The following is a 54,326-nucleotide window of genomic DNA, read 5'->3' on the forward strand; positions in this document are numbered from 1 at the left end:
CCCAACTGCGGACACAAGAAAGAAGAAACAATGCCGACAGACGCTTGTCAATATTTTTACGAATGTGAAAAATGCAAACAAGTTCTAAAACCAAAACAAGGCGACTGCTGTGTTTATTGTAGTTACGGAAGTGTTGCTTGTCCACCAATTCAGCAGGACAAAAAATGTTGCTGACGGACAGAAAACAGAAGAGCAACTAAAAGTATTTTTTATTTGGATGCTTCATAAATGTTACGATACAAAAGGATCATAGAAGCTACAACTCTTATCACTTCGCCAAACACTGCCACGCACCGCCATTGACTGCCACATTCTTATAGCCGCTGTGTAGAGCCTTTAAATTCACGCCCGAACATTAAAACTAAAAAAGAATGCAGGGAGAAGACGATTTAAGAGGTTTAGCCAAAATAATGGCTTTTATGCGGGCAGTCAGTATTCTTTTGGTGCTGATGCACCTTTATTGGTTCTGCTACGGGTTCTTTTTAGAACGTGGTTGGACGTTGGAAATAATCAACAAGATATTAGGCAATTTCGACCGGACGGCGGGCTTGTTTTCACATACCCTTTATACCAAGGCGTTCGCTTTGGTTTTGCTTGCTTTGAGTTGTTTGGGAACGAAAGGCGTAAAGAATGAGAAGATAACCTGGGCTAAAATCTACGTGGCTTTGGGCGTTGGTTTTGTGCTGTTCTTTCTGAACACGCCGTTGTTAAAGCTATCTCCGGTAATAGGCACATTTCTGTATATCCTTACTATCTCGTTAGGTTATATCGCTTTGCTGATGGCTGGCGTGTGGATGAGCCGTTTGCTTCGTACTAATCTGATGGACGATGTTTTCAACAACGAGAACGAGAGCTTTCAGCAGGAAACAAAGCTGATGGAAAACGAGTATTCTGTCAATCTTCCTACCAAATTTTACTACAAAGGCAAATGGAACAACGGTTGGATAAACATTGTAAATCCTTTCAGAGCATCAATCGTGTTGGGTACTCCGGGTTCAGGAAAATCGTATGCCATCGTAAACAATTACATCAAGCAACAGATTGAGAAAGGCTTTAGTATGTACATTTACGATTTTAAGTTTGACGACCTTTCTACCATTGCCTACAATCATTTATTGAAGCATCGGGATAAGTACAAAGTTCAACCCAAATTCTATGTCATCAACTTTGATGACCCACGCAAGAGCCACCGTTGTAACCCGTTAAATCCCGATTTTATGACGGACATTTCTGATGCTTACGAAGCGGCTTATACCATAATGCTGAACCTCAATCGAAGTTGGATACAGAAGCAAGGAGATTTTTTCGTGGAAAGCCCAATTATCCTATTGGCTGCCATTATTTGGTATCTGAAAATCTATGAGAACGGTAAGTATTGTACATTCCCACACGCCATTGAATTGCTGAATAAAAAGTATTCGGACGTATTTACCATTCTGACCTCATATTCCGATTTGGAAAACTATCTTTCTCCGTTTATGGATGCCTGGCAAGGTGGCGCACAAGACCAATTGCAGGGGCAGATTGCATCGGCAAAAATTCCTTTGTCAAGAATGATTAGCCCGCAATTGTATTGGGTAATGACCGGGGATGATTTTACGCTTGACATCAACAATCCGAAAGAACCTAAAATTTTGTGTGTAGGTAACAATCCCGACCGTCAAAATATCTACTCCGCAGCTTTGGGATTGTACAATTCGAGAATTGTTAAGCTCATCAACAAAAAAGGGCAATTAAAGAGTTCAGTAATCATAGATGAGTTGCCCACAATTTATTTTAGGGGACTGGACAATCTCATCGCAACTGCGAGAAGTAATAAGGTAGCTGTGTGTTTGGGCTTTCAGGATTTTTCGCAGTTAATACGGGATTACGGAGATAAAGAGGCAAAAGTTATCCAAAATACCGTAGGTAATGTATTCAGTGGGCAGGTTGTGGGCGAAACCGCAAAGAGCTTGTCAGAACGGTTCGGAAAAGTATTGCAGAAACGTCAGAGTATGACCATCAACCGAAATGATAAATCAACTTCGATTTCTACGCAATTAGACAGCCTTATTCCTGCTTCTAAAATTTCAACTTTGACACAGGGTATGTTTGTTGGTGCTATATCCGACAACTTTGACGAGCGTATCGAGCAAAAGATATTTCACGCAGAAATAGTGGTCGATAATGATAAAGTTTCCGCAGAAACCAAAGCGTATCAGAAGATACCGCAGATTTTATCTTTTGCTGATAAAAACGGCAACGATAATATGAAGCAAGAGATTGAAAGCAACTACCGCCAGATAAAATCCGACATTGTACACATTGTTGAAAGTGAAATAGAGCGTATCAAGAACGACCCGAACTTACAGCATTTGATACAGCAAGAACAATAAACGCATTAAATAAAGGACTAAGAATGTTGGTGGTGCTTCTTCTTGAATTTAGATGGAGTGTCGCCAACATTTTTTTGAACAGTTTATAAAACAAATATTCGGAATGAAAAATGATGATTATAAAATAGTAATTTTTCAAAACAATGCAATGCCATTGCATTACTTTTTTACTAACTTTGCAAAAGAATATGAAAGTCTTTTACTCCATATTGGCAATTTATATGATGACGGTATTTTTAATGCCGTGTACCGATATGTATGAAAAGGACAACTTTCAAAACCATAACCATTCGGAAGAATTAACCCATCAAGGAAGCCACGACCATCAGGAAACAACTGATATGTGCAGTCCATTTTGTTTATGCGGTTGTTGTGGAATAGTTTCAGGTATAGTGCTTCAATGGAATGTATACAGCTTAGTTAAGGCGAAGACTTTTGACCTTTCTAAGCCTAAAGTTTATTATAAATGTACCTTTATATCCCACTATCTGGGGGGAATTTGGCAACCGCCAAAGATTAATGCATAATTTTTAATGTTTTAATGATTATAGCTTTTTGCGTACAGCAACAAGCTGAATGTTTTGGGTCATACTTCGTATTTCTCGTATTCATAATCATTGCAATTTATCATTAATTATTCATCATTAATCACAATAGAAGTGTTAAATAGTATTATAAAATTCTCTATAAAGAATAAGTTCATTATAGGATTGATGACCTTGTTTCTCATCATTTGGGGGGTATGGAGTGCCAAGCAAATCCCCATTGATGCCCAACCTGACATTACAAACAATCAGGTTCAGATTATTACCCTGTCGCCTACATTGGCAGGACAAGAAGTAGAACAATTAGTAACATTTCCCGTAGAGCAAAGTATCGTTAATCTTCCAAAAGTAGAAGAGATAAGAAGTGTTTCAAGATTTGGATTATCTGTTGTAACCGTTGTCTTTCAAGATAATGTCGATATTTATTTTGCACGACAGTTAGTAAGCCAACAGCTGAAAGAAGCACAAGACCAGATACCTGACGGGATTGGAACACCTGAACTTGCTCCTGTCAGTACAGGTCTTGGCGAAGTGTACCAATATATTCTTCATCCCAAAGAAGGCAGTGAAGACAAATATTCCGCAATGGATTTGCGGACAATGCAGGACTGGATTGTTGCCAGACAACTTTACGGTACTCCGGGAATTGCAGAAGTCAATAGTTTCGGTGGTTTGCTTAAACAGTACGAAGTTTCTATCGACCCAAACCGCATCAAGGCAATGGACGTTAGTATTTCCGATATTTTTACCGCCCTCGAAAACAACAACCAAAATACCGGAGGTGCATATATCGATAAGAAGCCCAATGCTTACTTTATTCGCGGGATTGGTCTGGTTACTTCATTGGAAGATGTAGGAAATATCGTCGTTAAAAATACAGGTAGCGTTCCGGTATTTATCAAAGATGTGGCAGAAGTACAATTTGGTCACGCAACCCGGTACGGAGCATTGACCTATAATGGCGAAGTAGATGCTGTGGGTGGGATTGTAATGATGTTGAAGGGAGAAAACACCTCTGAAGTTGTAAAAAGTATCAAAGAAAAAATACCGGTTATCCAACAATCTCTACCCGAAGACGTGGTCATAGAACCATTTTTAGACAGAATGGATTTGGTTGATAGAGCGATAAGTACGGTTCAAAAGAACCTCATTGAGGGCGCACTGATTGTTATTTTTGTATTAATTCTATTCCTGGGGAATTTCAGAGCAGGACTGATTGTAGCCTCAGCCATACCGCTATCTATGCTTTTTGCGTTGGGAATGATGCGGCTGTTTGGTGTAAGTGCCAACCTGATGAGTATGGGGGCTATTGATTTCGGATTGGTAATAGATGGTTCCCTGATTGTTGTTGAAGCGACAATGCATCATTTGGGCTTGCGGAAATCCACACAAAGACTTACGCAGGCAGAAATGGATGAAGAGGTATATGAATCTGCACGGAAAATTCGTACGAGTGCCGCATTTGGCGAAGTTATCATCCTCATTGTCTATATCCCTATCCTTACTTTGGTGGGTATAGAGGGTAAAATGTTTACGCCAATGGCACAGACTGTAAGTTTCGCCATTTTGGGAGCTTTGATTTTGTCCTTTACCTATATCCCGATGATGAGTGCCTTGTGTCTGTCTAAAAAACCGATTACCAAAAGGAATTTTTCAGACAAAATGATGGACTATCTTCAAGGGGTTTATAAGCCTTTGTTAGAAAAAGCCATTCGGATAAAATATGTGATTATTGCGGTTGCCGTTGGGCTGTTTACCATAAGTATATTTCTATTTTCACGGATGGGCGGAGAGTTCCTGCCAAAATTGGGCGAGGGCGATTTTGCTTTCCACTGTATCCTGCCACAAGGAACATCGCTTAGCCAAAGTCTGGAAACCTCTATGCAGGCATCAAGGATAATCAAGGAATTTGACGAAGTGAGAATGGTCGTAGGCAAGACTGGTGCTGCCGAAGTACCGACAGACCCGATGCCTCCCGAAGCCACTGACCTGATGATTATCCTAAAACCGCAGGACGAATGGAAAACAAAAAAATCCTATGACGAGCTTTCCAATGAAATGATGGAGAAACTTAAAGTTATTCCCGGTGTATTCTTTGAAGCCAATCAGCCGATACAGATGCGTTTTAATGAGTTGATGACAGGTATCAGGCAAGATGTAGCCGTTAAGATATTCGGAGAAGACCTCGACAGTTTGTTGGTTTATGCGAATAAAGCGAATGCTATTATTCAAACAGTAGAAGGTGCGACCGCTCCGCAGGTAGAGCGGGTAGCAGGTCTTCCCCAAATCAATATCGAATACGACCGTACCCGAATAGCCAACTATGGCTTGAATGTACAGGAGATAAATGATATTGTCAGCACTGCGTTCGCAGGTAAATCAGCAGGTGTTATTTATGAAAACGAACGAAGATTTGATTTGGTGGTAAGGCTTGATGAAGAACACCGCAGTTCCATTGAGGATGTGAGCAATTTGTTTATTCCACTTCCAAACGGAGAGCAGGTTCCACTTTCGCAGGTTGCCAACATTGACTATAAATTAGGTCCTGCACAAATCAGTCGTGAAGGAGGAAAACGAAGGATATATATCGGATTTAATGTACAAGGGCGGGATGTAGCAAGTGTTGTAGAAGAAATTCAGGATAAGTTGGCTGAACAGGTTAAGCTACCGACAGGATATTATTTTACCTATGGCGGTCAGTTTGAGAACCTCCAAAAAGCTACTGACAGATTACTGATTGCAGTACCTATCGCCCTGCTTTTGATTTTTATCCTGCTATACTTCACGTTCCATTCGTTCAAGGAAGCCGTTTTGGTCTATACGGCTATCCCGATGAGTGCCATTGGAGGCGTATTTGCCCTTTTATTGCGGGATATGCCATTCAGCATATCGGCAGGTGTCGGATTTATTGCTCTGTTCGGTGTTGCTGTTCTGAACGGGATTGTACTGATTGCCACGTTCAATAGACTGGAGAAAGAGGGTTGGAACGAGATTGTTCCGAGAATTATCGAGGGAGCTAAAACAAGGCTTAGGCCTGTATTGATGACAGCATCAGTGGCAAGTTTAGGCTTTTTACCAATGGCATTAAGTACAAGTGCAGGTGCAGAAGTACAAAAACCGTTGGCAACGGTGGTTATCGGCGGATTGATTTCAGCAACGGCATTGACGTTGTTCGTACTGCCTTTACTGTACCTCGTATTTATGAGAAATCATAAGCCTACGAAAAATAATAAAATGAAAGCCATAACACCTGTATTGTTGCTGTTTGTGTTCTTAGGTTTTTCTCAAAACAGTAATGCACAAAATCCGGTAAATGTAGATAGAGCTATTGAGATAGCTATGGAAAATAACCCTCAGCTCCGTTCCAAAAATTTGGATATTCAATCTGCCCAAAGCCTAAGCAAGACAGCATTTGAACTGCCGAAGACCAATGCAAATTTCCAATATGGGAATAACGAGGGCTTTGAGTACAATGACGGTTTCCAAATTTCGCAGACCATACCCTTTCCAACACTTTTTGGGGTAAAGAAGAACCTTGTCAAAGAGCAGGTCAAAGGTCAGCAGTGGGCGAAGGCACTTACAGAAAATGAACTGAAAAAGCAGGTAAGAACCTATTATTATCAGTTGGAATATTTGGAGCATAACGCTTCGGTTTTAAAGTATCTTGATAGTATTTATTCAGACTTTATCCGTGTGGCGGAACTGCGGTATAAAACGGGAGATATAGGTAAATTAGACGTTAATACAGCAACCACCAAGAAAGGGGAAATAAGTCTTTTGTATCAACAAAACGAGGTTTTAAGACAGAACGCCTATCAGAACCTTAAAAACTTGATGCAGACACAGGAAGACTTCACAATTGAACCCCAACCGGATTATACGCCATTGCTGTTAAGCTCTTTCATTGACAGTTCGGCTGTTGCAAATCATCCGAGCATTCAGCTATTGTACCAAGAGGCGAAAATCGCCGAACAGAACAAAAAATTGGAACGGGCAAATAGCCTGCCTGATTTTACGTTCGGTTATAATAACATATCGCTGATAGGAATGCACAGTAAAAATGGTGTAGAGCAATTTTATGGCAGAGGACAACGGTTTAGTTTTGTTGATGTAGGTATTACAATCCCAATTTTTACCACCACCAAAGCAAAAATTCGCTCGCTTGATTACAAGAAACAATCATTGGAATTAAATGCGCAATGGCAGGAACAACAGCTTAAAACGGAATTGGCAAACGCCTTGAAACAATACGAACAGAATGTAGCGCAGTTTACCTATTTCAAGGAGCAGGCACTTCCCAATGCTGATGAGATTATCAATGCTGCAAAGCTGGGCTACAGTACCGGAGATATTTCTTATGTGGAGTATCTCTACGCCTTGCAGACCACAGCCGATATTCAGCTTAATTATTTAAAGAGCATACAGCAAATTAATGAGGCTGTAACGCTTATCCATTCATTAATCAGTAAATAATACAATATATGAAACGTACCATAAATAAGATAGTTTTTAGCGTTCTTGTCCTCGTAGCAATCTTTGCTTTCAACGCCTGTACAAATAACCATAAAGAGGGCGACGGGCATAATCACGGAACGGAAGCAGAAACAACAACGGACGAACACGAAGAAGAAGAAGAAAATGTTGCAGTGCTGACCGATGAGCAGATGAAAGCCGTGGGTGTTGAAATCGGTTCAATTGAACAGAAGCAATTATCCGCAACATTGAAAGCCAATGGTGCATTGAGAGTTCCCAACAGCAACAAGGCAAATGCAACTTCAATGTTTGGCGGCGTTATCAAATCCCTCAATGTGGAGATAGGCGATTTCGTGAAGAAAGGTCAGGTCATCGCCACTATTTCCAATCCGCAATTCATACAGTTGCAGGAAGAATACCTAAGCATCAATAGCCGTATAGAATTTGCAGAGCAGGAAGTGGCAAGACAAAGAGAGCTAAACGAGGGAAATGCAGGTGCAAAGAAAAACCTTCAAAGTGCCACTACCGAATTGAACACGTTGAGAACACGAAAAGCATCGTTACAACAACAAATCCAAATGATGGGCATTAATCCGGCTTCCTTGTCAAATTCCAGCCTTAAATCCTCGTTGGTCGTTACAAGTCCGATAAGCGGTACGGTAAGTAACGTTTTCGCCAAAATCGGAAGCTATGTAGATGTGTCTTCGCCTATTGCCGAAATAATAGAAAACACAGCATTGCACTTGGACTTACAAGTTTATGAAAAAGATATTCCCCTAATCAAAATAGGTCAGAAAATAGATTTTGTCGTAACCAACAATCCCAATAAGACCTATTCTGCCGAAGTGTACAGTATTGGTTCATCTTTTAGCGGAGAGAGTAAGACCATTGCCGTTCACAGCAGAATTACAGGCGATAAAACAGGATTGATTGACGGAATGAGCATAACCGGAACTGTCAGTTTAGATAATGTACTAAGTACGGCTGTACCCAATGAAGCGATTGTCAATGCAGACGGAAAGTATTACATCTTTTTGGTCAAGGAGCGGGAAGAAGAAGCTCACGACCATAAAGAGGGCGAAGCTCACGACCATAACCACGGTTCTGAAAAAGGAACTCAATTTGTAAGAATGGAAGTCGTTAAAGGTGCTACGCAATTGGGTTATACGGCAATTACACCTGTAAGTGAAATTCCGCACGGTGCGCATATCGTGGTAAAAGGCGCGTTTTTTGTGAATGCAAAAATGGATGATTCGGGAGAACACGCCCACGCTCACTAAAAAACATTGGATAATGAAAAAAAACATTGAACAGAAGCTGTTGTCAAAGAACACCAATCCGACAAGTATGCGGATATTGGTGTACGACTTCTTGGAGCAACAGCAGACAGCAATGTCCTTATCTGAAATTGAGAGCCATTTTTATAAAGCAGACAGGGTTACGATTTACAGGACTTTGAAAACTTTTGAAGAAAAAGGCATTGTACACAGTATTCAGGAGAACACTACGGTCAAGTATATTCTGTGCCACGATGGGTGTGATGAAAATACACACAAGGATTGGCACTTACATTTCTATTGTAAGATTTGTAAGCAGACAACCTGTAAGGAGGATTTTATAATACCGCAGAATGGAAGTCAGAATTACCGTATCGACGAACTAAAATTATTTGGTAAGGGAATTTGTGAAAACTGTTTAAAGGAGAGTTTGCAATAGCATTGCAGGCTCTCCCTGTGTAACTTTGTTATAAATATAAATGTGTTATGGACACCTATCTTAAAGAAACAAAAATCCTTGACTACTCCAATGCTTCCATACAAAAGCTATTGGAGCAGAGAGGGTGGGAAAACTTGGACACCGTTGCCAAAGTTCAAGCCATTTACAATTTTGTACGGGACGAAATAAAGTTTGGCTATAATGTTTCTGATTATATTTCCGCATCGCAGGTGCTGAATGACGGGTACGGACAATGCAACACAAAAGCCACTTTATTAATGGCTTTGTTAAGAGCAACAGATGTACCTAACCGTATTCACGGCTTTACCATTGACAAGGCATTGCAGAAAGGAGCTATTACAGGTATTTGGTACAGACTATCGCCTAAGAATATCTTGCATAGCTGGGTTGAAGTTTGGGTAAACGAGCAATGGTATTTTTTGGAGGGCGTGATTTTGGATAAACCGTACCTCACTAAATTACAGGAACAGAACAGTGATTGCAAGACCACTTTTTGCGGTTTCGGGGTTTATACCGATAATTTTGAGAACCCGCCGATTGAATGGAACCTCAATAATACATTTATTCAGGATAAAGGCATCAATCGGGACTTTGGCGTTTTTGATACACCCGATGCGTTTTATGCAAAACATCAACAAGAACTGAACGCTTTCAAGAAGTTTATTTTTCAGCATATCGTGAGGCATATAATGAATAATAATGTAGAAAGAATAAGAAATAAAAAAGTGTAACGAACTTAAAAAATTAAAGGCTATGATAAATACAGACAAAAATCACAAGCATACTTACGATGCACAAGGCAAAATGACTTGTTGCACACAGGAAGAAAAAATCTACACCAAAGCAGGTGCTAAGGAATTGGTAAAAGGGCATCACAAAAATGACGGGCATAATCACGACCACAGTGATGATGACGGACACGACCATTCGCATTCAGGAGATACTGACAATGTTTTCAAGATGTTTCTTCCCGCCATTATTTCCCTTGCGCTGTTGCTTGCAGGTATTGCAATGGATAATTGGTTTCCGCAGACGTGGTTTACCGATTGGGTACGGATTATTTGGTACGTGGTGGCTTATGCTCCTGTTGGACTGCCCGTACTCAAAGAAGCCGTTGAGAGTATTCGCAAAGGCGAGATTTTCTCGGAGTTCTTTTTGATGGGCATTGCAACTATCGGGGCATTTGCCATTGGCGAATATCCCGAGGGCGTTGCGGTAATGTTGTTCTATGCCGTTGGCGAAGTTTTTCAGACAATGGCTGTTTCGAGGGCAAAATCAAACATCAAATCTTTGCTTGACCAAAGACCCGATGAAGTAACCGTTTTAAAAAACAATGAACCGCAAACCGTAAAGGCAGAAACTGTTGCCGTTGGCGAAATTATACAGCTTAAACCGGGAGAAAAATTAGGCTTAGACGGAGAACTGTTGTCCGAAACGGCATCTTTCAATACATCGGCTTTAACAGGCGAAAGCAAACCAGATACAAAAAACAAAGGCGAAACCGTTTTGGCAGGGATGATTAATCTCAACACCGTATCGCAGGTAAAAGTTACGACCGCATACACCGACAGTAAGTTGAGCAAGATTTTGGAATTGGTACAAAATGCCACTACACAAAAAGCACCAACGGAATTATTTATCCGGAAATTTGCAAAAATCTATACGCCTATTGTAGTGCTGTTAGCCATAGCTATTTGCCTACTGCCTTATTTCTTTGTAGAAAATTATGAGTTTAGAGATTGGCTGTACAGGGCTTTGGTATTTCTGGTTATTTCTTGTCCTTGTGCGTTGGTTATTTCCATTCCGTTAGGTTATTTCGGTGGTATTGGTGCTGCAAGCAAAAACGGAATACTGTTTAAAGGAGGCAATTTTTTAGATGCACTTGCCAATATCCAAAACGTGGTAATGGACAAGACAGGTACAATGACAGAGGGTGTTTTTAAAGTGCAAGAAGTTGTTTTTGATGCAGCATTTAATCAGGCTGAAACTCTGCAAATGGTCAACGCTTTGGAAAGCCACAGCACGCACCCCGTAGCAACTGCCATTCAAGAATATGTTGGTGCTGTAAACCATAATATCCCATTGCAAAATGTAGAAGAAATAGCAGGACACGGATTAAAAGCCAGTGTAAACGGAAAAGAACTCTTGGTAGGAAATTTTAAGCTGATGAATAAATTTTCTATCGCTTACGGCATTGACCCGAATAGTATTGTTTACACCGTAATTGCAGTGGCTTATGATAAAAAATTTGTAGGCTATATCACTATTGCAGACACCATAAAAGAAGATGCCCAAATTACGATTGAAAAACTAAAATCACTCAATGTAAAAACTACAATGTTGAGTGGCGATAAAGCTACGGTAGTAAAATTTGTTGCAGAAAAATTGGGTATCAATAATGCGTTTGGCGATTTATTACCCGAAGACAAAGTAAACAAAGTCAAAGAGATAAAAGCCAAAAATGAAAGCGTTGCCTTTGTCGGGGACGGTGTGAATGATGCACCTGTTGTAGCATTAAGTGATGTGGGTATTGCAATGGGTGGTTTGGGAAGCGATGCTACTATTGAAACCGCCGATGTAGTAATACAAGACGATAAGCCGAGTAAAATACCAATGGCAATCAATATCGGTAAACAGACAAAGAAAATAGTTTGGCAAAATATCGCTTTAGCATTTGGAGTGAAAGCCATTGTATTGATACTTGGTGCAGGTGGATTAGCCACAATGTGGGAAGCCGTATTTGCTGATGTAGGTGTGGCATTATTGGCTATATTGAATGCAGTAAGAATACAACGAATGAAGTTTTAAACAACGTTCAGTTCAACTTAAATCGTAACTTTGTGCATTAGTTTGATATGAATATAAATGTGAGTAAGGAATGAATATACTCTTTATAAAAAATATGGTTTGCAACCGCTGTATTATGGTGGTACAAAATGAATTGGACAAGTTGGGTTTAAACGTAAAGAACATAAAACTTGGAGAAGTAGTACTTAGCAAAGAACCTACAGCCGAAGAAAAAAATAAATTGGATAAAGCCTTAGTTTTATTAGGGTTTGAACTCATTGATGATAAGAAAAGTAGAATTATCGAAAAAATAAAGAATATAATTATTGAGTTGGTTCATCATCAAAACAACGATGCCAAAACCAATCTTTCAGATGTGTTAAGCAGTCAATTACACCACGATTATAATTATTTATCCAACCTGTTTTCGGAGATAGAGGGTACTACCATTGAAAAATACTTTATAGCCCAAAAAATAGAAAAGGTAAAAGAGCTATTGGTATATGATGAACTGTCTTTGAGTGAAATTGCTTTTCGTCTGAACTATTCGAGTGTAGCTTATTTAAGCAACCAATTCAAAAAAGTAACAGGACTGACACCGAGCTATTTCAAGCAAATACGGGATGATAAAAGAAAACCTTTGGATAAGGTCTAAGTAAATCTTACAAATCCATTCCATAATTCCACAATAATTCCCATCCATATTATCGCCAATTTTGTATTGTTAATTAAAGCAAGCGAAAATGGCAACAAATAAAAATAAAGAAATCATCTATCTTCCGTTGGAAGATGTAGAAAGCGAGCATTGTGCATTAATCGTTGAAAAAGGATTGGCACAGGTAAAAGGCATAGAAACCCACAAAGTAGAACTGAATAACCGCAGGGCAGCCATTACAGTAAATAATACAGTAGTTGTAGGCGAAGCGGTAAAAGTAATTAAAGATTTGGGTTATGGCGTTTCTACTGTAAAAAACACCTTTCCTGTTTTGGGTATGACCTGTGCTTCTTGTGCGGGCAGTGCTGAAAGCATCGTTAAATACGAACCAGGTGTAGTAAACGCTTCTGTAAACTTTGCCACGGGAAATCTTACCGTTGAGTATCTTCCCAATATGACCGATGCTGCCAAACTGAAAAAAGCAGTTCAGTCCATCGGTTACGATTTGTTGATTGAAGATGAAACCAATCAGCAGGAAACATTAGAAGCCATCCACACTCAAAAATTTCAAAAACTAAAAACTAAAACCATTTGGGCGGTTATACTTTCTCTTCCGGTAGTAGTGATAGGTATGTTTTTTATGGATATGCCTTATGCCAACGAAATTATGTGGTCATTTTCTACACCTGTTGTATTGTGGTTGGGCAGGGATTTTTTTATCAATGCATGGAAGCAGACAAAACACCGTTCAGCCAATATGGATACATTGGTAGCATTGAGTACAGGTATCGCCTATCTGTTCAGTGTATTCAATATGTTGTTTGCCGACTTTTGGCATCAAAGAGGATTACACGCCCACGTATATTTTGAAGCAGCGGCGGTTATTATTGCATTCATCCTGTTAGGGAAACTGTTGGAAGAAAAAGCCAAAGGCAATACCTCTTCAGCTATTAAAAAGTTAATGGGGTTGCAGCCGAAAACTGTCATCGTGATACAAGCGGATGGAACAGAAAAACAGACCGCTATTGAAGAAGTAAATGCAGACGATGTTATTCTTGTAAAGCCGGGCGAAAAAATTGCGGTGGACGGTATGGTAACTTCGGGTAGTTCCTACGTTGATGAAAGTATGTTGAGCGGAGAACCTGTACCTGTATTGAAAAACGAAAACGAAAAAGTATTTGCAGGAACTATTAACCAAAAAGGAAGTTTCCAGTTTAAAGCGGTTAAAGTAGGAAAAGAAACAATGCTTGCCCATATCATCAAAATGGTGCAGGACGCACAAGGAAGCAAAGCACCTGTACAGAAATTGGTAGATAAGATTGCTGGTATCTTTGTTCCGGTTGTGATAGGGATTGCCATTCTCACATTTATCCTATGGTTTGTTTTAGGAGGCGATAACGGAATTGTTCAGGGGCTATTGGCAGCCGTTACGGTATTGGTTATTGCCTGTCCTTGTGCTTTGGGATTGGCTACACCTACGGCTATAATGGTTGGCGTTGGCAAAGGTGCTGAAAAAGGTATTTTGATAAAAGATGCCGAAAGTTTGGAATTAGCGAAAAAAGTTGATGCCATTATTTTAGATAAAACAGGAACAATTACAGAGGGAAAACCAGAGGTAACAGGCGTTCAATGGCTGAATAATGATGATGCGACCAAAGACATTTTATTAAGCATTGAAAAGCAATCCGAACACCCATTGGCAGAAGCGGTGGTAAAACACTTGGATGGAGCAACAACCACAACTTTAACACAATTTGACAGTATCACAGGTAAAGGAGCAAAAGCCAATCATAATAACGAAACCTATTTTGTAGGCAATAAAAAACTATTGAGAGAAAACAACATCAGTATTGCGGAACAATTACAAAATCAAACTGATGAATGGGGCAAACAATCGAAAACTGTTATTTGGTTTGCCGACAGCAAACAGGCTCTTGCTGTAATCGCTATCGCCGATAAGATTAAGGAAACATCGGTGCAGGCTATCCGGGAAATGCAGGAAATGGGCATTGACCTGTATATGCTGACCGGAGATAATGAAGCTACCGCTAAAGCCATTGCGGAGCAGACAGGCATCAAGCATTACAAAGCCGAAGTTTTGCCACAGCATAAAGCCGACTTTGTGAAAGAACTGCAAAGTAAAGGAAAGGTAGTGGCAATGGTGGGCGATGGTATCAACGACAGCACCGCATTGGCAACAGCCGATGTAAGTATCGCAATGGGCAAAGGCAGCGACATCGCAATGGACGTAGCCAAGATGACCATCATTTCGTCCGACCTGACCAAGATACCGCAGGCAATACGCTTGTCCAAACAGACCGTAGCCACCATCAAGCAAAACCTGTTCTGGGCGTTTATCTACAACGTAATCGGCATTCCGGTAGCGGCAGGCATCCTTTACCCTGTTAACGGCTTCCTGCTCAACCCGATGATTGCGGGTGCGGCAATGGCATTGAGCAGCGTGAGCGTGGTCAGTAACAGCCTGCGGTTGAAGTGGAAGAAATAAAACAGTAAATCTCACAAATCAAACAAGAAATTACACAACAATACTGAACTGAATAGTACGGAAATTTGCATTATCAGATAACTCTAAAATTTATTAACAATGGAAAATAAACAATTTCAATTCAAGACGAACATCAATTGCGGCGGTTGTATCGCATCTGTAAAACCGCACTTGGACAAGGCAGAGGGTATCTGCCATTGGGAAGTGGACACGGCCAACAAGGACAAGGTACTTACAGTGAAGTCCGAGGGCATTACCGAGCAGGAAGTAATATCGACCGTGCAAAAGGCAGGCTTCAAAATAGAACCTTTGGGCGCCTAAGCCAGCAGCTTTTTGAAATGCCCTTTTTCCGACCGAATTTCCATGAGGTTGGGTTGCTGAAAAAGGGCATTTTATCAATTCTGAAAAAAGGCGATAGGTTATTGCGTATATGGCATTTTTTTGTCCATATAGCAAAAAAAAACGTAAAACGATATAAAAAACCAATCTAATTTGTAACTTTGTTGCGTTGAAAAATTATAGAATACATATAGGCATTTTGACATTGTTCTGTTTGGTTTTCTTTATGATGCCAAGTCAGAGCTATGCCTGTTCCAAAAATTCAACAAAGACCGAGCAGTCTTTCTGCTCAAAGGAGAAATCCAAAAAATCAGAACATAAAAAAGGTTGCAAGAGCAAATCCTGTAAAAAATGCAAAAGTGACAAATGCGGGGGCGGTTGTTCCCACAGCTCTTGCAGGTGCGGTGCTTCAACCACTTCCCTAAATGTCCCAACCGTAATCGAATTAAAGGCAAAAAATCACTTAGCAGCAGCTAAAAAGCAAAAATTCGGTTTCAAAGAAGCCTACTATTCTTCGGGCTTTTTCTCCATTTGGCTACCGCCTAAAATAAGCTAAAACTATGGCCTGATAGCCATAGGTATGTCCTGTCAGAAGCTGTTCCGGCTTTTGCAAATCCCCTATTTGTATCATTTATTTAAAATTTAAAACAGAAATGGGTTTATCAATCCCCCGTTTCTCAAAATGTAATTATTATGAAATCATTATCAAAAATAGTGATGGTAATCGCCGTATTACTATCATCAATAAACGGCTTCGCACAAATCAAGAATGCGAAAACAGAAACCGTAAAGATTTACGGCAATTGTGGTATATGCAAAACCACCATCGAAAAGGCAGGTAACGTAAAAAAGGTAGCCAGTGTGGACTGGAACAAAGATACCAAGATGGCTACGCTCACCTATGACGGCGACAAAACAAATCAGGATGAAATCCTGAAACGTATCGCTTTGGCTGGTTATGACAGTGAGAAGTTCCGTGCGCCGGATGACGTATATGCTAAACTGGCTGGTTGCTGCCAGTATGATAGACCAGTGAAGACGGTTGCCAAAAACAAGGAGGCGGGAATGGACATGAATGCCGGACATGGCAATCACGACCATAGTCAAATGGCAGCTAACAAAGATGCAGCCCAAAACCAATCACAGCTAAAGGCTGTATTTGACAACTACTTTTCAGTGAAAGATGCTTTGATAAAAACCGATGCGGCGACCGCATCTGCCAAAGCCGCTGAATTGGCTGCATCCCTTAAAGCAGTCGATATGAATAAGCTATCGGCAGAGGAACATACGGCTTGGATGAAAGTGATGCAGGACTTGACGGCCAATGCGGAAAGCATTTCAAAATCAAAAGATGTTGCAAAACAAAGAAGTGCTTTTGCGGCACTTTCGGGAAGCATCTACACACTGGCCAAAGTGTCTAAACAGGATACTCCCGTTTATTACCAGCACTGCCCTATGTACAACGGAGGTAAGGGAGCCAATTGGCTAAGTAAAGAGAATGCTGTTAAAAACCCATATTACGGCTCACAGATGCTTACCTGCGGCAGTACGGTCGAAACCATTAAATAACAGGTCTGAAAGCTATGGTACAGTACAATGACATGGTGCAGGCGCTTAAAGACCTAAGACAGCGTGGATACAGTATGGACTTTAGTCTGTTGCCGGACTGCCTGTTCTGTGCGTCAAGGAGCCTGAAACTAAAACCGGAGGATTTTACGGTTACGGAAACCCATAGGTTTGAAAGCCTCGACAGCAGTCCTGATAACAATGCCGTGATTTATGCCATATCGTCCAATGATGGTAAGAATAAAGGCGTACTTGTTGATGCCTATGGTGCTTATGCCGAAGAAATGACCCATGAGATGGCAAAAAAATTAAGTGCAACATAACTTTTAAAACCCCTTGTTATGAAGAACAGGACAAATTGGTATGTCATTACGGGAGGCCCATCAACAGGTAAAACTACGGTTGTGAACCTCTTGGCTGAAAAAGGATATAATACAGCCATAGAACATGCCCGGCATTACATAGAAACGATGAGCATCGGCGGAAAGACCGTAGCGGAAATCAGGGAAAATAAGCTGGAATTTCAACAAGGCGTACTGAAAATGCAGATTGAACAGGAAGCAAAGCTCGACCCGGAGGAAGCGGTATTTTTGGATAGGGCTATACCCGATGCCCTTGCCTACTATCGTTTTTTAAGGCTTGAACCGGATGCCCTGCTGAATGCTGCTTTAGCGCATGTTGATTATAAGAAAGTATTTATACTTGACAGGCTCCCGCTTGTAAAGGATTATGCGAGAACCGAAAATGAAAGTGAACAACGCCATATACATTCTCTTATAATCGAAGTTTATAAATCCCTGTCTTTTCCGATTGTACACGTGCCTGTGCTGCCACCGGAAGAAAGGGTTCAGTTCATTCTTAACAATCTATAATATTTAATGCGATTATGAATAAATACACGTGTCCTATGCACCCACAGGTGCTAAAAGACGAACCGGGAAAATGCCCGCTCTGTGGCATGGCATTGGTTCCCGTTGGCGGTGCGTCAGCTTCTCATGAACACACATCAGGACATGGGCATTCCGGGCATTCTCAACATGGCCATGCTGACGAAAACTTTAATAAACATGAGGGGCATCATACAGGCGATTTCCTCACACGTTTTTGGATAAGCCTTGTCATTACAATCCCTATCCTGCTCCTGTCACACATGATACAGCAATGGTTGGGTTTCTCCCTTGCTTTCAATGGCGATAAATATGTGCTGCTGGCATTGGGTACGGTGATTTATTGCTATGGAGGCTTACCGTTCCTAAAGGGAATGATTGGCGAGGTGAAAGCCAAAGCCATAGGGATGATGACACTTGTTGCCATTGCCATATCCGTAGCCTATGTTTATTCCGTAGCCGTTGTATTTGGCTTGCAGGGTATGGACTTCTTTTGGGAACTGGCAACCCTAATTGACATCATGCTGTTAGGGCATTGGCTGGAAATGCGTTCCCAAATGGCTGCTTCACGGGCATTACAGTCATTGGTGGCTTTGCTGCCCAACGATGTTACCGTGGAACGTGGCGGAGAAGCTGTAAAGATAAAGCTCGAAGACCTGCAAAGCGGTGAAACGGCTATCATAAAACCGGGAGAAAAAATTCCAGCCGATGGATTGGTACTGGAGGGGCTTTCGTATATCAACGAGAGTATGCTTACCGGGGAAAGTGTTCCCGTAAAAAAGGAAAAGGACGGAAAGGTCATCGCAGGCTCTATCAATGGCGATGGTGCGCTGAAAGTTAAGGTAACAGCCGTGGGAAAAGACAGCTACCTGAACAGGGTTATCAATCTTGTGCAGGAAGCGCAGGCTACTAAGTCTAATACACAGAACCTTGCGGACAAAGTTGCCAAATGGCTCACCTTTATTGCCATTGCCGTGGGCATAGGCACATTTGCCTATTGGTATGCAAGCAGTGGAGATATTGCCTTTGCGCTTGAAAGAATGGTGACGGTAATGGTAACGGCCTGCCCGCACGCATTGGGCGTGGCTATCCCGTTGGTGGTCGCCATTTCCACAACGCTTTCGGCGACCAATGGCCTGCTCATCCGCAACCGTACGGCATTTGAAACCACCCGAAAACTTTCCACCGTCATTTTTGATAAGACCGGAACGCTCACCAAAGGTTCCCATGCCGTAGAAAAGGTTATACCGTTAACAGACGAATATAATGCCGATGAGGTTATCCAGTATGCTGCCGCAGTACAGCAAAATTCGGAACACCATATCGCCAAAGGCATTATGGCTACATTGAAAGAAAAGAGCCTTGCCTTATGGAAGTCTGAAAACTTCAGCTATATGCAGGGCATAGGTGTTAAAGGTGTTGTGAACGGGAAAAATGTCGTAGCTGGCGGCCCGAATTATTTCACCGAAAACCACCTTTCCCTGCCGGAAATACCAAGCGAAATCAATCAGGAAGCCGAAACGGTCAACTTTGTCCTCATTGATGACCGGGTAATCGGCATCATTACTTTGGCAGACAGCATCCGTGAGGGTTCGGCACAGGCGATTGAGGAACTCAAAAAAATGGGCATCAAGTCCTTTCTGCTCACCGGGGACAACGACAGGATTGCTGCTGCCGTAGCCGGAAAATTGGGTATGGACGGGTATTTGGCTAATGTGCTTCCGCACAACAAGCAGGAGAAAGTAAAGGAGTTTCAGGCAAAAGGCGAAATCGTAGCAATGACTGGTGATGGTGTAAATGATGCACCTGCACTGGCACAGGCAGATGTGGGCATTGCCGTGGGTTCCGGTACGGACGTGGCTGCCGAAACAGCGGATATCATATTGGTAGACAGCGACCCGAGGGATGTGGTCAAACTGATTGACTTCGGCAAACTTACCTACAAAAAGATGGTACAGAACCTGATATGGGCGGTTGGCTACAACGTGGTGGCAATACCGCTTGCGGCAGGCGTACTCTATCCGAATTTTGTTTTAAGTCCCGCTATGGGTGCTGTGCTGATGAGTGTAAGCACCATTGTAGTGGCTATTAACGCAAGTTTTTTAAAAATCAAAAAATAAATAAAAATGAAAAATCTAACATTATCAATCATTGCTGTTATCATGGCATTTGTAACAGTATCATGCAATCAGGCATCCAACAAAAACGAGCAGTCTTCAAGTGATACTGCTGTTGTATCACAAGAACAGTCAGCTTCCCAACCAAAAGAGGATGATACGGTAGCTGCGCCCGTTGTGAGTGAAACTCCGAGCGGTCAGGAAGCAAAAGCAACAGGAAAAGAAGAAGCAAAAAACTTTTCTATTGCGCCCATAGTTACCGATTATCTGTCCTTAAAGAACGCCCTTGTTTCGGACGATGACAAAGCTGCCGCCAGTTCAGGGAAAAAGCTGTTAGCTACCCTGAATAAAGTGGACATGAAAGCCGTTCCTGCCGATAAGCACAAAAAGTACATGGACATAGCGGACGATGCTAAAGAACACGCAGAACATATCGGGGAAAATGTCGGCAACATCCACCACCAGCGGGAACATTTGGCCTCGCTTGGCGAAGATTTGAAAGACCTGATTGATTTGTTCGGTACATCGCAAACATTGTATCAGGACCATTGCCCGATGTTCAATGACGGTAAGGGTGCTGTTTGGTTCAGCGAAAACAAGGAAATCAAAAACCCTTACTACGGTTCTAAAATGCTGACCTGCGGTAAGGTGGAAAAAACAATTAACAGCAAATAAATTTCGGGTTATGGAAAATATGCAAAACAATCACAATGCGGGTCATGCCTCGGAGCATGGCACGCACAATCCAAAACATGCTTCGGGCATGTACAAACGCTTTGCGGTGATGGCTGTCGCCATGTTCGCAGTGATGTATTTTATCATGTACGCCATGATTGACGAGTGGCAGAACCTGATACCCAATATCAATAACCTGTACATGACCCTGCTGATGACCTCGGCAATGCTGCTTATCGAATTAGCGATAATGAAAGTGATGTACCCCAACAGGAAGATGAATTGGGCGATAGCCATCATCTCGGTTGCCGTTGGCATCTTTTCATGGTTTGGTATCAGGGAACAAATCAATGTCGGGGACAAGCAGTTTGCAAAGGGTATGATACCCCATCACGCAGCAGCCATATTGATGTCCGAAAAGGCACACCTGACCGACCCGGAACTGATAGAGCTGCAAAAAAACATACTTAAAACCCAAGCGGAAGAAATTGAACTGATGAAGCGCAAGCTAAAAGAGTTTGAAGAAAGTAAATAATAAAATTTAAAAAAACAAGTTTGGACATGAGCAAAATAATAATCGGCTTTATTTCCTTATCAGCCCTGCTATTCACCGCTTGCGGACAGGTAGGGTCAAATAAGGATGAAGCGACACAGCATTCGCAGGCAACTCCGGAAAGCCACGGGCATAGTAACCAAATAGGTGAATTGGTTCCATCGGATGAAGTCTGCATGGTCAACGATGCCTATATGGGCAAAAGGCAGTTTGACGTAAAATTTGATGGTAAAACCTATTACGGATGTTGCGAAATGTGTAAGGAACGTATTCCAAAAGATGCGACCGTGCGGATGGCGATAGACCCCTATTCCCATAAGCAGGTAGACAAAGCTAATGCGGTGATTGCTGTGACAGGAAATAACGGTGAAGTTTCTTATTTTGAAAACAAGGAGAATTATGCCAAGTATGTGAAAAAACAGTAGACACAAAAAGATGAAGCCACAATAAAATAATTATGACCATAAAGAAGAAAATCATATTGGGGCTGGCTGTCGTCCTGATTGCCATACAGTTCTTTCAGCCCTTACGGAACCAGGCGGTTGAAGTGCCAGCCACCCATATCGAAAGGGTGTACACCGTACCCCAAAATGTAAAGGCTATCCTTGTTCAGTCCTGTTATGACTGCCATAGCAACAATACCCATTATCCGTGGTACAGCCGTATCCAGCCCGGCGCATGGTACATGGCAGAGCATATAAAAAAGGGGAAAGAGGAACTCAACTTTAGCGAATTTGGCGACTATTCTGTCCGCAGGCAGCGAAACAAGTTCAGGGCTATGGCCGGGCAGGTTAAGGACGGGGAAATGCCGTTGTCATCATACACACTAATTCATCGCAATGCAGTATTGTCACCGGAGGATAAGCAGGTTTTGATAGCGTGGTTTAGCACAATGGAAGACAGCATTAAATAAAATTTTTCAAATCATGAACAGATATAATAAAATACCTATAAGAATTTTGCAAACAGTGCTGATACTGCTTTGCACACAAACATTATTCGCACAGAAAGTAGTGCGTTACGAATTGTATGTAAAAGACACATTGGTAAACTATGCCGGGAAAGAAAAAAGAGCCATTGCCGTAAACGGGCAAATCCCCATGCCCACCCTTACCTTTACCGAGGGCGACACTGCCGAAATAGTGGTGCACAACCAATTGAAAGAAAGCACATCACTTCACTGGCATGGTGTGTTCCTGCCCAATAAAGAAGACGGTGTGCCCTGGCTTACACAAAAACCCATCGCACCGGGCACAACCTACACCTACCGTTTTCCGATTATCCAGCATGGTACGCACTGGTACCATTCCCACTCAGGATTGCAGGAGCAGATTGGCATGTACGGAAGTTTTATCATGAAGAAAAGAAGCGATGATAAGACATTCAGACAAGGAATTGACGATTTGCCGACCGTTCCAATTATATTAAGTGAGTGGACAAATCTTAACCCCGACAACATTAACAGGATGCTGCATAATGCCAACGATTGGGCTGCTATCAAAAAAGAGGCTACACAATCATACGTTGAAGCGATTAAAGAAGGGAAATTTGGAGTGAAAGTAAAGAATGAATGGAAGCGAATGCTGGCAATGGATGTTAGTGATGTTTACTATGATAAAGTCCTAATAAATGGTAGCCATAGCACCGATTTGAAAACAATTGATGGTAAAAAGCTAAAAGCAGGCGACAAAGTAAGATTGCGTGTTTCCAATGGAGGGGCGTCTTCATATTTCTGGCTAAGGTATGCTGGAGGAAAAATTACAGTAGTAGCGAGTGATGGGAATGATGTTGAGCCTGTAGAGGTGGACAGGTTAATCATTGCCGTTTCTGAAACTTACGATATTGTAGTGACTATCCCTCAAGATGGTTTGGCTTACGAGTTCTTAGCAACAACCGAAGACAGGACACAATCTGCGAGTTTATTTATAGGTGATGGGGTCAAACAGCTTATTTCCCCGCTCCCACGATTGAAGTATTTCGAGGGGATGAAGATGATGAACGATATGATGAAAATGAATGGCGATTTGGACGATATGGGCATGAAGATGAGCCTTAACCAAATGGACATGAATGTAGTGATGTATCCCGAAATTACCGGAGATGCAACAAAAAAAGCAGACCACAGTAAGCATGAGGGTATGGACATGGATAACGACGCTAACCGTTACAACGCTAATGCCTTGGGAGACATCAAAACATTAAATTATGCTATGTTGCAATCGCCTTATAACACCTCTCTTCCAAATGATGCGCCTGTAAAAGAGTTGAAATTCACACTTACTGGCAACATGAACCGCTATGTATGGAGCATGGATAATAAAATACTTTCGGAAACTGACAAAATACCTGTAAAAAAAGGAGAAATATTACGGATTACCATCTATAACAATTCCATGATGCGTCATCCCATGCACCTCCACGGATTTGATTTTAGGGTTATTAACGGTAAGGGAGAAAAATCGCCTTTGAAAAATGTATTGGACATTATGCCGATGGAAACGGATACTATAGAGTTTTTAGCAAATGAGGAAGGTGATTGGTTTTTCCATTGCCATATTCTTTATCATATGATGGCAGGAATGAACAGGGTGTTTGAAGTTGGAGATTACAAAAATCCCTATTTACCCGATAAAGCAAAAGCCTATAAAGAACTGCAAAGGGAAAGCAATATGCCTCACTTTATGATTGAAAACGACTTTGCAACGAATGGAAATGACGGTGGAGCGATGTTGCAAAATGCAAGATGGTCATTAGGTACAGAATGGCGTTTAGGCTATAATAGTATGCACGGTTATGAAGTAGAAACCCATTTAGGTAGATACATTGGAAAAATGCAATGGTTCATGCCCTTTGTAGGTTTTGATTACCGCTACCGTAAAATGGGAGAAGATGAACACGAAAAGAACATATTTGGACAAACCAACAAGAAAGACACCCGCAGGGCGTTCAGTTTAGGGTTTATGTATACATTGCCTATGCTGGTCAATTTTCAGGCAGAAGTATATCACGACGGTATTGTGAGATTGCAGTTAATGCGTGAAGATATACCAATTTCAAAAAGACTAAGAGGTGGTTTTATGGTGAATACCGACTTAGAGTATATGGGAGAACTTAGGTATATCATTAATAAGAATATAGGTATACGTACCCACTATGATAGCGATATGGGCTTTGGTGTGGGGCTGGCATTGACTTATTAAAATTAAATAACTAAGGGTTGTAAACTGCATAACCGTAAAAAAATATCGGTAAAAAAAAGGAGGTGATGCAGGTGTAATTCGCAAAGACTAACCTGCATCATACTACAACCCTTTAAAGTATGCAACAAAAATCTATCTATCGTTCCATCATCAATACGGTAGAGGTTGAATTTTTTTAAGCAGTAATTGCATCATAAGCTAATACGAACAGTGTTAGCTTTTCTGTATTAACCAATAATATATTACATCAAAATGAAGCGAATGGATAAATTTTACAATGAAACATATCTTAAATTGGAAACTGCAATCCAGGAACTGGAGATTGAAACCGACTGCCCCATAAAAAGAATTGAAGCCGTTATACACCATATCATACAAAGCCTTGCCGACTTAAAGGACTTTGTACTGAAAAATGACTTTAAGAATATGGAAGAAGAAATCCATTTTTTCAAGTATCAGAAACCTGTTATTGTTTCAAAGCTCATCTACTACAATGCCATCTATAAAATCGAAACAAGAAGACCCTACGGGAACAAGCGTACCAAGAAATATTTTACCAAAGAACTGAAAAAGCTAAAAAGGTTCTTTGAAAACAACCTTGATTTTTACAAGTATTACCGCAGCAATAATTCTTTCGTTGACGAAAAATTCTTTGTGCGTGGCAAGCACGATATAAGGCTGTGGTTAGACACATTTTATTTTGAAGCAGACCATCGTTTTTCTACTTCACACGATTATAAGGTTGCCAAGATTATTGCCAATGACCTGATACAAGTTTATTTGGAAGACAGGCTCAATAACATCAATGTGAAAAGGGGGTCGGACAATTCATTGAAATGGACGGCAAGTAAAACGGCACTGACGGAACTCATATATGCACTGTACTCCCACGGTGTATTTAACAATGGGAATACAGACATAAAATTGATAGCTAAAACTTTTGAAGAAGCCTTTAATATTGAGTTAGGCGATTTTTACCACACGTTTATGGAACTGAAAGCCCGTAAGATAAACCGAACCAAATTCCTTGACAGCCTGTGTGAAGCCCTAATAAAAAAAATGGACGAAAAGGACGAAAAGTAACGACTATTATAATACGCCACGAGGTGAATGAACGCCTTTTGTCCGTATAATGCTTTCCTGCACCTTTGGGGCTTCATTCTGCTTTTCTGCCTGCTCCGAAGCATCTTGTTTGGTTTCCGGCGTAATAGATAGCTGTATCTTTCTTTCTACGGCAGCCAGTTCCGTTTTAAGCTCACTCAATCGACTTTCCTTAGCCCAAGTACCGTTAACCACTTCCTGAAGCATCGGCAGGTCTTTTTGTATTTCAGCGATTTTCTCCTGCTCCTGCTTCACAAAGCCCGGCAGTTTTTCCAAAGCCCTTAAAAAATTCATTGCGGCGGTTTCGGGGTCTTTTGCCATCAGACCGTTATTGTAGGTGTACTTGATATTGCCCTCGCCAGTTATAAAAAATCTATTGACCCTTTCGAGTGTTGAATTATCCTTTGGAAGTTCTGTTTTAACCAATAATTGAAACCCGTAGAGGTTGCCTATTTCACGATAGTCGCCTGCCGTGCGGGCTTTGTTCGCAATCTCGTTCAGTTTTGCGCCTATTTGTTTCGGATTTGCATTGGGCGGCAAGCCATCTAACAGCACAGGGTTTTCGATTGTACCGTCCGAACGCTTTTGCAGGCGTTGCTGTAAGTTTTCCCAGTCGGTACTCATCCGGCTCAAACGGGATTGAGTGCTTTGCAACATTTCCATATAATCCTGTACCTTAAATTTGGCACTGGATTTAGAGCGGTTGAACGCCTGCTTTTCGCTTTCCAGTCCGGCAATCTGTTTTTCCAGTTTGGCTTTATCCAACAGGTCTGTATTTCCTGACAGGATTGCCACATATTCCGAAAAGTTCATTCCCGATTTTTCGTCCATACTTCCCTCGTCAATCGTTCTTTTGGTCAGGTTGTTAGTCTTTAACTGGTCGATGAAAAGCTGCTTATTATACAGCAGGTTGAATTTGACACTGTCCAACGATTTTTCAACTGCATAGATAATCACAGCAACTTTATTATCGGCAAAGAATTTGGCAATCTCATTGCCTTTTCTGATTGCCCGCCCGTCCCTTTGGGCAAGGTCAGACGGTCGCCACGGTGTATCTAAATGATGAACGGCAACAGCTCTTTTCTGTGCGTTTACGCCAGTTCCGAGCATACTTGTAGAACCGAACAGTACACGGATTTTGCCCTCGTTCATTCCGTTGATAAGTTCCTTACGTTGCTTATCATTTTTCGCTTCCTGAATAAACCTTACTTCGTGCGCAGGTATGCCGTGGTCCTCCACGAGTTTGCGTTTTATTTCGGAGTACACGTTCCATTCGCCGGGCTTGTAGGTTCCCAAATCGGAGAAAACGAACTGCGTTCCTTTCTGTGCGTTGAACTGGTTGTAAAACTTGGCGATATTTACCGCACAATGCGAAGCCTTGTTGTCGGGATGGTCGTCGTATATACCACTTACCATACGCATATCGAGCGACATCTTACGGGCATAGTCCGTCGCAATGAGCATCTTTGCTTTTTCTTCCCTTTGCGATAATGGTTCTCTTCCGAGCAAAGTAGCATCGCCCGTTTTGGCAAAAGCCATCAGGCTTTGGATAAAGGCTTCTTGGTCGGGCGTTGGCGGTATATTGTATAATACCTCGTTCTTGTTGGGTCGGTCAATACCAATATCCTTTGCCGTTCTGTAATCCGTGATTTCAGAATAGAACTGCGCAAGTTCCGGCACTTTGATAAAGTAGCGGAAACGCTCTTTTGCTACAATATTGTTAGCTACCGAAAATTCATAATCGGTCGTTTTCCTTGCATAGATAGCTGCCCACGCATCAAAAGAATGAATGCCCTGTTTTTCCAATGCACGGGGACGCAGATATTTGAACAGTAGGTACAGCTCCGTTAATGAATTGCTGATGGTCGTACCCGAAAGAAAGGTTGCGCCCATATCCGCATTGGTACGCTCCTGAATGGTGCGGATTGCAAAAAGCAGGTTCAGTGCCTTTTGGCTGCCGTCCACGTTACCCAATCCGGCAACCCGTGTATGACGGGTGTTGAACATCAGGTTTTTGAATTGGTGGCTTTCGTCCACAAACAAATGGTCTATGCCCATCATCTTAAAGTCCACAATATCATCTTTGCGGTTTTCAATATCGTGTTGCAGCGTTTTCAGCTTTACTTCAAGATTTTCTTTTCGTTTGATTACCCCGGCGAGCATTCCCCTTGTCACTTCCTTGCCTTGCGATTTCAGGGCATCGAGGTTGCGCTCTACGCTGTCTAATTCTATTTCGAGGATTTCCTTTTGTATTTCGGGCGATTGAGGTATCATTCCGAACTGGTCGTGCGTGAGTATCACACAATCCCAATCGTTGTTTTTAATATCCCCGAAAATCCGCAGGCGTTTTTTAGGCGTAAAATCATCAATACCTGGATAAAGGATTTTTGCGTGTGGATAGGCTTTTCGGTAGTCTTCAGCAATAGCAGGTATATTGGCTTTCAGTCCGATTATCATCGGTTTATGGGCTAATCCCAAACGCTTCATTTCCTGCGCTGCGGTACACATTATCAGCGTTTTTCCTGCGCCTACTTCGTGGTCGCAGATAGCACCGTTGTTCAGTTTTATCATCCAAACCGTGTCCTTTTGGCTTGAATACAGGTCTTCAATGCCTGCACCCTTGCGGTCTAATCCCGGAAATTCCTGATGGCTTCCGTCATAGTTCGGGCGAACGAAACAGTTAAAGGTGTCGTTGTACTGGTCGGTCAGCCTATTTTTAAATTCATCGTTCTGTGCGTGTAGCCAGTCGGTAAAAGCGGTACGGATTTCATCAATCTTGGTGTTCGCCATTTGTATGGCTTCCATATCCCGTACTTTGACCTCTTGGTCGCCAACCATCACTTTTTTGGTTATATCAGGCGTAGTATTGACAAGGGCGTGTTTGAGCAGGGCAATACCGTCAAATGTTCGGCTTTCCGCTTTGACAGCATATTTTTCCCAAATGTGCATATTGCCCCGATGACATTTCACAGAAAAGTCGTCGGAGCTTTCGGAGTAATGAACCAGTACATCCGCATCGAACAGGTGCGAAGCGAAACGGGCATAAATTCCGGTAGGTATCCACCGTTCGCCGAGATTAAAATCCAACTCCTCAAATTCAATCCGTTTTGGTCGGGCTTCCTCTAAAGCGGTAAGGCTTTCTTTGGCTTCGGTATCATCAGGATTGTTTTCAAGATAGGCTCTTACTTCATCGGCTTTCTCAACTACGTTGCCTGCAATCCACCGTTCGGCTATTTCGTATTCCTGTTGTAGCGGATTGTAGAACAACCGCCCGTGTAAGGCTTCTTTCAGGGTATCGGCAGGCAGGCTGCTGATTTCGGACATAAAGTCCAAATCCACGTTGCCGTATTTATTCAGCGAGGCGGCTAATGCCTCTTCGGGATTATCGGTTGCTAACGTGGTCGTAGAGAAACTAACAGGACGGCTGAATATATCCGCTTTATGGATTATGCCGCCAATGATACGCTCCAGATAAGGAATTTCTTTACCTGCGCTGTCTGTCTTTATCAGCTTGGCATTGTCGGCAGCATTGAGATTACCGTATTTTTTGACAAAGCCATCGTACAGGAGGTTCAGGGTTTCCCGTTCTGCCTTGTGTTCGGTCTGCTTTTCAGCTTCTTTTTGGTACAGGTTGATATAACTGTCCCTTACAGCTATGTAGGCTTCGGCTCTTGCTTTCTGTGCCGACGGCAATTGCAATGGATGAAAGATAGCTTTTTTGTCTTCCTTATCCACCTCTTGCAAATAGCCGACCCAACCGTTATCCACCACAAGGCAATCATTCCGATGGAATGATTGCAGTTCGCCACTATACGGGGCAGGTTCAGGAATAGCATTAATATTGATAGCGGTAATGGCTGTCTTATCAGACTGGCCATTTCCGTTTATTTGTGAAAACAGGTCGCTGATAGCTTCCTGTTTTTTGCCGTTAACCTGGTCGGTTCCGTTAATATCACCATTGGATTTTAGCGGTGTATAGGGCTGCTGCCTTGCACTGCTGAACAGGTCGGGCTGACGACCTATTGTACCTCTTCTTTTTTTAGTGCTTTGCCTTTTGGCTTGGGTAGTTCTTTTAGGTGGAGCAAGAACCATTACAGGTTCTCCCGCACTTTCAAACAAGTCAAAAATGCTTAGTTGCTTTAATTCCTGCGGGCTTTCCTGACGGACTACCGGAGTAGGTACAGGTTGCGGCTTTTGCTGAATGATTACAGGGTCTATGACCGGAGGTGTAACTTTTGGTTCAATAGGAATTTGTATAACAGGCTCGTCGTTCTGTTCGCCTTTGTATAAACTCAAATTCAGATGCTTTCCAAAATCTTCGGAAAGCATTTGCTTCAAATCTTTGGCAATGCCCTCAACACCGTCTTTATGCGTATAGATTAAGGCAGGTTGCCCGTATGGGTCGGTATCTAATTTTTGGTCGGTATGGATAATTCTTGTACTGTCCTGAAAGAGCGCATTGCCAGGCGTATTGTATTCAGATGGCTTGCTTTGGCAAAACAGATCTTCCCTGTCGGTCAGATTTTCTTTTGCCGTATTTTTTTGCAGGATAATCAGGTCGCTGCCGACTTCCGTACCTGCATATTCGGTAAACAGGTTGTTAGGCAATCTTACAACCGAAACCAAATTATTATCCTGCATCAACGCCCTGCGTATGGGTTCGTTCTTAGGGCTGTTCAGAATGCCCTGTGAAGTGATGTAAGCCAACAAACCGCCCTCACGGAGCATATCAGCACCTTTCAGAAAAAAGTAATTGTGTATGCTTCGGGCAGCTTGTTCCTTTGCGCTGTTTCTACTGCGTGAATAAGAAAGGTCAAATACGGAAGTATCGCCAAAAGGGATATTACTGGCGATTACATCATAGGTGTTTTGTTCCCTTTCGGGGATTTCCTCAAAGCCGTTTATACGGATATTGATTTCGGGGTAAAGCTGCTTTAAAATCTTGCCTGTAAGCAAGTCCTTTTCATAAGCGGTAACACTGGCTTTCTGATTTTCCGAAAAGGATTGGATGAATGAACCGATACCTGCGGAGGGTTCGAGGAATTTATCAATGTGCAGACCATTATCCCGCAAGGCAGATGAAATGGCATCTATAACTTTTGGTGGGGTATAAAAAGCCGTCAGTACGGAACTTTTCATACTATCCACATACTTGCGGTATTGCTTATCGTCTTCGGAATTTTCTTTGAGTAGTTGGTGGAGTTCCTGCGTGAGTGGAAAAAGGTCGTGTTCTGTTTTTCTCCAATGATTGATGTCTATTTCGTTTTCTACGGGGTTCAGAACGAATTTAAGACCGCCAAATCCGCTGTATCGCATCATTAGCAGTCTTTCGCCTACGGTGGCTTGCCGTTTCTCCTTTTCCAGTTTAAAAACAATTCGCAGGGCATCAATATTCTGTTGGAGATGGAACCGCTTACTGAAGCCCATTTTCCTCAATCCATATTGAGATGGTTCCGGTCAGTTCGGTATAGAGTACATCAAACTCATTTCCGTTGGCGAAATCATCGGTTAATTCATATCCTGCGAAAACAGGCTCACAAACGGGGAACATTTTAAGGGCGAACGGTCGCAGCTCCTCGTCTGCCATTATGGCATCAAACTCATTGCATACCACTTTGAAAACCGTGTTGAACTTGGAGAAGTGCAAGCCCTCAAAAAGTATGTAGTTGGCTATTTCGTCGCATTGCTCAACGGCGTTTCCCGAACGGAAAGCACCCTCATAAGCATTGGCAGCCCACGAAGACCGTTGGTCAATAAATTTTTGGTCGTGTGCCTTTTCGGGAAAGCTGCTGTTTAATAATTCTTGCAGTCGTAATCTGAAATACGACAGGTCTTTTTGCTGTACATCCATACTTATTTTGATTAGAATTTTACTTAAATCCTAAAATTATAAGCAGGAGCAAATGCCTTTGATAATGTTGCAGCGTTTGGCTTTGAAAGGCAGGATTTGGCGATTTACAATAGAAAATTGAACTGATTATTTATACAGAATTGGTGCTTGGCTATATGTTTTTTCACAAACTACTTTTGTGGTTTAAATATTTATCGTAATATTGCGATATATTATTACAAATAAGATGGGCGTAACAAAAACAGAAATATTTACAGAACAGCAAAACAGCTTGGCAACCACTTTAAAGGCACTGGCTCATCCTGCCCGTATAGCTATCCTGCAATACATCATCAAGCAGAATGCTTGCATTTGTAATGACTTAGTGGAAGAATTAGGATTGGCGCAGGCTACGATTTCACAACATTTAAAAGAGCTTAAAAACATTGGTATCATCAAAGGCAATATAGAAGGGACAAGTGTGTGCTACTGTATTGATGAAAATGTTTGGCAGCAGATTAAAAAGGAACTCAATGCTTTCTTTATAGATAATGTAGAGGTTGATAAATGCTGTTAAGCATTTTTTTTAAGCACATTAATCGCAATAAAGCAATATAACAATTAAATAAAAAAATAATGAAACTATCAAACATCAAAGAAATCTTACCAGCATTGGATAATGTTGAATTTCAATTAGAGAACGGAACATTTGTACCCGAACACTTTCACGTTACCGAGATAGGTGTTATTACAAAACACTTCATTGATTGTGGCGGAACAATTAGAAACGAAAAAGTTGTCAATTTCCAATTATGGAATGCCAACGATTTTGAACACCGATTAAAGCCAACAAAGCTATTAAACATCATTAAGCTATCCGAAGAAAAGTTGGGTATTGAAGATGCCGAAATAGAAGTAGAATACCAAAGCGAAACGGTTGGTAAATACGATTTGAATTTTAACGGAAACCATTTTGTACTGAAAAACAAGCAAACCGCTTGCCTGGCAAGTGATGCTTGCGGTATTCCTGCCGAAAAGCAAAAGGTAAAATTATCAGAGCTGAATAATGCTTGCTGTACACCAAATTCGGGATGTTGCTAAACACTAAAAACAAAATGCGATGTATCAAAAACTAATCGAAATCATTAACAACAAAATTGATGTACAAAGCATCAGCGAAGAACGTAAAGCCGTATTACAACCGCTGATTGATTTTATACAGCAAAAAGTAAACGACAGGCAGGATATAAATATCAATTTCATCTGTACCCACAATTCCCGAAGAAGCCATTTATCACAGGTTTGGGCACAGGTAGCGTCAGCACATTTTAATATACCAAATGTACATTGTTATTCGGGCGGTACGGAAGAAACGTCACTATTTCCGAAAGTTGCAGAAACATTGACTAATCAGGGGTTTAACATTTTCAAAATCGCAGATACTAATAACCCTGTATATGCCATAAAATACAGCGATAATGCTTTGCCTGTTATCGGCTTTTCAAAAAAGTACGATAGTCCTTTCAACCCAGTATCAGCATTTACAGCCATTATGACCTGTTCACAGGCAGACGGTGGATGTCCATTTATTGCAGGTGCAGAAAAAAGGATACCTATCACATTTGAAGACCCTAAAATTTCAGACAATACACCGGAGCAATCACAGGTATATGCAGAAAGAAGTTTACAGATAGCAACGGAAATGTTTTATGTTTTTTCAAAAGTCAGTCAATAACCAATGCAACCAAAACTAAAATTTCTTGACCGTTACCTTACCTTATGGATATTCCTTGCAATGGCAGCAGGTATAGGTTTAGGGTATTTCTTTCCGGGAATATCAAAAATTACAAATGCTTTATCCGTAGGCACTACAAACGTTCCTTTGGCAATAGGTCTGATACTGATGATGTACCCGCCATTGGCAAAAGTGGATTATTCATTATTGCCCCAAGCATTTAAGGATAAAAAAGTAATCGGCATATCCTTATTGCTCAATTGGGTTATCGGTACAATATTGATGTTCGGATTAGCCGTTTTGTTTTTACGTAATGAACCCGATTATATGACAGGCTTGATATTGATAGGTTTGGCAAGATGTATCGCAATGGTAATCGTATGGAGCGATTTAGCTAAAGCAAACAGAGAATACACAGCTATGTTAGTTGCATTAAACAGCATCTTTCAGATAATTTCTTATAGCTTCTTAGTTTGGTTATTCATTAATGTATTACCAAGCAAATTAGGAGTAGCCAATTTCAATGTAAGCGTATCAATGAAAGACGTAACCGAAAGCGTATTAATATACTTAGGCATTCCTTTCTTAGCAGGTTTTATAAGCCGTTACGCATTGGTAAAGTCAAAAGGAATAGAATGGTATAACAGGAAATTTGTACCTCGAATATCGCCCATTACATTATATGCTTTACTGTTTACAATCGTATTAATGTTCAGTCTGAAAGGCGATAAAATATTAGAACTGCCAATGGATGTAGTAAAAGTAGCCATACCGTTAATCATCTATTTTGTACTAATGTTTTTTGTCAGCTTCTTTATCAATAAATCTTTAAACGTTCCTTACGACAAAAACGCATCCATCGCATTTACAGCCACAGGAAACAATTTTGAATTGGCAATAGCCGTAGCAATAGCGGTTTTCGGTATTCATTCTCCACAGGCATTTGTGGGCGTTATAGGACCGTTGGTAGAAGTACCTGTACTGATACTGTTGGTAAAAGCAAGTTTATGGCTAAAGAAGAAATATTACTAAAGGTTATTTAAGAACGTATTAGAGCATTTTGAAGCATAAAAAAACTAAAAATGAACCTCCGATAATTCGGAGGTTCATTTTTTACGGCTTGTTCAATATTTGAAGCATCCTGCCGACTTCAATATCCATTCTTGAAAAAGCAAACCATTTTTTGCCCAGGTCTTTGAGCGATGCCCCTATATGGTAGAGTTCTGTATGGTCAATAATCAAAAAACGGTCGTGGGCGTCGGAAAACACTTCAATTTCTATCGGAGGATATTGGCTATTGTAGCGTTGTAAGTCTAACCGTAACTGATTGCTGATACTTTTGGTAAGGATTGTAGCGGTTACATTAGTCTTACGCTTACCCAACAAGGTAAGCACCGTATCATCCACATAATTATCAAGCAGGATAACAGAGCTTTTGGCACTACGGATAATATCGGAAACAAAGGCGTAGGCATCAAAAATCTGCCCGTTGTAGAAAATGCCTTTTTCGCTGTGCAGCTTGTCGCTTTCCAAAGCCTTAAAAATCTCTTCAAATTTTTGGTCGGCTTCCAGTTGCTTTAACTCGATATTGTCCAAACGATGAAACAAAGAAGCGTTGCTGATGAGCATACGCCGCATTTCTACAAAGGCTTCCATTATTTCCACACTCATTTTAACGGCTATATCAGAACGAAGTATGGCAGATGCCATTGCAACGCCTTGTTCCGTAAAAGCATAGGGCAAATAACGTCTGCCGCCGTAATTTAAACTTGAGGTTCCAATTTGGAACCTCAAGTTTTCAACTTCCTCTTCGGTCAGTTGAAAGCAGAATGATACAGGAAAACGCTTAATATTTCTTTTAACAGCTTTGTTCAGGTTCTTTGTTTCTACCTGATATAAGGCAGCGAGGTCGCTATCCAACATTACCTGTTTGCCCCGGATAGTATAAATCAGGTTCCTGATTTCTTTGGGTACGATTGACGGTTTATTTTCCATTGCGTTTACTGCTTTTGTTTTTTTCAAACTCAAAGGAACTTTCAGCGTTTTCTTTCAGAATGATGTAAGCATCGAATTTCTTTCCGGCTTTGCTTGTCATTCCTTTGATAAGAGAGGTTTTGCCTTTATTGACAAGGTTTGTTACATTTTCGATACTGATTTGTACACCGCAGACGGTGCGGAACTGTACCCAGTTACAAGCCTCATCAGGGCATTTCACAATCTTGTCACGGATAATAAGCTGCTGACTTTTGCATTTCGGGCAGGTTAGTTTGGGTTGGTTGGTGCTTGCAATAGAGGTTTGTAGCAATTCATCGGTAATAGATTTGGCATAGGTTTCCATTTCCTTTTGGAATGTTCCGGCATCCGCTTCGTTATTTTCTATTTTCTGTAACGCCAATTCCCATTCGGCAGTCATTGCCACGTCTGCAATTTTCCGGTCTTTTACAAGCCCGTACACCTGCAATCCTTTTTCCGTAGGGATTAAAGAACGTTTATCCCGTTGGATATAATTACGGGTAAACAGGGTTTCGATAATGGCGGCTCTTGTTGCAGGAGTACCGATGCCGATATTTTTGAGGGCTTTGCGTTCTTCTTCGTTCTCAATTTCTTTCCCTGCGGTTTCCATAGCCGACAAAAGCCCGGCTTCGGTGTAAAGCACTGGTGGTTTGGTCTGCTTTTCCAAAACTGCGGCTTCCTTTATGGCAAGTTCGTCGCCTTTATGCAGTTCAGGTAATTCCTGCACTGGCTCTTCGCCGTCATCGGTAAAACTTCCTTTTATGGAACGCCAACCCGCTTCCTGAATTTTACAGCCTTTTGCCGTAAAGTCGTAATGCAATACCTGTAATGATACATCGGTTATTTCTTTGACACAGGCTTGCGATATGGCTTCAAGCAAGCGAAGCGCAATCATATTGTAAATCTTGTTTTCGTCTGCATTAAGTACGGACGGCACTTTGTCCGTAATCAACAAACCGTGATGGTCCGTTACACGGAGGTCATTCACGATACGTTTGTTGAACCGTCCCCATTTGATTTTGGTAAGGGCTTGCTTGCAATCCTCACGATTTTGCAATGCCCGCACGAGGTTTGGAATTTCTGCCCACATATCTTCAGGGATGTATTTGCTCCCGGTACGTGGGTACGTGATAAACTTCTTTTCGTACAGGCTTTGCGCAATATTGAGCGTTGCTTCAGCAGATAATTTCAGCCTTTTGTTGGCTTCCTTTTGTAAGCCTGTCAGGTCGAAAAGCAAGGGCGGTTGTTCTGTAACGCTTTTGGTTTCTACTGATGTAAAGGTTGCCGTTGCGCCACGCTGAATAGCTTTAAGGGTATCATCAGCAAGTTGCTTTTCGTCCCATTTGGTTGCGGAAATACTTTTGAAATCAACCTGGGCTTTGTTGTGCGTTAATTGTATCTGCCAGTATTTCTTTACCGTGAAATTCTTATTGTCGAGGTAACGTTTGCATATCAAAGCCAGTGTGGGCGTTTGCACTCTTCCAAGCGAATAGATACCATTGCCTGCGGCAATGCTCAATGCCTGTGTAGCATTGATGCCTACAAGCCAGTCGGCACGGCTTCTGCCTTGCGCTGCCTGATACAGTCCGTCAAATGCTGCCCCGTCTTTTAGGTTGTTGAAGCCTTGCTTTATTGCCTTTTCGGTAAGCGAACTTATCCAAAGGCGTTCAAAAGGTTTGTTGCATTTCAGGTATTCATAAATGTACCTGAAAATGAGTTCGCCCTCACGACCTGCATCGGTAGCAACGATGATGCTGTTGCTTTGCTTAAAAAGCTGCTCAATGACTTTCAGTTGCTTTAATGCGCCAGTATCGGCGGTGTACCCTTTGTCTTTTTTGACCTTGCGGACGGTCAATAAAAACGGGTTGGGCAATATCGGCAGGGATGCTTTATCAAATCCCGAAATGCCGTAATCTTCGGGCATTCCCAGTCCTATTAAATGACCGAATGCCCACGTAACAAAATAGCCGTTACCTGTCAGGTAGCCATCCTTTTTATCGGATGCTCCCACAAGTCCGGCTATTTCCCTTGCTACGCTTGGTTTTTCTGCAATGATTGTTTTCATACTGTATTACATTTTTCTGCCTTTGGATTTTTCAGGCTTGTTATCCTGTTGCTCCTGCTGCTTCTCGTTTTTCGGTCTTTGCTGCCCGGACTTCAAAGGCTCTTGGACGTTCTTGGTCGCTTCGTTGGTTTTACCCTCCGAATTGACGGCAGTTTGTGTTTTATGAGTTTCGGCAGGTTCTACCCGTGCTTTGTACTGACCGGGAAACTCAAAATTGGTCTTTCCGGTATCTTTGTCGAACGTGATATAACCCTTATACGGTTGGTCTTTTTTGTCTTTCAGTTCAACGTATATGGTTTGTCCGGCTTTGAACTTGTTGTACTGCTCATCATCCAGTTCTTTGCCCCTGAAAGTTCTTGGAGCTTCTTGCGGTTGGCTTTGCTGATTGCTTTGTTGGGTATTCTGTTGGTTCGTTTGCGCCTGCTGATTGTTGTTGCTTCTGTCAAACAGGAACTCAACATACCGTTTGTCCGCATTGAATTGTACAGTTGCCGAAAACTCCGTTCCTTTCGAGGAAATCATACCCTCTAAATAGAGCGGTTTGCCCTCCATCAGCGTTTGTTTTTGTTCGTCATTCAGCTTTACGCCCTTAATTTCATCGGGAATTTTTATAAACTCCGTGCGCAGTGCAACCACGTCATTGGTCAGCCTGTCAATACTTATAATGGACGGCATCAGGTCGCCTGTTTTGGAGTTTACCAAATTGACGACACGCCCCATATTACCCGTTTCGAGCAGGTTTTTCTTGTCTTCGTCCGTAAACTTGTGACCGAAAAATTCAAAGTGGAGGTTAGGTTCTCTTTTGATACCGTGTATTGCCACGATAACATTGCCGTCTTCCGCTTGCTGTAAAGACAGGCGGGCATCCGTGCGGAGGATAGAGCCCCCGAGGTTGATACCTATCGGTAAAAGCTCATTGGTTTTATAACCTCGTAACAAAGGGTCGAGCAGGTTCCTTTTTTCAAGATACTCTTTGCTCAATCCGAGGTTTTTCATTGTGTCCCAATCAATCTGCTCCGGCTTGTAGCGATATTCGCTTGTTTCCGTTGTTGTTTGTGCTGTTGCCATATTATTTTGATTTTCTTGTTTTTTATCGGGTTGGGGTTCTGCTTTCACTTCGTGTTCTTTCAGCACTTTTTCGCCCTGTGGAGTGGGCTTATCTACGTGCTTTTGTAATTCCTCTGCTTTTTCAGCAGCAACCGAGGCAGGCACTTTGAAGAAAGTAAAGTTTGTAGGGTTCTTTAACTGGCTGAAAAAATTGGAAAAGAAGTTGGAAAAGAAATCACCGCTTTTATCCACACGCATAAACTGGTTTTGATTTTTCTTCGTGGGGTCAACGGTTTCCATTTTCCCGTTTTCGTCTATACTCTTTACTGCCTGGATTTTCATTTTCTCTTTATCCAGTACGAGTAAGATGTCCGAAAGCTGTTCGGGCATTTCCTGTTTATTAGTTGTTTCTTCGCTCATAATCTGAAAATTTCAAAATTTCACGATCGAATGTAAAGGAAGCCTTCACTGATTTGCTTTATGTGGCACTCAAAGGCAGCGTTTGTCACTTATTGGCATCCAGTTTAGGTAACGGAGGGTTAAAACTTTCCCTGATGAACTGATGCACATCGGATAGCTTGTAATACAGTTTTCCGCTAATGGTATAATAAGGGAGCTTACCTATGGAGCGATACCGTTGCAGGGAACGGTTACTGATTTTCAGCATTTGCAATAAATCCTGATTATCCAGTAACTCTTCGCCGTCTATGCTGTTGCGCTTCTTTTGTAAATCGTCTATGTGGTTGCCAAGAATGTCCAGCCTGTCCATTATGCGTTCCATCCACGCCACAAATTCCATTTTGTCGATATTCATACGGGTACGCTTTTAATGATTACCTGATTTCAGCTTTCTGCCTTTCTCGATATAGCTTTTGCCTTTCGCCATAAGCTGCTCCACATATTCATCGGTCGTCTGCACGGCGTTAGCGTTGAGCATTTCCTTGATAGCACCAATCGTATAGTAATACTGCCCGTACATTTTTGAAAAAGCTATCTGCCCGTTGGTGCGCATACGCCACAACGTTTTTTCGCTGATGTGGAGATACTGGCAGACTTCGTGGTTGTTGAGCCATAAGCTATCGTAGCTTGTATCTTCCAGTTTGAGGATATATTCGCTAATGGCTTTCAACCGTTCGTTGAGGTGCTTCCACACTTCTTCGTCAACTGTTATAATGTTCATTGCACTATTGTTTAATATTCACAGTACAAAATTCAGAAGTGTGGCAGTGTTTGTCTGCCAATGCGTACCCATTGGTTTGGCACTTTTTTTCAAATTTTTTGCAATGAGAAAAACCCTTGTTTAATAAGGGTTTTAGCGTGTTTCGGTTATTTTGTAGTAGCCTTTTGCCCATATATGCCAATTGGCATATATGGGCAAAGAAAAAGCAGTACATTTTGTGTACTGCTTTCAAACACCCGTGCTGATGTTGCTAAAGGTCTTTATCCATATACTCTTCGAGGGAAATTTTGAGCTGGTCTAAAAACACCGTTCGGGAGCCTGCCCTTGTTTTCATTCGGTGGAAAGAATGATGTATATCGTTCAAGGGCGTTCGGAAGAGGATTTGGAAAATCAATGCTAATTTCCTGATGCCTATTTTCCCGTATGCAATAGATTTGGAAACATACAGGGCGTAAATCAATTCTATCAGTGCATTTTGCGAGTTCGTCCACGAAATGTCTTTGTTTCCATCACCGTTTATTGAAATGGTATCGGGATTTTTTTCAGGGTTTATTTTGGTAAGCAAGAAAGTATAAAGTAATTCATTGGCTATAATATGGGCAACTTTGTTATCGTAATAAGTAGAAAAGCTAAGGTCAATTTCAAATACACTACTTTTTAGACCATCGTGGTAATTGATTTTTCCGAGCCTGAAATAACTGTGGTCACGGTCAGTTCTGCCTGCACGATAGTACCTGTAAAAATCCTCATTGGATATGCTTTCCTTGTATTCGGATTTCAGAATTTTCAGTTGGTTTTCAAAATAACTTTGGTGTATTCTCCCTGCACTTACGGGGCAGGTAGTTTCAATGCGGAATACCTTATTGTAATAAATAAGTTTTCCTAAAATCTGCGGTTTGATTTTCTTGAAAAAATTGATTTCCTGCCGTTCGTCCTTAAATCCGGTCTGCAAGACTTTCATCTTTATAGTAAACAGCATTTCCTTTAAGAATAAGGTCATTTGGTAAGCCTCATCCGCAGTTTGCATCATTTGAGAAGATAGCATATCTTCCTGACGCTGAATTTCCGATAATATTTTGTTCAACACGATTTCCATAGCTTAGATTTTTAGAGATTAACACCATACGTTTCGGATTTACATTTTTGTTTATTTGTCAAAACTTGGAAATAATATCGGAACCAATATCACAGGTTGCCCCCATATTGGGGAAGATTTATTTTATAACGCCTTATGATGTATATTGGAAAAAGCAGAAAAAAGGGTTAAGTACGCTACGACTTAACCCTTTTTTTTATTAAATTTGCGGTAATGATTTACAAGGTAATCAGATGAAAGCGAGTGCAGTAAGCACCATTACTAAATCGTTACCGATAGCACTTTCGGTTCTTGTAAACTACTCTTTATTAGCCACTTTGGGCTATATTAATCTTTTTTTCAAAAAAACAATTTATGAATTTAGAGCATATCGTTCAGAAAAACAAAGCCGACAAAGGATTGCGGTTTGTTAATTTATTAATTGACCTCATTTTTTTCTTTTTGTTTCTGTTTGGCGTTGGATTTGTTGCCGGTTTACTATTATATTTAATTAATCCTTATTCTACTTTTTTTGAAGATTTAGGAGAACTTAATCCTTTTTTAGACCGAATTTTCACATCAATACTTATTGTTTTCTATTATTTTGGAATGGAAACTTTAACTAAAGGAAGAACGATAGGCAAATTTATCACAGGAACAAAAGTGGTTACTTTAGAAGGCGAACTGCCTACAGCTAATATTTTTTTAAAGAGAAGTTTGTGCAGAATTATTCCTTTTGAAACTTTTAGTTTTTTAGGTACTAATGGTTGGCACGACAGTATTCCGAAAACAACTGTGGTGATCAAAAAGCATTTTGATTACGAAGTTGAAATGCAAAAAAATGTTGCAGCAATTGGAACAATAGATGAATAACAAAAACTTTTGAAATCTCAAGAGTTTTTGGATTAAAGTTTAACTTAAACGATCTGAAATCTTTCTTCCGTTTCTTTTATACTTTTATTCAAATTGGGTTTTATCACTTTATAAAAAACGAACAGAAATAGTAAGTGAAGTACCGTAAAGACAGCTAAAAAATGAATTCCTGCATTTGATATTCCTAAATTTTCTTGAAAAAGGCGATTTATAATTGAATAATATGCACCGCCCAATCCAATAGAAGGAATAGAAAAAGTAGCTTGTGCAACCGATTGTAACAACCAGCTTTTTCCTTGTTTTTTCTGTTCTGTTCTTATTTTTAAAATATATCGAAATCCATCAACCATAAAATAAATAAAGGAACTTAACAAGATTGTTAAAATAATCATTTCGCCTAAAGATTTGGTCTTTTGTAGAAAGAACACAATTCCTAAATATAAACCAACCGTTAGAATTACTTTTGGAATCGAAATAAACTTCAACACTTCATTCCAAAGCATTCTGTTGTAATACTTTTGCAATTCGCCTTGTTTTTGTTCAACCAAACCTGTAAATCCAAAAACGCCAAACTTTTTAAATTCGGTTTGTAACGCATCTTCAAAAGAAATAGTTGGGTTTTCTTTCCATTGATCTTCAATAGCATTTGCCAAATGATCTACCAGTTCTACCTGAACATCGTAAAATTCAACATAATGTTTTTGAGTAAAAACGAATAATTGGTTGATTTCTTGTTCGGAAATTTTTCTCATAACTTACTAAAGTTAAGTTCTGTTTGATTGATTTCGTATTTTAAAAGAGGAATTATTTTAGTGTACAAAATCAAAAGAAATAAGATTAATATTTGTGTAAATACACTAGATAATACTATTTTGAAAAGCGAAGGGTCTGAGTTGACCGATAAATTGGTTCTTAAGTAGAAAAGAGCAAAAATAGGTAAACCGTATAAATAATTTGCAACGCTATTTACAAGAAACTTTTTGTTTTTAGATGTTTTTACTCTTTGATAAATGTAAACTCCCAGTGTTAATGCAATAAATCCAAAACGTATTAATAAATCATAATTGTACAAAAAAGACTTTGGATTAGAATAAAATTGAAACAATACATAAAACATTACTACTGTAAGAATGACTTTTGGAACTGAGAAAAAGTTGATAAATTCTTTTTTTATGATTTTCCAATAATGATTTTTCAATGCCGCTTGTTTTTGTTCGACCAATCCGGTAAAACCAAAAATGCCAAATTTTTTAAATTCCGTTTGTAAAGCGTCTTCAAACGAAATGTTGGGATTTTGTTTCCATTGATCTTCAATAGCATTTGCCAAATGATCAACCAATTCTACCTGAACATCGTAATGTTCTACCAAATGTTTTTTAGTAAATTCGAACAATTGATCGATTTGTTGTGTTGTTAGTTGCTTCATTATTTATTTAATAGCATTTTAAATTTTCGATCGTTTTTAATTTTGTAATAAACAATCAAATAATACAACATTAAACTAACCGCTGTAAAACCTGATAATAGTAGCAGAGAAGGGAATTGTTCCATCTTTCTTACCCAATGAATTCCAAAATACAGATAGAACATAAGTATAAAACTTATGGTAAATAACGCACCATAAGTACCTGCAACTTTTTTTTTGAAACAAAAGTATACAACCCTAGAAAAACAAAACTTAAAATAGGAATTGCCATTGGTATTACATCCAAGTCTTCTAATAACAAATTGTGATTTGAGTACGGTAAATTATCGTAAATGAAATAAGACAAAATCCAAAGGAAAATAAATACAGGATTTAGAAAGATATCTTTCAATAATGAAACTCTTTGTGATATTACATTAGACCATTGGGTTAACTTTTGCGTTTTTAAATAATCTTTTTGTTCTTCAAAAACAGTATCTAAAGCTTGTTTAAAATCAAGATTTTCTTTTGTTTCTATTAAACATAAAATATGGTCTAAAATTTCGATGCGAATATCCATAAAAGTAAATCCAAAATCAATCAACTTTTGATCTACCTGTTGTATTTGTTCTGTAGTAAGTTTCATTAAAACGATGGTTTTAAATTAGGACTAACAATTGTTTGCATGTTGCGGATAAAATTCTCCAATTCTTCCATACGCGAAGCGGTTTCTTTCACGCCGTTTTCAGTCAATTTATAATACTTGCGGATACGACCATCTACCCGATCCATTTCCACATCTAAAAAACCTTCGGCTTCCATTTTGTGTAATGCCGGATACAGTGCACCTTCGGTAATATTCATTTCGCCTGCGGTAATTTCTTTTACTTTTTGCGTAATTTCATAACCATACATCTTTCCGTTTTGTTCCAAAAGTTTCATGATAATGGTGTTCAAACTGCCTTTGTATAATTGCTGTTGCTTTTTCATATGTAGATAATTATTTTTTTATTGGTCATACGCAATCGCTTATCTTCATTGGTGTTTGTTTGTTACAAACAATTTGTCAATGGCGATTTCATATACTTATGATTTTTAGGTATGGCAAATATACATATAATTCTTATACATACAACTATTAGGTATGTTTTTTTTAAAGTTTGGATTTTTGGTTAAGTTGTCAAAACTGAAAGCTGATAAAAATCATTATTAATGCCGTTTGATTTTTGTATTTTTGCATAAAAGAAATTAATAATGTCAAAATTCAATCCTTTAAAGGTTAAAGAAATAAAAAGAGAAACGCCTTTGGCAGTTTCGATTGTTTTTGATGTTCCTGCAGATTTAAAAGCAGATTATCAGTTTGAAGCAGGTCAGTATGTAAACATCAAATCCATTATAAACGGCGAAGAACTAAGAAGATCTTATTCTATCAGTTCCTCTCCAAAAAGCGATGAGTTACGCATTGTTGTTAAAGCGGTTGAAAACGGCGTGTTCTCTAATTACGCAACACAACAATTACAGGTAGGCGATATTTTAGAAGTTGCTGTACCTGAAGGTAAATTTGTTTTAGAAAATAAAGATGCCAAAGTTATAGCCGGTATTGCAGCCGGAAGCGGTATTACACCTATTATTTCACTGGCAAAAGATGTGCTGGAAAATGCTACCGATACCATATTTGTATTAATCTACGGAAACAAAAGCGTAGAAGACACCATTTATTACAATGAAATTGAAGCTTTAAAATCGCACTATTTAGGTCGGTTTTTTGTACATTATACCTTTACAAAAGAACATCCCGACGATTCATTATTTGGTCGAATTGAACGTTCTACCATAAATTTTGTGATGAAAAACAAACACAATGAAAAGCAGTTTGACGAGTATTTTCTGTGTGGCCCCGAGGATATGATTAAAAAGGTAACCGATGTTTTAAAGGAAAACGGTACTGCCGAAGAACAAATTCATTACGAACTGTTTACCACAAGCTCAACCAACGGCGAAATTCCTGTTTCGGGCGAAGGGATGGTTAAAGTAACTGTTCTGGTAGACGATGTGGAAACGACTTTTAATATGCCAAGAACCGAAAATATTTTAAATGCAGCGTTGAAACACGGTGTCGATGCTCCGTATTCGTGTCAGGGTGGAATTTGCAGCTCGTGCATGTGCAGAACCATTAAAGGATCGGCAGAAATGAAAACCAATCACATTTTAATGGACGATGAAGTAGAAGAAGGCTTATTGTTAGCGTGCCAGGCTTATGTTACATCAGATGAAATTTATGTAGATTTTGATGATGTTTAAATAAAAAAAGCAGGATTTTGAAATCCTGCTTTTTTATTATAATTTATTATCTTTATTAGAAAATGTCAAAAAAACTGATATTCTCTTTCTTAGGAGTTCTTCTTTTATTTGTAGTAGTAATTTTAATTTACCAGAACCTTCCTATAGAAATAGCAAGAAAACAAGATATAGCATTAGGTAACAATCTTATTAAAAATATTGAAAAATATAGATTAGATTATAACAGATTACCTGCCGAAGATGATTGGGAAACTCTTAAACAATTAGGTTTTCATACGCAAGAGCTTGGCACAAAGCCTAATTATACTATAGACTCGAAAGGTAATTATGAAATTACTTTTTTAGAAGGATTTGACGGTCCTTATTTGACTTGGAATTCTATTGATGAAAAATGGAAGATAGATTTTCCTACAATTTTTAATAGTTCCGTTGAAACTGAATCACCTATTTTTGAAGGAAACCAAATACTATTTATACGACCAAGCGAAGAAAAGTTTGAATTATTAAAAAATGATAATGGTGTTTATGAAGTTGATTCAGATTTTGGATTTGGTATTCAACGAACAATATACAGCCTAGATTTACAAGTCAAATACAAACATTTAAAGTACGAAGTTGTTAATGAAAGATTTATTGAAATTAACGACTGTAAAAACTGTCCGATAAAGATTGATACAGACACATTACTATATACAACAATGTTAACGGCACCTGGAAAAGAAATAAAAGTCATAAAAACAGTAAACTCTATAGGTTATTTATCTGCCATTGATGATTTTTTTGATATTCAATGATTTTTAAAGATATTTCCCCAAATAAAACCCCAACAGAGTTGGAACTCTGTTGGGGTTTTATAATTTATCTTAGATAAACTACCCTATTTTTTTAAGACCTCACAGGTTTTTAAAACCTGTGAGGTCTGTTTTACTTACAAATCAAAACCTAAATCCGTTCGGTAATATTTCCCGTCAAAATTGATTTTTTCTACGTTTTGGTACGATTGTTTTAAGGCTGCTTTAAAATCCGCACCATAAGATGTTACTGCAATTACACGTCCGCCGTTTGTTACAATGTTTCCGTCTTTTTCTGTTGTTCCTGCATGAAAAACAATCGAATTTTCTACTTGATCTAAACCGGTAATTACTTTTCCTTTTTCATAATCTTCAGGATATCCGCCCGAAACCATCATTACCGTAGTAGCTGTGCGTTCGTCAATTTCTAAAGTTGCATTTTCTAATGTTTCACTGGCAACTGCCTCAAACAACTCCACAATATCCGATTTTATACGAGGCATCACTACTTCGGTTTCCGGATCGCCCATACGCACGTTGTATTCAATCACAAACGGATCGTTTCCTACTTTGATCAATCCGATAAAAACAAAGCCTTTGTATTCAATTGCATCGTTTTTCAACCCGTTAATGGTAGGTTTTACAATGCGTTCTTCTACTTTCTGCATAAATTCAGCATCGGCAAACGGCACCGGAGAAACTGCCCCCATTCCACCGGTATTTAAACCGGTATCACCTTCGCCAATTCGTTTGTAATCTTTGGCTGTTGGCAATATTTTGTACGATTTTCCATCGGTTAAAACAAAGCACGACAGTTCAATTCCGTCTAAAAACTCTTCAATCACCACCTTTGATGAGGCATCTCCAAATTTGGCATCAACCAGCATATTTTTTAATTCGTTCTGTGCTTCGGCTAAATCGTTTAAAATCAACACGCCTTTTCCGGCAGCCAAACCATCAGCTTTTAAAACATACGGAGGATTTAAAGTTTTTAAAAACGCACAACCTGCTTCAACCGTATCTTTTGTAAAAGCCTGGTAACGAGCTGTGGGGATATTGTTTTTTACTAAAAATTGTTTGGCAAATTCTTTACTGCCTTCTAATTCGGCACCGTGTTTTGACGGACCAATAACAGGAATTTTATTTAATGCGGTATCGTTTTTAAAGAAATCATAAACACCTTTTACCAGCGGATCTTCGGGACCAACCACCACCATTTTTATCTGGTTGTCTAAAACAAATTGTTTTACCGCTTCAAAATTTGTTGGATTTACCGCCACGTTGGTTGCAATTTGAGCAATTCCGGCATTGCCCGGTGCTACAAATAATTGGCTGCATTTTGAACTTTGTGTGATTTTCCAAGCCAAAGCATGTTCTCTTCCGCCCGATCCTAATAGTAAAATATCCATGTTGTTATGTTGTAATTTTAGTTGCAAAAATAAGATTTTTAAATCATTAATAGGCTTTTTTCTCGCCTTTGATCGCGTTTTTAATGGTTAGATAGATAATTTTTACATCAAGCAGAAGCGACCAGCTTTCCATATAAAAAATATCGTATTTAATGCGGTTGATGATATCGGTATCGTTTTCAATTTCGCCCCGGTAGCCATGCGTTTGTGCCATTCCGGTAATTCCGGGTTTTATAAAATGGCGGGCTTTGAATTTGTTCACCTTCACAGCATATTTCTCGGTAAAGTTCAACATGTGCGGACGCGGCCCTACAACCGACATGTTTCCTATCAAAACATTGAAAAACTGCGGCATTTCATCGATACTTGTTCGTCGTAAAAAAGCACCGATTTTTGTAATGCGGGGATCGTTTTTCACGGCTTCGTCTATATCGGCCTTTTCATTGACAAACATCGACCGGAACTTATAACAGTTAAATTCCTCATAATCCAGTCCGTGTCTTTTTTGTTTAAAAAAAATAGGACCTTTTGATTCTATCCGTATTAAAAGTGCCACCAAAGGTATAAGCCAGGACATCACAAAAACAACAACAAACAGCGAGAAAAAAATATCAAACACGCGCTTTATAAAATAATTTACAGGATCGTTTAACGGAGTGGTTCTTGAAGGCATCACCGGAATTACTCCGTAATAATCGACCTTTAAATTGGCAGAAAGCAAATCTTTTTTTGAAGGTAAAAACTTTAAAAGTTTTAAGTTATTATCTACATAATTAATAAAAAAAGAAACTTGCTGAGTGGTTGTTTTTTCTAAACTTAAATAAATTTCATCAATATCTTTTTCTTTACAGTAAGAGATAATTTCGGCTGGCGGCGTATTGAGTAGCGAAAAGCTTTTACACAATAAATAACCGTAATCGGCATTGGTTGTAACAAATTTGAGAAAATTATCGGTTAAATCGTCGTGCCCAACTACCACAATTTTACGCAGGTTTCCCCTGTAATACTTCCTGAAAATCTTTAAGAGATAAAAAACCAGATATTTTACCGGGATAATGACCAATGCCGTAAACAAAAGATAGTTGGTAACTGACCAATACGCATGGGTTAAGGAAAACAATCCGTTTAATGCAAATAGATTTAAACTGAAAAGGAAGTATTGCTTTATGGCTTTTTGTGCAATCTGGATCAGCTTTGTGAAACGATACACCTGGTAAAATTTTGTAATGACCGATATTACAATCCAAGAAAAAGCCAGATACAGGTAAAAATACAACAGCTGAAACGATAACGGCAACAACCAAATACCCAACAATACCAAAACAAGCAAATCAAATGTTATGGTAATGGGTCTTAAATACTTGGAATATCTACCTATTTGCCGTTTCACTAATAAATATATTTAGAGAAATCTTTGTGTTCTTCTTTTTTTAATTCTTCTGCAGACAGCGTTTTAAAATACTCAAACGTTTTTTGCAAACCAATTTTACGATCAATTTTTGGTTCCCAGTTCAATATTTTTTTAGCTAACGAAACATCGGGTTTTCTCTGCAACGGATCGTTCTCCGGCAACGGCTTGTAACTAATCTTCTGACGGGTTCCTGTTAATTCAATGATTTCCTGAGCAAATTCATTTATCGTGATTTCGTACGGGTTGCCAATGTTTACAGGTAAATGATAATCGCTCATCAGCAATTTATAAATTCCATCGATCTGATCATCTACATAACAAAAAGAACGCGTTTGGTTTCCATCACCAAAAATCGTCAGATCTTCGCCCCGCAAAGCTTGCCCCATAAAAGCCGGAATCACACGCCCGTCGTTTAAACGCATTCTGGGACCATAAGTGTTAAAAATACGCACAATTCGTGTTTCTAATCCGTGGAAATTGTGGTACGCCATCGTGAGTGATTCCTGAAAACGCTTGGCTTCGTCATACACGCCACGGGGGCCAATGGCGTTTACATTGCCGTAATAATCTTCGGTTTGCGGATGCACCAGCGGATCGCCGTAAACTTCGGAAGTTGACGCAATTAAAATCCGGGCATTTTTAGCTTTTGCCAACCCCAGTAAATTATGCGTTCCCAACGAACCTACTTTTAAGGTTTGAATAGGAATTTTTAAATAATCAATAGGGCTTGCAGGCGATGCAAAATGCAGAATATAGTCTAAATTACCCGGTACGTGTACAAATTTTGTTACATCGTGATGATAAAACTCAAAAAATGCGTTTTTAAATAAATGTGCTATGTTTTTTAAATCGCCGGTAATCAGGTTGTCCATACCAATTACGTAAAAACCTTCATTGATAAACCTGTCGCACAAATGCGACCCTAAAAAACCTGCTGCACCTGTAATGAGTACCCGTTTCATTGTTAAACTATTTGGTGTAAAATTAACACTTTAAAACTAAAAAAAATGCATTATTCTTTATAAAATAGCCACTGATGCACAGATTGTGAGAGAAGAACAAACAAGCTCTTGATTTACTGCTTTGCTTTATAAACTAAAATGATTATCACGAAGTTTATACCAAACTAAATATAATTAAGATTTTCGTCAGTTAGCTTGTTGCGAACTCATAATTCAAAGACTTCTCGATACAGTTTTCTATCGAAAACTTACTCGAAGTGACGAGTATAAACATATCTTGGTGTAAAGTAACAGCCAATTAAACTAAAAATAAAAAGAATTGTCTTCTGCATCCAAAATTTCAATAAACGCAGTAGGGGTTTCACCTGTGATCACCTTAAACAAACTGGCAAATGTTTTGGGATGCAAATCGCCATAGGTTACCGCCAATTCTTTAACGGTTTTTTTTCGTAGTTCTTTATCTGCTTTTAAATCGGTAACTGCTTGTTGTATGCGTAAGCTGTTAATATACGCATTAAACCCCTTTTTGTGCTCATTTAAAAAAGGCGAAAGCGTACTGCGGGTAGTATGTAATTGTTTAGCTAAATCATCTAATGTTATCTGAGCTAAAAAACCTTTTTTCTGCTCAAAACTATTTAACCCTTCTAATAACCGTTGGTCTGTTGCCGATAAAACAGCTACCTTTTTCTCTTGTGGTTGCTGTTCGGGTATTTCCGTTAGGTTTTCATCAACACTTTCAGTCTCTACGGTTTCTGTTTTTTCAATTTTAACAGCGTCATTATCTGTTGTTTTGCTGTCTGTGCTTTCAGCCGTTTGGTTTTGTTCAATTATTTTAACATGTTTTTCTGCCTGGTATGGGCTCTTTTTATACTTTTTCCAAAATAAGTAAGCTGCCATTAGTAACAAAGCACCACCTAAAACACTGATCCAAAAATTGTATTTATTTAACAGTTTTTGCAAGTGTAGTTGGTTATTTTTAAGTTTTTTGTCGTCTAATTCTACGTGCAGCATATTGGTAATGTTTTTCTGTTCCTGTTCAAACTGCTGGTTCAGTTGCATAAGGCTTTCGGTAGCCTGAAATTGCAGTTGGGGTTGGTTGGTTTCATTGTAATACTCAATCAAATAATCGTATGTTTCGCGTAGCTCGTAATTCAAAAACTTTTTTTCGTTAAAAAGCGTGTCTATTTTAGTAAAATAAGTTACTGCTTCTTGTTTATTGTTTTGTTCCCACAATATTTTACCCAAATACAAATACACCACGTACTCATTGGTAAAATCGTTGTTTTGCTGTATGGCAGGCAATGCTTTTGTAAAATGGTTTTGTGCCGTAGCATAATCTTTCTGTAAAAACGCCAACCCGCCTTTTGCATATTCTAAATAAGCGGTTTCTAATTGTTTGTGTTTAGGTTTTAAAAGTGTAATAGCTTGTTCGCTTTCCTTTATAGTAGTGGTTAACTTATCAATATCTTGTAACTGCCAATAAGTTTTATTTAAACAATATAAAGTAACAATATAACTTCTTAAATGGTTATAGTCTTTTTTGTTTTGGTAATAGTTTTTTGCCTGTGTAAAATAGGCAATGGCTTTATCATAATATCTTGTATGATGGTAAATATTGCCGATATCTATGCGAACAGCGTTTAGGTTGTACAGGTTATCTATTTCTTCGTTAAAAGCTTCGGATTCTATGGCATAGTACAACGCATTTTTAAAATCGCGGTGCTTGTAATAAAACACCGTACTTCGGTTCAAGAACCGACCTTTTATACTGTCGTTGTCAATGTTTTGTACCAAAGGGTGCATTTGGTGCAGCAACACGGCGGCATCGGCAAACGGAATCATAAACGATTTTTTTTCTAAGGCTTTATACTGTTCTAAAAGATTATTTTCAATCCGTGCTTTTTGGTAATATACCTCTAAATAGGGTATTTTTTTTTGGTTAGAAACGGTATCGTTTTGTATTACTTCCCAAAGGTTTGTATAAGAATCTGCCGTTGTTTGCCCAAACGAGCAAAACGGCAACAGAAAAATTATCCAGAAAGGGAAGATATTATCCAACACTGGGAATAAATTGTCCAACTTTTTAACAAACATACCTAATTTTTTTCTAACCGCACAAAAATACAAAAAAATTACAAACAGCACTCTTATACCATACAATATACTGATTTTAAACACAATAACACTAATAAAAGACAATCTACGAACGGAAAAATAATCCAGAGGGGGAATAAATTGTCCAAAAAAGGGAACAAATTATCCATTTGTTTAAATCCGGATAATTTTTCCGCCCGTTGTTTTAAAATCATTCCATATTTGCAACAGAACAAAAAGCTACCCGGGCAGCGTTATTAAAAAACTCTGAAAACAATGAACCGATTTTTTTTATATGCTGTAGCAATTGCTGCTTTATGCAGCGCCTGCGAAACAGACAACGAAGTATTCGCAACACAAACAAACAACCCAACCAATACTTTGCATCAGGCAAAAGGTGTTGAAGTAAATGATTACCAAATATATCAAAGCATTTTAAACAGTTTTGTATATGACAAACAGCACACGTATCAGGAAAACCTGCTGCGGTTTGAACAGCACGTAAACCGGCAAATACTTAATTATGTACCACAAGAAACCTATAAATACGAAAAACTAAACAACGAACAACTGTTGGTATTAGAACAAGCAGATGTAGATTTTATAGAACAATTGGTTTATACCAGAGAAACCAAACAAGCCATTTACGTTATACTAAGCAATAGTTTTAACAGCGAAACCATAGGGTTAATTACCAACGAAAACGAACGCCATTTAATAGAAACGTTGTTTGCACTGCACAGTAACGGTAACGGCGATGATGATTTATTGAATGATAAAAGAAGTATTGCTTTTGCGTATGGGGCACAATACAGTTTTACCCAAGCGGTACTGTATGCCGGGGCAATAGAGCTGAAAAAGCATCAGTAGTTAGTAATCATATAACTGAAAACTGGTGACTGAAATCAAAATAACCAAAACAATTCATATTTACTTATTTGTTTCGGAGACCGGTAGTCGCGAATGCCGGTTTTAACAAACAAATTATAAAAAACCGATTACAGCGGGTTACCTGTAAAACCAATTCTTAACCGCAGTTTAAAAACAATAAAATAAAACTGCATAAATTATTTTAAAATGAAAAAAACTTTTATCTTATTAACTTCAGTTATCTTATTGATTTCGTGTAATAACGACAATATTGTTAACAATGGTAATACTTCAGAAAACAATATTTTAAGTACATTAAATAATTATAATAAAAAGTTTTTAAACAATAGCAATAATCAAAAAAAGGATCCTCCAAAAGTTGATAAAATGAAAGCATTAAAACTTGGTTTAGTTGACGCTGCTGCAGCTGTAGGGGTAGGTCCTGTTTGGAGAGTGCCTATAGTTGGACCTTATGCTGGGTTATGGTTATCATTTGGAGCCTCATGGGCAGCTGCTGGAGAATCTGCTGAAGCCCAAGATAAGAAAGTAATTACAAAATCAGTTAATTCTAATGAAATAGAATCTTTAATTAACTTATATTCAAACATTAGTAATCCTTTAAATGAAATAGGAGTAGCGCATAATAAAGCTTTAATTGAGCTAGCTTCCAATCATATCTCAATGATTAATGAAAATAATAGAATTATAGAAGAAGTAACTGATTATATGGTATCTACTCCTTTTATGAAGACAACATTCAACGAAAGATTAAATTTTGTTGCAGACAATCAAAATAAAGATTTTATTGTTAAAAATTTCAACAATTCTAGTAATATTAGAACATTCGATGATTTAAATAATCAAATTAACTCTAATCCGTTTTCTAGTCGAACACAAAAAGATTTTATATTATCAATAAGTTCATTTCTAGAAAATAATTCTGATGAAATTAATCAAATCGTAATAACTGAATACATTGATGGTTTAGAAGAAATGACAATAGATGATGACACACTAAATGAAGTAGAAAGAAATGAGCTCTTAAGTTTTCTATCTATTTTAAATCATAGCTATTGTCTTTGGTTAATAGCTAATTAAAATGAAAAAGAAAGCACTACGGGTTTATGCTATATCTGTTATACTAATTATTATTGCATTAAACAAAAAAAATTATACTATTGTATTAATAGCTGTTTTGGCGTTATTAATAATGTTGTTATATATAATATTCTACAAAAAAGTAAAAATGATAACAGCTTATAGAGAAAAAGATGCTTTAATAAATTTATTGCGTCAATTAAAAAAACATCATAGTTAAGGTGGTGTTAGTTTCTTTGTAGACTTTTATGATTATAATGCCGTTCAGTGGTAAATATAATATTGCATAAATTATGAAAAAATACAATAAATTACTTGGTGGATATGCAAATAAAAATTCCAGTTAAAGTTAAGCGACATTTTTGTAAAATTTATTTTGATTGTTAAACTCTTCTATTGTTTTGTAATTCAGTGCTCGGTGTCTTCTTTTTTTATTGTACCATACTTCTATATATTCAAAAACTTCTATTTCCATTTGTTGCTTTGTAACGAGCTTGTTCCCGTATATTAACTCGGTTTTCAGTGATTTAAAGAAGCTTTCCGCTACTGCGTTATCCCAACAATTTCCCTTTCGTGACATGCTTCGGGTTACGCCGTAAGACTCCAGTACATTGGTAAATTTCTTTGTGGCATATTGCACTCCTTGATCGG

Annotated in this window: 50 protein-coding genes; 33 read left to right on the forward strand and 17 right to left on the reverse strand. The window is 39.4% G+C overall.

Annotated elements, in window-relative coordinates; all coding sequences use genetic code 11:
- From BLW20_RS14940 to BLW20_RS08175, 23 genes are all read left to right on the forward strand, one after another.
- On the forward strand, window positions 1-174 hold a 174-nt coding region (locus BLW20_RS14940; RefSeq protein ID WP_317039281.1), incomplete at its 5' end, for a GDCCVxC domain-containing (seleno)protein.
- Between the two features lie 197 nt (window positions 175-371).
- Window positions 372-2,375, forward strand: a complete 2,004-nt coding sequence (gene mobC, locus BLW20_RS08075; RefSeq protein WP_091098840.1) for a conjugal transfer protein MobC — start codon at window positions 372-374, stop codon at window positions 2,373-2,375.
- Window positions 2,376-2,478: 103 nt separating this feature from the next.
- Window positions 2,479-2,637, forward strand: a complete 159-nt coding sequence (locus BLW20_RS14685) for a hypothetical protein (protein ID WP_177165057.1) — start codon at window positions 2,479-2,481, stop codon at window positions 2,635-2,637.
- Window positions 2,615-2,902 (forward strand): hypothetical protein, encoded by a 288-nt coding sequence (locus BLW20_RS14945; RefSeq protein ID WP_317039282.1) that lies wholly within the window; start codon window positions 2,615-2,617, stop codon window positions 2,900-2,902. The genes BLW20_RS14685 and BLW20_RS14945 overlap by 23 nt, the downstream gene beginning before the upstream one ends.
- A gap of 132 nt (window positions 2,903-3,034) precedes the next feature.
- Complete coding sequence (locus BLW20_RS08085) at window positions 3,035-7,393, forward strand: CusA/CzcA family heavy metal efflux RND transporter (protein ID WP_091098930.1); 4,359 nt, start codon at window positions 3,035-3,037, stop codon at window positions 7,391-7,393.
- Window positions 7,394-7,401: 8 nt separating this feature from the next.
- Window positions 7,402-8,673 (forward strand): efflux RND transporter periplasmic adaptor subunit, encoded by a 1,272-nt coding sequence (locus tag BLW20_RS08090; protein ID WP_091098843.1) that lies wholly within the window; start codon window positions 7,402-7,404, stop codon window positions 8,671-8,673.
- Between the two features lie 13 nt (window positions 8,674-8,686).
- Window positions 8,687-9,109 (forward strand): Fur family transcriptional regulator, encoded by a 423-nt coding sequence (locus BLW20_RS08095; RefSeq protein WP_013597180.1) that lies wholly within the window; start codon window positions 8,687-8,689, stop codon window positions 9,107-9,109.
- 47 nt (window positions 9,110-9,156) lie between these two features.
- Window positions 9,157-9,861, forward strand: coding sequence for a transglutaminase-like domain-containing protein (locus BLW20_RS08100; RefSeq protein WP_003010388.1), 705 nt, complete (start codon window positions 9,157-9,159; stop codon window positions 9,859-9,861).
- Window positions 9,862-9,883: 22 nt separating this feature from the next.
- Window positions 9,884-11,938, forward strand: a complete 2,055-nt coding sequence (locus BLW20_RS08105) for a heavy metal translocating P-type ATPase (protein ID WP_091098847.1) — start codon at window positions 9,884-9,886, stop codon at window positions 11,936-11,938.
- Window positions 11,939-12,008: 70 nt separating this feature from the next.
- Entirely contained in the window at window positions 12,009-12,572 is a 564-nt protein-coding gene (locus tag BLW20_RS08110) for a helix-turn-helix domain-containing protein (protein ID WP_068599326.1), read from the forward strand.
- An 88-nt stretch (window positions 12,573-12,660) separates the two neighbouring features.
- The gene (locus tag BLW20_RS08115) at window positions 12,661-15,078 is read left to right on the forward strand and encodes a heavy metal translocating P-type ATPase (protein WP_091098850.1); all 2,418 of its coding nucleotides are present in this window, start codon (window positions 12,661-12,663) and stop codon (window positions 15,076-15,078) included.
- Between the two features lie 99 nt (window positions 15,079-15,177).
- Window positions 15,178-15,399: a heavy-metal-associated domain-containing protein gene (locus tag BLW20_RS08120; protein WP_091098853.1), complete on the forward strand. Its 222-nt coding sequence runs from the start codon at window positions 15,178-15,180 to the stop codon at window positions 15,397-15,399.
- A gap of 263 nt (window positions 15,400-15,662) precedes the next feature.
- A complete protein-coding gene (locus tag BLW20_RS08125; RefSeq protein ID WP_034735070.1) occupies window positions 15,663-15,842 on the forward strand; it encodes a hypothetical protein in 180 nt (59 codons plus the stop codon).
- Window positions 15,843-16,110: 268 nt separating this feature from the next.
- Window positions 16,111-16,986: a DUF3347 domain-containing protein gene (locus BLW20_RS08130; RefSeq protein ID WP_034735069.1), complete on the forward strand. Its 876-nt coding sequence runs from the start codon at window positions 16,111-16,113 to the stop codon at window positions 16,984-16,986.
- A gap of 14 nt (window positions 16,987-17,000) precedes the next feature.
- Window positions 17,001-17,306: a phosphoribosylpyrophosphate synthetase gene (locus tag BLW20_RS08135; protein WP_072885940.1), complete on the forward strand. Its 306-nt coding sequence runs from the start codon at window positions 17,001-17,003 to the stop codon at window positions 17,304-17,306.
- Between the two features lie 18 nt (window positions 17,307-17,324).
- Window positions 17,325-17,855, forward strand: a complete 531-nt coding sequence (locus BLW20_RS08140; RefSeq protein ID WP_091098856.1) for an AAA family ATPase — start codon at window positions 17,325-17,327, stop codon at window positions 17,853-17,855.
- Window positions 17,856-17,869: 14 nt separating this feature from the next.
- The gene (locus BLW20_RS08145) at window positions 17,870-19,990 is read left to right on the forward strand and encodes a heavy metal translocating P-type ATPase (protein ID WP_091098859.1); all 2,121 of its coding nucleotides are present in this window, start codon (window positions 17,870-17,872) and stop codon (window positions 19,988-19,990) included.
- A 6-nt stretch (window positions 19,991-19,996) separates the two neighbouring features.
- A complete protein-coding gene (locus BLW20_RS08150; protein ID WP_002993266.1) occupies window positions 19,997-20,662 on the forward strand; it encodes a DUF3347 domain-containing protein in 666 nt (221 codons plus the stop codon).
- 10 nt (window positions 20,663-20,672) lie between these two features.
- Complete coding sequence (locus BLW20_RS08155; RefSeq protein WP_084018986.1) at window positions 20,673-21,197, forward strand: DUF305 domain-containing protein; 525 nt, start codon at window positions 20,673-20,675, stop codon at window positions 21,195-21,197.
- 26 nt (window positions 21,198-21,223) lie between these two features.
- Entirely contained in the window at window positions 21,224-21,640 is a 417-nt protein-coding gene (locus BLW20_RS08160; RefSeq protein ID WP_078797523.1) for a hypothetical protein, read from the forward strand.
- Window positions 21,641-21,672: 32 nt separating this feature from the next.
- Entirely contained in the window at window positions 21,673-22,128 is a 456-nt protein-coding gene (locus tag BLW20_RS08165; RefSeq protein WP_072885944.1) for a heme-binding domain-containing protein, read from the forward strand.
- A gap of 13 nt (window positions 22,129-22,141) precedes the next feature.
- Complete coding sequence (locus BLW20_RS08170; protein ID WP_091098863.1) at window positions 22,142-24,415, forward strand: multicopper oxidase family protein; 2,274 nt, start codon at window positions 22,142-22,144, stop codon at window positions 24,413-24,415.
- A 261-nt stretch (window positions 24,416-24,676) separates the two neighbouring features.
- Complete coding sequence (locus BLW20_RS08175; protein WP_091098934.1) at window positions 24,677-25,498, forward strand: RteC domain-containing protein; 822 nt, start codon at window positions 24,677-24,679, stop codon at window positions 25,496-25,498.
- Window positions 25,499-25,504: 6 nt separating this feature from the next.
- Here BLW20_RS08175 and BLW20_RS08180 read toward each other — a convergent pair whose 3' ends face one another.
- Both BLW20_RS08180 and BLW20_RS08185 read right to left on the reverse strand, forming a co-directional pair.
- Window positions 25,505-30,943 carry an N-6 DNA methylase gene (locus tag BLW20_RS08180; protein ID WP_091098867.1) on the reverse strand — a complete coding sequence of 1,813 codons (5,439 nt, stop codon included), beginning with the start codon at window positions 30,941-30,943 and terminating at the stop codon, window positions 25,505-25,507.
- Entirely contained in the window at window positions 30,930-31,367 is a 438-nt protein-coding gene (locus tag BLW20_RS08185; RefSeq protein WP_091098871.1) for a DUF1896 domain-containing protein, read from the reverse strand. The genes BLW20_RS08180 and BLW20_RS08185 overlap by 14 nt, the downstream gene beginning before the upstream one ends.
- A gap of 226 nt (window positions 31,368-31,593) precedes the next feature.
- Here BLW20_RS08185 and BLW20_RS08190 point away from each other — a divergent pair, with 226 nt between their 5' ends.
- Genes BLW20_RS08190 through arsB form a run of 4 tightly spaced genes read left to right on the forward strand, consistent with a single transcriptional unit; the run spans window position 31,594 to window position 34,113 of the window.
- Window positions 31,594-31,923, forward strand: coding sequence for an ArsR/SmtB family transcription factor (locus tag BLW20_RS08190; protein ID WP_047094742.1), 330 nt, complete (start codon window positions 31,594-31,596; stop codon window positions 31,921-31,923).
- A 59-nt stretch (window positions 31,924-31,982) separates the two neighbouring features.
- Window positions 31,983-32,447, forward strand: coding sequence for a DUF6428 family protein (locus BLW20_RS08195; RefSeq protein WP_003002385.1), 465 nt, complete (start codon window positions 31,983-31,985; stop codon window positions 32,445-32,447).
- A gap of 19 nt (window positions 32,448-32,466) precedes the next feature.
- Window positions 32,467-33,081, forward strand: coding sequence for a low molecular weight phosphatase family protein (locus BLW20_RS08200; RefSeq protein WP_072885949.1), 615 nt, complete (start codon window positions 32,467-32,469; stop codon window positions 33,079-33,081).
- Window positions 33,082-33,084: 3 nt separating this feature from the next.
- A complete protein-coding gene (gene arsB, locus BLW20_RS08205; protein WP_091098876.1) occupies window positions 33,085-34,113 on the forward strand; it encodes an ACR3 family arsenite efflux transporter in 1,029 nt (342 codons plus the stop codon).
- An 81-nt stretch (window positions 34,114-34,194) separates the two neighbouring features.
- Here the strand turns inward: arsB and BLW20_RS08210 are convergent, their stop codons facing one another.
- From BLW20_RS08210 to BLW20_RS08235, 6 genes are all read right to left on the reverse strand, one after another.
- A complete protein-coding gene (locus BLW20_RS08210; protein ID WP_091098879.1) occupies window positions 34,195-35,076 on the reverse strand; it encodes an ORF6N domain-containing protein in 882 nt (293 codons plus the stop codon).
- Window positions 35,066-37,159, reverse strand: a complete 2,094-nt coding sequence (locus tag BLW20_RS08215) for a type IA DNA topoisomerase (protein ID WP_013632654.1) — start codon at window positions 37,157-37,159, stop codon at window positions 35,066-35,068. Before BLW20_RS08215 ends, BLW20_RS08210 begins: the two co-directional genes overlap by 11 nt.
- Before the next feature lie 6 nt (window positions 37,160-37,165).
- A complete protein-coding gene (locus tag BLW20_RS08220; RefSeq protein WP_013632655.1) occupies window positions 37,166-38,626 on the reverse strand; it encodes a DUF3945 domain-containing protein in 1,461 nt (486 codons plus the stop codon).
- 85 nt (window positions 38,627-38,711) lie between these two features.
- Window positions 38,712-39,020 (reverse strand): helix-turn-helix domain-containing protein, encoded by a 309-nt coding sequence (locus BLW20_RS08225; protein WP_002978404.1) that lies wholly within the window; start codon window positions 39,018-39,020, stop codon window positions 38,712-38,714.
- A gap of 12 nt (window positions 39,021-39,032) precedes the next feature.
- Window positions 39,033-39,386: a helix-turn-helix domain-containing protein gene (locus BLW20_RS08230; RefSeq protein ID WP_013632656.1), complete on the reverse strand. Its 354-nt coding sequence runs from the start codon at window positions 39,384-39,386 to the stop codon at window positions 39,033-39,035.
- A gap of 250 nt (window positions 39,387-39,636) precedes the next feature.
- Window positions 39,637-40,482 carry an RteC domain-containing protein gene (locus tag BLW20_RS08235; RefSeq protein WP_072885954.1) on the reverse strand — a complete coding sequence of 282 codons (846 nt, stop codon included), beginning with the start codon at window positions 40,480-40,482 and terminating at the stop codon, window positions 39,637-39,639.
- Window positions 40,483-40,836: 354 nt separating this feature from the next.
- On the opposite strand from BLW20_RS08235, the gene BLW20_RS08245 reads away from it, so the two are divergent.
- Window positions 40,837-41,334, forward strand: coding sequence for an RDD family protein (locus BLW20_RS08245; protein WP_091098886.1), 498 nt, complete (start codon window positions 40,837-40,839; stop codon window positions 41,332-41,334).
- Window positions 41,335-41,378: 44 nt separating this feature from the next.
- Here the strand turns inward: BLW20_RS08245 and BLW20_RS08250 are convergent, their stop codons facing one another.
- The 4 genes from BLW20_RS08250 to BLW20_RS08265 all read right to left on the reverse strand — a co-directional run bounded on the left by BLW20_RS08250 (window position 41,379) and on the right by BLW20_RS08265 (window position 43,729).
- A complete protein-coding gene (locus tag BLW20_RS08250; RefSeq protein WP_091098890.1) occupies window positions 41,379-42,086 on the reverse strand; it encodes a hypothetical protein in 708 nt (235 codons plus the stop codon).
- On the reverse strand, window positions 42,083-42,760 hold the full coding sequence (locus BLW20_RS08255; protein ID WP_091098893.1) for a hypothetical protein: 678 nt from the start codon (window positions 42,758-42,760) through the stop codon (window positions 42,083-42,085). The genes BLW20_RS08250 and BLW20_RS08255 overlap by 4 nt, the downstream gene beginning before the upstream one ends.
- A 175-nt stretch (window positions 42,761-42,935) precedes the next feature.
- A complete protein-coding gene (locus BLW20_RS08260; RefSeq protein WP_091098896.1) occupies window positions 42,936-43,385 on the reverse strand; it encodes a hypothetical protein in 450 nt (149 codons plus the stop codon).
- On the reverse strand, window positions 43,385-43,729 hold the full coding sequence (locus BLW20_RS08265) for a PadR family transcriptional regulator (protein WP_091098898.1): 345 nt from the start codon (window positions 43,727-43,729) through the stop codon (window positions 43,385-43,387). Before BLW20_RS08265 ends, BLW20_RS08260 begins: the two co-directional genes overlap by 1 nt.
- 264 nt (window positions 43,730-43,993) lie before the next feature.
- On the opposite strand from BLW20_RS08265, the gene BLW20_RS08270 reads away from it, so the two are divergent.
- Window positions 43,994-45,040 (forward strand): ferredoxin--NADP reductase, encoded by a 1,047-nt coding sequence (locus BLW20_RS08270; protein ID WP_091098901.1) that lies wholly within the window; start codon window positions 43,994-43,996, stop codon window positions 45,038-45,040.
- 62 nt (window positions 45,041-45,102) lie between these two features.
- Window positions 45,103-45,834: a hypothetical protein gene (locus tag BLW20_RS08275; RefSeq protein WP_091098905.1), complete on the forward strand. Its 732-nt coding sequence runs from the start codon at window positions 45,103-45,105 to the stop codon at window positions 45,832-45,834.
- A 134-nt stretch (window positions 45,835-45,968) separates the two neighbouring features.
- On the opposite strand, the gene purD is transcribed toward BLW20_RS08275, so the two are convergent.
- From purD to BLW20_RS08295, 4 genes are all read right to left on the reverse strand, one after another.
- On the reverse strand, window positions 45,969-47,240 hold the full coding sequence (gene purD / locus BLW20_RS08280) for a phosphoribosylamine--glycine ligase (RefSeq protein ID WP_091098910.1): 1,272 nt from the start codon (window positions 47,238-47,240) through the stop codon (window positions 45,969-45,971).
- A gap of 46 nt (window positions 47,241-47,286) precedes the next feature.
- Window positions 47,287-48,630: an exopolysaccharide biosynthesis polyprenyl glycosylphosphotransferase gene (locus BLW20_RS08285; RefSeq protein ID WP_091098913.1), complete on the reverse strand. Its 1,344-nt coding sequence runs from the start codon at window positions 48,628-48,630 to the stop codon at window positions 47,287-47,289.
- The gene (locus BLW20_RS08290) at window positions 48,630-49,613 is read right to left on the reverse strand and encodes a UDP-glucuronic acid decarboxylase family protein (protein ID WP_091098917.1); all 984 of its coding nucleotides are present in this window, start codon (window positions 49,611-49,613) and stop codon (window positions 48,630-48,632) included. The genes BLW20_RS08285 and BLW20_RS08290 overlap by 1 nt, the downstream gene beginning before the upstream one ends.
- Window positions 49,614-49,916: 303 nt before the next feature.
- Complete coding sequence (locus BLW20_RS08295; RefSeq protein ID WP_091098920.1) at window positions 49,917-51,707, reverse strand: AraC family transcriptional regulator; 1,791 nt, start codon at window positions 51,705-51,707, stop codon at window positions 49,917-49,919.
- A 276-nt stretch (window positions 51,708-51,983) separates the two neighbouring features.
- Between BLW20_RS08295 and BLW20_RS08300 the strand changes: the two genes are divergently transcribed.
- The 3 genes from BLW20_RS08300 (at window position 51,984) to BLW20_RS08310 (ending at window position 53,895) form a co-directional block, all read left to right on the forward strand.
- Window positions 51,984-52,577, forward strand: a complete 594-nt coding sequence (locus BLW20_RS08300; RefSeq protein ID WP_091098923.1) for a hypothetical protein — start codon at window positions 51,984-51,986, stop codon at window positions 52,575-52,577.
- A gap of 207 nt (window positions 52,578-52,784) precedes the next feature.
- On the forward strand, window positions 52,785-53,675 hold the full coding sequence (locus BLW20_RS08305) for a hypothetical protein (RefSeq protein ID WP_091098925.1): 891 nt from the start codon (window positions 52,785-52,787) through the stop codon (window positions 53,673-53,675).
- A gap of 1 nt (window position 53,676) precedes the next feature.
- Window positions 53,677-53,895, forward strand: a complete 219-nt coding sequence (locus BLW20_RS08310) for a hypothetical protein (RefSeq protein WP_091098927.1) — start codon at window positions 53,677-53,679, stop codon at window positions 53,893-53,895.
- Window positions 53,896-54,024: 129 nt separating this feature from the next.
- Here the strand turns inward: BLW20_RS08310 and BLW20_RS08315 are convergent.
- Window positions 54,025-54,326: IS3 family transposase (locus tag BLW20_RS08315; protein WP_143037760.1), on the reverse strand; the 302-nt coding region annotated here is incomplete at its 5' end.

The sequence above is a fragment of the Paenimyroides marinum genome (assembly GCF_900108395.1).
In the GTDB taxonomy this organism is placed as follows: domain Bacteria; phylum Bacteroidota; class Bacteroidia; order Flavobacteriales; family Flavobacteriaceae; genus Flavobacterium; species Flavobacterium marinum.

Excerpts from the sequence above, each read along its gene's own strand:
- mobC (WP_091098840.1), top strand. The coding sequence starts at position 372 with ATGCAGGGAGAAGACGATTTAAGAGGTTTAGCCAAAATAATGGCTTTT.
- BLW20_RS14685 (WP_177165057.1), top strand. The coding sequence starts at position 2,479 with ATGAAAAATGATGATTATAAAATAGTAATTTTTCAAAACAATGCAATG.
- BLW20_RS14945 (WP_317039282.1), top strand. The coding sequence starts at position 2,615 with ATGCCGTGTACCGATATGTATGAAAAGGACAACTTTCAAAACCATAAC.
- BLW20_RS08090 (WP_091098843.1), top strand. The coding sequence starts at position 7,402 with ATGAAACGTACCATAAATAAGATAGTTTTTAGCGTTCTTGTCCTCGTA.
- BLW20_RS08095 (WP_013597180.1), top strand. The coding sequence starts at position 8,687 with ATGAAAAAAAACATTGAACAGAAGCTGTTGTCAAAGAACACCAATCCG.
- BLW20_RS08100 (WP_003010388.1), top strand. The coding sequence starts at position 9,157 with ATGGACACCTATCTTAAAGAAACAAAAATCCTTGACTACTCCAATGCT.
- BLW20_RS08105 (WP_091098847.1), top strand. The coding sequence starts at position 9,884 with ATGATAAATACAGACAAAAATCACAAGCATACTTACGATGCACAAGGC.
- BLW20_RS08110 (WP_068599326.1), top strand. The coding sequence starts at position 12,009 with ATGAATATACTCTTTATAAAAAATATGGTTTGCAACCGCTGTATTATG.
- BLW20_RS08115 (WP_091098850.1), top strand. The coding sequence starts at position 12,661 with ATGGCAACAAATAAAAATAAAGAAATCATCTATCTTCCGTTGGAAGAT.
- BLW20_RS08120 (WP_091098853.1), top strand. The coding sequence starts at position 15,178 with ATGGAAAATAAACAATTTCAATTCAAGACGAACATCAATTGCGGCGGT.
- BLW20_RS08125 (WP_034735070.1), top strand. The coding sequence starts at position 15,663 with ATGCCTGTTCCAAAAATTCAACAAAGACCGAGCAGTCTTTCTGCTCAA.
- BLW20_RS08130 (WP_034735069.1), top strand. The coding sequence starts at position 16,111 with ATGAAATCATTATCAAAAATAGTGATGGTAATCGCCGTATTACTATCA.
- BLW20_RS08135 (WP_072885940.1), top strand. The coding sequence starts at position 17,001 with ATGGTACAGTACAATGACATGGTGCAGGCGCTTAAAGACCTAAGACAG.
- BLW20_RS08140 (WP_091098856.1), top strand. The coding sequence starts at position 17,325 with ATGAAGAACAGGACAAATTGGTATGTCATTACGGGAGGCCCATCAACA.
- BLW20_RS08145 (WP_091098859.1), top strand. The coding sequence starts at position 17,870 with ATGAATAAATACACGTGTCCTATGCACCCACAGGTGCTAAAAGACGAA.
- BLW20_RS08150 (WP_002993266.1), top strand. The coding sequence starts at position 19,997 with ATGAAAAATCTAACATTATCAATCATTGCTGTTATCATGGCATTTGTA.
- BLW20_RS08155 (WP_084018986.1), top strand. The coding sequence starts at position 20,673 with ATGGAAAATATGCAAAACAATCACAATGCGGGTCATGCCTCGGAGCAT.
- BLW20_RS08160 (WP_078797523.1), top strand. The coding sequence starts at position 21,224 with ATGAGCAAAATAATAATCGGCTTTATTTCCTTATCAGCCCTGCTATTC.
- BLW20_RS08165 (WP_072885944.1), top strand. The coding sequence starts at position 21,673 with ATGACCATAAAGAAGAAAATCATATTGGGGCTGGCTGTCGTCCTGATT.
- BLW20_RS08170 (WP_091098863.1), top strand. The coding sequence starts at position 22,142 with ATGAACAGATATAATAAAATACCTATAAGAATTTTGCAAACAGTGCTG.
- BLW20_RS08175 (WP_091098934.1), top strand. The coding sequence starts at position 24,677 with ATGGATAAATTTTACAATGAAACATATCTTAAATTGGAAACTGCAATC.
- BLW20_RS08180 (WP_091098867.1), bottom strand. The coding sequence starts at position 30,943 with ATGGGCTTCAGTAAGCGGTTCCATCTCCAACAGAATATTGATGCCCTG.
- BLW20_RS08185 (WP_091098871.1), bottom strand. The coding sequence starts at position 31,367 with ATGGATGTACAGCAAAAAGACCTGTCGTATTTCAGATTACGACTGCAA.
- BLW20_RS08190 (WP_047094742.1), top strand. The coding sequence starts at position 31,594 with ATGGGCGTAACAAAAACAGAAATATTTACAGAACAGCAAAACAGCTTG.
- BLW20_RS08195 (WP_003002385.1), top strand. The coding sequence starts at position 31,983 with ATGAAACTATCAAACATCAAAGAAATCTTACCAGCATTGGATAATGTT.
- BLW20_RS08200 (WP_072885949.1), top strand. The coding sequence starts at position 32,467 with ATGTATCAAAAACTAATCGAAATCATTAACAACAAAATTGATGTACAA.
- arsB (WP_091098876.1), top strand. The coding sequence starts at position 33,085 with ATGCAACCAAAACTAAAATTTCTTGACCGTTACCTTACCTTATGGATA.
- BLW20_RS08210 (WP_091098879.1), bottom strand. The coding sequence starts at position 35,076 with ATGGAAAATAAACCGTCAATCGTACCCAAAGAAATCAGGAACCTGATT.
- BLW20_RS08215 (WP_013632654.1), bottom strand. The coding sequence starts at position 37,159 with ATGAAAACAATCATTGCAGAAAAACCAAGCGTAGCAAGGGAAATAGCC.
- BLW20_RS08220 (WP_013632655.1), bottom strand. The coding sequence starts at position 38,626 with ATGAGCGAAGAAACAACTAATAAACAGGAAATGCCCGAACAGCTTTCG.
- BLW20_RS08225 (WP_002978404.1), bottom strand. The coding sequence starts at position 39,020 with ATGAATATCGACAAAATGGAATTTGTGGCGTGGATGGAACGCATAATG.
- BLW20_RS08230 (WP_013632656.1), bottom strand. The coding sequence starts at position 39,386 with ATGAACATTATAACAGTTGACGAAGAAGTGTGGAAGCACCTCAACGAA.
- BLW20_RS08235 (WP_072885954.1), bottom strand. The coding sequence starts at position 40,482 with ATGGAAATCGTGTTGAACAAAATATTATCGGAAATTCAGCGTCAGGAA.
- BLW20_RS08245 (WP_091098886.1), top strand. The coding sequence starts at position 40,837 with ATGAATTTAGAGCATATCGTTCAGAAAAACAAAGCCGACAAAGGATTG.
- BLW20_RS08250 (WP_091098890.1), bottom strand. The coding sequence starts at position 42,086 with ATGAGAAAAATTTCCGAACAAGAAATCAACCAATTATTCGTTTTTACT.
- BLW20_RS08255 (WP_091098893.1), bottom strand. The coding sequence starts at position 42,760 with ATGAAGCAACTAACAACACAACAAATCGATCAATTGTTCGAATTTACT.
- BLW20_RS08260 (WP_091098896.1), bottom strand. The coding sequence starts at position 43,385 with ATGAAACTTACTACAGAACAAATACAACAGGTAGATCAAAAGTTGATT.
- BLW20_RS08265 (WP_091098898.1), bottom strand. The coding sequence starts at position 43,729 with ATGAAAAAGCAACAGCAATTATACAAAGGCAGTTTGAACACCATTATC.
- BLW20_RS08270 (WP_091098901.1), top strand. The coding sequence starts at position 43,994 with ATGTCAAAATTCAATCCTTTAAAGGTTAAAGAAATAAAAAGAGAAACG.
- BLW20_RS08275 (WP_091098905.1), top strand. The coding sequence starts at position 45,103 with ATGTCAAAAAAACTGATATTCTCTTTCTTAGGAGTTCTTCTTTTATTT.
- purD (WP_091098910.1), bottom strand. The coding sequence starts at position 47,240 with ATGGATATTTTACTATTAGGATCGGGCGGAAGAGAACATGCTTTGGCT.
- BLW20_RS08290 (WP_091098917.1), bottom strand. The coding sequence starts at position 49,613 with ATGAAACGGGTACTCATTACAGGTGCAGCAGGTTTTTTAGGGTCGCAT.
- BLW20_RS08295 (WP_091098920.1), bottom strand. The coding sequence starts at position 51,707 with ATGTTTGTTAAAAAGTTGGACAATTTATTCCCAGTGTTGGATAATATC.
- BLW20_RS08300 (WP_091098923.1), top strand. The coding sequence starts at position 51,984 with ATGAACCGATTTTTTTTATATGCTGTAGCAATTGCTGCTTTATGCAGC.
- BLW20_RS08305 (WP_091098925.1), top strand. The coding sequence starts at position 52,785 with ATGAAAAAAACTTTTATCTTATTAACTTCAGTTATCTTATTGATTTCG.
- BLW20_RS08310 (WP_091098927.1), top strand. The coding sequence starts at position 53,677 with ATGAAAAAGAAAGCACTACGGGTTTATGCTATATCTGTTATACTAATT.